The organism is Acidiluteibacter sp. (assembly GCF_055129545.1).
In genome coordinates this window covers 230,686-288,356 of sequence record NZ_JBSRUB010000026.1, presented here as the reverse complement: position 1 = coordinate 288,356, position 57,671 = coordinate 230,686, and the positions used below count along the sequence as shown (strand labels likewise).

Below are 57,671 nucleotides of genomic sequence, written 5' to 3'. Positions count from 1 at the left end.
TTTTTATACGCTCACATTTTCCCATAGAATCGCACAAACGAGCTATTGTGCTATCTATTTGAACTTGCTGAAAATCATTAACCATATTGTTTTCTTTTGCTGCTAATAGCGTTTCAGAATGTTCCGAAAGTAATGCATTTGGCAGGTTAAAAGCATCAATATTGTTCGTATCAAGATATTGCTTTATCCTATCTGAGTTAGGCAATTTTCTTAATGCTTCGCCAAGGGCATAACACCAAATTATCTGACGATGGGTCATTTGCTTTACCGTTAGACCATAGTTTTCATGGGTTCTGTTAAAAAAAGAAACGCACTGTCTTATGAGTGTTCTAGAATCGTTTACAATTGCTCCCCAAATAATTCTTGCTTCCCACCAACGCTCGTAAGCTTGATTGGTACGAAAACCAAGGAGTAAAGCCACAGCGGTGCCAAAAACCCCTGTAATTGCAATTGGTACAGATATGTTACTCAAAAAACCGTATTGATCTAAAATACCAATAGATATGGCATAAGACACAATAAATATAATGTCATATTTAATGTATTTAAGAAAGGACCAGATGGATATCCGTTTGTTTAAGAGCATTTTGTTTGTTTATTTTTATGTTTTAAAATTGTTTGCTTGTAATTTCCGTTTATACTTTTCATTCTTGTTTATGCTGGTGCTCAAACTTCTTTCCTATTTTTTGTATAATTGGATAGATGAAAATAGCAATGGCAGAAAGGAAGACGATTCCAGAATACATTGCATAAATCCCAGAAAAAAGTTTACCTGCATTGGTATTTGCTTCGTCTAATGGTCCCATTCCCGTAAGAATCATTGCGGCATTTAAAAAACTATCTATCCAACTTAAGCCCAACAAAAAATGATACCCCATCATTCCTATACCCAAAGAGGCTGTAACGATTATCATCAATATTACCGTACTATTGAATATTTTATGATATAGCATATCGTTCCAAGTTCCCATATTTTTTTTATTAAATTACTGGTTGTCCAATTTTAAAACCATTTGTGCAAACTGCACTTCTATGGCATCATCGATACCTTTTATGATGGAATCCAAGCCTGTATCAGCCACCAAAACCTGTCCTCTGGCACTTATCAAACACGACATACTTACACCTTGTTCAATATGTGTAATGGTTGCTTTAAATTGTGATTTAAAGGCTTTTCCTTGATAAGTAACATCTATCAGCCAATTAAAGTCGATAGGGTCGTGCCGTTTTGACAAAAAATCAGCAGAAGGCACCGTACCGGTAAACCGAAGCATTAAGGGGTCTTCCTCCCCTGCCAGCATAGCTTTAATTTCAGGGTTGTTGGTCGATAGCGTTTTAAGGTCGAGTACTCCATTCACGATTTTGGTATCATAATCAAGATATAAGGCCAATTTATGGCTTTCTGCCTTAAAGGGGACACTATCAAGCATTGCCATCATCTCAACGTGGCCTTCTTCGGTCCTGTAAATTTTTTGGGCGTTCACATTGAGAATACCAAAAAATAGAATTATCAATATATAGTACTTCATCGGTTGTTATTTATTGATGCGTTCAGTACCGCAATTAGGGCAAAATTTTGCCTCGACTGGCACACTCTCGTTACAGTTACTACACTTGGACTTGCCTAAAGGTGAACCGCACTTTTTACAAAAGGCTGCGCTCTCTTCATTTTTCTCACCACAGGCCGTGCAACGAATCATAACCTTTGCATCTGAACTATCTTCCCTATAGCCATAACCGCGCTTATTATGATGTCCGCGGGAATGATGGCCTCCGTTTTGAAAGCCTCGAAATAAATGTTTTAAAAATCCCATATCAGTTTATTTTTTAGTTATTCTTTAGTTAATCATCCAATGCCCTATCATCAGTTACTTTCAATCCATATTTTGGCTTCCTGTTTTTGGTCTGGACCAAAATATTTGATTTCGGCATTGCAAAACGGTTTCATAAATTGGGTGGCCCACTTTCGCCACTTTTTTTCGCCGACCAATGCTATTTTTTCATACTCCTTTTCGTGTTCAACATCTTTAGTGAAATCTTTCCATAGCCCTTCTATATGCCAGCCTTGAAAATCGTTCATCTCAAAATACCACCGAACCTTTAAGCCCTTATCGAGAATACTATGGATAAGCGGATGTATTTTTTCAAAGTCGTACTGGTTGAGTTTACCGCTAGCCTTTGTGGTAACCACATTTTCGCTCTTTATGTCTGTAATCTGTAACATCTTTTAAAATTAATATTATTATTAGTGCATTGTATGTGCAAATATCCATTGGCTTTACACTTGCTTTTCTTAATTATAAAGCGCCTTTTTTTTTCCTAAGTGCAAGATGGCTTCGGGCAAATCGAGTTCGCGCGTTCCGTTGCCGGTTCTAATATAAAACCGTGACCTCCCGTCTTGACTTAGATAGACCGGTGTTTTGGCCGGGTCTATTTCTATGTAGCACACATCATTTTCTCCATATCTGTAAAAAGATACATTTACAGCCGTACATAAATGGGTGCCCAATTTTAGAGATATCAACTGCATCAGGTATTGTTCAAAACCATCAATGTCTTTCTTCTTGAGTGTTTTGAAATCATTATCAAGTCCTAAGGCTACCCCATTATCATCAATACCAATAAATAGATTTCCGCCATCCGTATTTATAAAAGCTGCAATTGTTTTAAGTACGGCAACCTCAATTTCAGGATTTCTTTTTTCCAGTCTTATGTCCCATCGTAAAGTAGATTTGAATTCAACATGACTATTTTCGCCACCATTTATTAAAGCCAAAGCTTCGTTTTTGTGATTCAACTCCTTTACTCTGTTAATAAGGGTTTTGATAAAGAGTATACTGACCAGCATAGGTAGCACCAGATAAACCGAAAACACCAATAATCAGTACGTTATGCCAATCACTAATTGAGACAATTGATTTATACTCATTAATCAATAAGGAGAACCAACTACCTTTATCATTGTGTGCATCGTATGTAAAAAGGGAGAGAGTAAATGGTTTTATAACTGTTATACCTGATAGTATGCCAATTAAAGACCATTTGAGAATATGCTCTTTCTTTATTGATTTTATAGTTTTATCCGCACTCATTTTAAATAATCATTTACATTTTTTGCACCATCGTCCTTTTCGTATGCTATCAGGAGTTGCTTCAAATTGGTGTCCTTTCTGACATTCCCAAGTCAATTTGGTTTTGACATTTACATAATTATTGGACAAACATTTCCCTTTTTTGGTGGCTGCAAGCCGGTTCATTTCAACTATGCCTAAAGGCTGATTACTTGCACAACTAGGACACCAACTACCTCTCGTTTTTACACTAAAAGGAGTAGCCTGCCAACGATGACCATAAATACACTCCCACCAAAGGTTAGTTTTGGAATTGATGTAGGTTTTAGACCAGCAAATCCCACCTTTTGATTTTGCCAATAATTGCATTTCTTGTATGGTTCCTCTTCCTGTTTGTCCCATTTGTATAAAAGCTTTTATTTATCATTCAATATAATAGGAGATTTACCATCAGAAATTATGATTTTTGCATTGTTTGATTTCACTAAATCTCTTGTTATTTCTAAACTTTTTAGTTCGATTAATTTATCAGTAAGTGTAGAATTTACAATTTCTTGCTGCTTTTTTATGGCTTCTGCTTCTATCAGCATGCGTTCTGCCTCTTTTTTTTGTTTTTCTATGTAAAAGTCAATATCGAGCCGTTGTTTTTTAATCTCCAATTCCTTAATCTTTAGATCTTTTTCCAATTGAAAGTCGAGTTCATTTCTTTTCACTTCATTGTCAATAACTGTTTTCTTGGCTGTTTCTTCCGCATTTAACTTTGCTTCAATGGTTGCAATAACATTAGCTGGAAGATCCACTTGCTTAAGCATCACCAAATCCATTGCAAAACCATATTTTCCAACAATGGAGTCCATTTTTTGCTTTACCTTTTTTTCTATGTTTGCTCTTTCTGTGATAAGTTCTGTGGCACTGTATTGAAGTCCTGTTTGCCGAAGAATGCTAATTAGATTATCTTCCACAACTTTTTCCTGATAATCTTCTCCAAAAGTTTTATACACACTAACAACTTCGAAAGCATTTAAATGATAGAGTAGTGTGATTTCAGAAGTAACTTCAATTCCTTCTTTGGTATGAAAGTTTATGTTGTTAGAATAGTTAGTCACACGCGTGTCAAAGCGTACTATTTTCCTTCCGAAAATGGCAAAAAAGTGATGAGGACCAGGGTCAAGAGTTTTAGTTTTCACTTTCCCAAAGTGTACATCAACACCCACTTCTCCTGGTTGCACTACGGCACAGCTTTGAACAAGCAAAATGGCTATTACAAAAAGAGATATAAGTTTCAATTTTTTCATATTACATATTTTAGTTAAAATTTAATTTTTTCTCTTAAATAGCCTTCAGCCCCACCTATTGTTTGGAGGCTTTGTGCATCTTCATCCGATATGGTTATCTTAAATACCTTTTCAAATTCGATCGTTAATTCAACCAAATCGAGAGAATCAACTCCTAAATCATTTGTAAAATGGATATTGGGTTTAATGTCCTCCTCATTAATGCTAAGAGTTTTAATCAAGACCTTATCAAATATTTGTTTAAAATTTTCCATTATTTTGTGTTTTTATTAGATGCAGTTAAATCAATAGCTAATAAAAAAAATGCATCTTAATCATTGCAAGCAGCACATTTTCCTTTCACCACAAGGTTTACTTCTTTTTTACTAAAGTTTTTAGGCAATTTAAAGCCAGGTATTCTAAAGGTTGGAAGACAATAAGTTTTACCACAGTTTTCGCAATGAAAATGAATATGAGCATCATTATGTTCTTCTATATCACAGGCATCCGTGCAAAGAGCATATTTAGGAACACTAGTGCCATCAACTATAGTATGCACCAAACCATTTTTTTCAAATGCTTTTAATGTTCGATATAAGGTTGTTCGGTCTGATTTCACAAAAGTTTCGTATAAATCTGTCAAACTAATTGCAGTTTCTTTCTCCATTAAATATTCTAACACCAACAAACGCATAGCAGTTGGTTTAATATGATGCCGTTTTAAATTGCCCTCTAATTCCTTAATCATACAAACTCAAACTTATTTCTTAATAGACTCTCCTGTCTTTATTTGGAAAGCATTTTCCACTTGTGAAATGTAAATTATTCCATCTCCGTCTTCATGTGTCTTGGCTTTTCCAAGTATTAACTGCACAGCTTTCTCCACTTCTTCATTTTGGCAAACTAGTTCTAGTTTTACTACCGGACTATCCGTGATATGAAAATCAAGCGAAGGAGAAGCTCCTTCTGTTTTAAAAGCCCCGGTTCCTTCTGCCTGCGAAATAGTCATACTTTTAAACCCTGCATCGCTTAGTGCTTCGATAACTATTTGCACCCTTGTTGGCTTAATAAATGCCTTTACTTCTTTCATTTTTATTAATTTATTCAGTTAATTATTTTTTAATTTCTAGGCATAGATTAATGACTATGCTCTGTTTCTCCTTTACCCATTTCTGCTAAAATATAATAAGCTCCGGTCCCAGCTATTTGCGCATTTTTTGGTAATGGTTGTAAAAGTTTAATTTCGATATAACCATCACTTTTATCTCCAGTTATTACTTCTACCATTTTAAAAACCCACTTGCCTTCTTCATGCCCTTCATGGTGTTCGTCTTTTTCACTTTCGTGTGCATGCTCATCATTACTTTGTTCTTCTTTTTCATGTCCATGATCGTGTTCTTTGCCTTCTTTTTTAACAAAAATGTAAGTTTTACCTTCTTCAGTAACAATGGCATGTTCTGGAAGAACATTTGCTTCAACGTCATTAGCTGTAACTTTGCCTTTAATGTACATTCCTGGTAAAAGCTTTATGTCTTTGGTAAGTATATTGGCGTGAATATGCATAGCCTTAGGGCTTTGTTCAAAAGAAGGACTAATAGCAAAAATTTTTGCTTCTAAAATTTTATCTGGTACACCTGTAGTTGAGAAATATACTTTTTGACCTAATTTAATTTTATCTATGTCTTTTTCAAAAACCATTAAGTCGGCATGTATCTTTTCATTATCCACTATTTCAAATACTTTAGTAAGAGGTTCAATGTATGTACCAACGTTAGTTTCTACTAAACTTACTATACCATTAATAGGTGAAGTAAGATTTACTAAAGGATAGATTTTTCCTTTTGCAACTTCAGAACTATTTATACCAAGCATATTCAATTTTGCTTTAAGTGCTTCGGCATTTGATTTGCTGTTTAAATAGTCGGCACTTGTTTTTTGAAAATCTTTACCGGAGCCCACTTTTTCTTCATATAATTTTTTCTGTCTTTCATAGTCTTTTTCCAAATATTCTAAACTGTTAACAGTATTAATATAATCCTGCTGTAGTTGTATAAAATCAGGATGCTCTAGAGTAGCAAGTATTTGCCCTTTTCTAACCTTATCTCCTTCAAAAACATTTATTGATTTTACAATACCTCCAATTACCGGACTTACATCTGCTTTGTCTTGGGGTGCCATTTCTAATGTACCAGAGGCAAATACTGCCATGTTCAATGTTCTTTTTTCAATTTGAACCATTTTTAAGCCAATGGCATCCATTTGTTGCTCAGTTAAAGAAACAATTCCTTCTTCTTCTTCTTCTTCATGACCCTCTTCTTTATGTTCTCCATGACCTGCTGATTCCTGCTCTCCATGTTCATCTTTTTCTTTTGGTGATGAAGAATCGCAAGCAGTCATTAAAACTGCCATTGTTATTATTCCGATTATGAATTTTATGTTCGTTTTCATATTATATTATTTTTTCTATTTAATTTTTGAATGAGAATTATTTACCACCTAAGTATTCTATGGCTATAATAGATTGATTGTATTGGTTCAATATATTCAGGTATTCATTTTTTATTTCCAAGCCATTGTTTAAGCCTTGAATGTATTCTACATAATCAATTGCCCCATTTTCAAAACTTTTGGTAGAATTTGACAATATTAATTCTGCTTGTGGTAGAGCATTAGTTTCGTAGGTTTCGATCGTATATTTATATTTTAAATAATCCTGAACTACTCTTTCATACTCTCCCAACAAAACAGTCTGATAATAATTAGCTTCAGTCTGTGCTTTTTGTTGGTTTAGTTTAGCTGCCTTAATGCGAGCTAAATCAGGTTTCGCCCAAATGGGTATAGAGATGGTTGCTTGAATTCCCGTAAACCGTTGACTTCTTCCATAGAATTGTTCAGAACCATTCACATTGTATGAACCAATTAAAGACTGATTAAAATAACCAATGGAAAAATCAGGTAGAAACTGTGCTTTGTTTACAGCCTTCTCTTTTTCTCTAATTGTAATTAGATTGGTTAAATAGCCCAAATTGGGGTTGCTAGAAACAATAGCTGTATCTAATGTGAGTTTTAATTCCTTTTTTGGATTAAACCCATTAATAATATCAACAGGAGATGGACTATTTAAAAGGGTTTGAAGCCTTTTCTTGTAGCCTTTTATGTCTGCTTCGTTTTGGATAATGAGTGCTTTAACAGCTGTTACTTTAGATTCAGCAGTCACTTTTTCAAGTAAGGTTCCTGCTTCTGTTTGATACCTTAAATTGGCAGCTTTTAAAAACTTTACATACATACTATCTTGATAAAGAAGCAGTTTATTTTTATCCATCAAATAAGTAAGTTGATACCAGCTTAGTTTTATTTCCTTAATCAACTCATTTTCAGTAATCGCCTTATCAAATTTACCTGCTTGAATGTTAGCTTTTGCCAATCCATTTCTACTTGAATAGACAGTGGGAAACTGAAATTTTTGATCTATCGAAAACGCAAAGTCATTTTCAAAGCTGTTGTATTGCCCATATTGAACGCCTACATCGGTTTTACCTAGATTAAAAGATGTTCCTTTTAAAGCTTCTAAGCGTTTAATCTCCGTTTCAGCAGATTTCACATTTCCGTTATTACTCAATCCAAAACTAATCGCTTCATCTAGAGTGAGTTGTTTTGCATTACTAGTTTGAGCTTGAACATTTTGACCAAATAAGGTAAGTGTTCCAATCAAAGGAATTATCAAAAGTGTAGCGATACTTGCTCCGCCAATATTTAAGCCTTCATTTGAATCTCTTTTAAGCTTTTTACGTTCTGCTCTTACTTCTACAATACTATATAAAATTGGGATGATGATTAAAGTTAGAATAGATGCTGTAAGCATACCTCCAATTACAACAGTTGCCAGTGGGCGTTGTACTTCTGCTCCTGAGGAGGTAGATATAGCCATTGGAAGAAAGCCCAATATATCAGTAGATGCAGTTAAAAATATGGGACGAATCCGCTCTTTTGTTCCTTTAATAATTCGTTCTTTCAAACCCATCCCTTCTTGTTTGAGTTCGTTCATACTGCTTATAAGGACGAGACCATTTAACACAGCAACTCCAAACAGAACGATAAATCCCACACCAGCAGAAATACTGAAAGGCATGTCTCGTAACCAAAGAGAGAATATGCCACCTATTGCAGAAAGCGGTATTGCCACGTAAATCATCACAGTTTGACTAAACGATTTCAAGGCAAAGAACAGGAGTACAAAAATTAATGCCAAAGCAATAGGTACTACAATCATTAATCGTGATTTTGCTCTTTGTAAGTTTTCAAAAGAGCCACCGTATTTGATGTAATAACCAGGTGGTAAATCAAGTTGACTATCTAACTTTTCTTGTATCTCATTAACTACAGATTCTACATCTCTTCCTCTTACATTTATCCCTACATAAGTTCTGCGGTTGGTTCCTTCTCTTGAAATTTGCATAGGGCCTCCTTGATAGCTGATGCTTGCAACTTCTTTTAAAGGTAATTGGTCGCCATTCGGTAGTTCTACATAAATATTTTTAAGATCATCGATGCTAGTTTTATGCTCATCTTTTAGTCGAACAACTAAATCAAAGCGTTTTTCTCCTTCAAAAATCACTCCTGCTACTTCACCACTAAATGCAGTTCTTACAATCGTGTTCAATTCCTGAACGTTTAAACCATATTGAGCCAGTTTATCACGTTCATATTTAACTGTCATTTGGGGTAAGCCTTTTGTCGCTTCTACTTTTATGTCAGCTACTCCTTCTACAGTACCTATTATTTCGGACATTTTTTGCGCATAGCTTGCCAAAGCATCTAAGTCTTCGCCAAAAAGCTTAATTGCAACATCCTGTCTAACACCTGTCATTAATTCATTAAATCGAAGTTCCAGAGGCTGTGAAAATTCATAATTTACTCCAGGTATAAAAGCTAATTTATCTCTAATTTTATCAATTAGCTCTTCTTTAGTTTCAGCAGAAGTCCATTCACTTTGAGGTTTTAAAATAATGAACATATCCGCGATATCCATTGGCATTGGATCGGTAGGTAACTCTGCCACCCCAATACGTGAAACCATTTCAGTTACTTCAGGAAAATTATCCAATATGGTTTTCTCAATTAAGGTAGATACTTTTTCAGTTTCTTCTAAAGAACTACCGGGCTTTAATAAGGCTTGCATGGCAATATCTCCTTCATCTAGTTGAGGAACAAATTCTCCACCCATACGCGAAAATGTAAATATTGCCAGTACAAGAAAAGCTCCAGATAAAGAAAGAATTAATTTCTTTCTTTTTAAAGATTTTTGAAGTAATGGTTCGTATTTATTTGCCATCCATATGATAGCTTTATCTCCCCACATTAGTTTTTGAGATGGTTTCTTACTCATAAAAAGAGCCGAAACCATAGGAACATAGGTTAGGCATAAAACCATTGCACCGATTACAGCAAAACTAAATGTCATTGCCATAGGGGTAAACATTTTACCTTCTACACCTTGTAGTGTAAGAATTGGAATAAATACAATTAAAATAATAAGCTGTCCAAAAAATGCAGCATTCATCATTTTACTAGATGATGTATTGGATATTTCATCCATTTCTTGCTGCGACAGTTGCCCATTAACTGTATTTCTAACTCTTTGTGATATGTAGAAGGCTACACTTTCTACAATAATAACTGCTCCATCTACTATTATTCCAAAATCTATCGCTCCTAAACTCATTAGGTTTGACCAAACACCAAAAATATTCATCATGATGTAGGCAAATAAGAGCGATAGGGGAATGGTAGATGCAACTATTAATCCACCTCTGAAATTCCCTAAAAACAAAACCAATACAAATATAACTATCAATCCACCTTCTAAAAGGTTAGAAGATACAGTACTTGTTGTCTTCTCAATTAAAGATGCCCTGTCAATAAAAGGTTTAATACTAATTCCTTTTGGTAAGGATTTTTCGATCTCCACTACACGATCTTTTACTCTTGCAATTACATCGTTAGAATTTTCTCCTCTTAACATTAATATCATTCCACCAACTGCATCTCCTTCTCCATTTTTGGTAAATGATCCAAAGCGAACAGCGTGACCAAACTTCACAGTGGCTACATCCTTTATTAAAGTTGGAATATTATTTTCAGTGGTAACCACAATGTTTTCCAAATCTGATAATGATCTGGCTAATCCCTCTCCTCTAATAAAATTGGCTTTGTGATCTTTAACAATGTAAGCCCCACCAGTATTTTCATTATTAATCTCCAGAGCTTTAAATATATCAGCAATGGTAATGCCCATACTTCTCAATCTGTCCGGATCAACAGCTATTTCATACTGTTTTACCCTGCCTCCGAAACTATTTACTTCTACCACACCCGCCAGCATAGCCATCTGTCTTTTCACTATCCAATCTTGATATGTTCTTAAATCAGTATCGGTGTATTTATCTTTATAGTTGGAATCTACTGCCAAGGTATATTGATAGATTTCCCCCAATCCTGTGGTTATGGGTCCCATAAATGGTTCGCCGAATTTTTGTGGAATTTGATCTTTTACGTCTGCCAATTTTTCAGAAACCAGTTGTCGAGGAAGATAAGTTCCCATATCATCTTTAAAAACAAGAGTTACAACGGACAAACCAAAACGCGAAATAGATCGAATCTCTGTAATGCCGGGAAGGTTAGCCATGGCTACCTCAACTGGGTAAGTTACAAACTGTTCTATATCTTCTGTGCCTAAATTTGGAGAGGTAGTAATTACTTGAACCTGATTGTTCGTGATATCAGGCACGGCGTCTATTGGCACTTCTTTCATGGAATAAATTCCAACACCAATCCATGCCAACATCATTAATCCTATGATGAGTTTATTCTTTATTGAGAATAGAATTATTTTGTTAATCATAATTATTTTATTATTTAAAGTGAATAGAGAAATGGTGTTTAAAACGCGCTATAATTCCAAGTAGGAGAATTAAGCAAGCCAACACAATAAAAAACCACTTTACTATTAATTTAGATGTGATTTTCTTCTTTTTTCTTTTTTTCTTTTTATTCAATTTTTTTCTCAATTAATCAAGCCAATAAATTGACTTTAATAAATCGAAGTATTTAGGGGAGTTTAGCAAATTATTAGATGAAATGTTAGTCTAGTTTGATAAAATAGTTTTATCGTTAAGACAGACTTATCTTGCTAAAAAGAAAAATTATGATATAGGGGGAATTGGAAAGTCAGCGATTTCAACTTTTTTGAAATTCTGCAGATAAAGAGCATTCAGTTGAGGAAAATTCTTTTGCAATTTCAATTGAATATTTGAAGATGACAGAAAACTTACATGACAGCAATTACAAGAACATAAAGGAGAACAGCCGTCCCAATCACTTTCTTGAGCGTGATTATGAATATCGCTGCTAATAGCTGTAATGATATCTTTTGAATTGTCTATAGACACTGTATCAGCACATGAAACTCCTGCCAAGGCCATAAAGTAAATACTAAGTATGTAACATGCACTTTTCACTGGGACAAATTTACATAATTAATGTTTGCAATGGTATTGCAAAGTAGCCAAAAATAATTATGGTTATCTCAAACTCCTTTACTGACCATAATTACCATTGAGCGATTTATTGTCAAACAAAAAATAGAAAAGTTAAAGAACTGCTGTTTTACGGTAATTTGACTTTAACTGAAATTTCTTTTCAATTAAATTACGGCAGCGTTGCTTATCTATCGGCTAAGTTTAAAAAATAGGCAGGAATGAAACCTACAGCCTTCTAATATATTTATGTAAGTTTGGAAATTCAATGCAGAAGTATATTCAAATAAAAAGCATTTTTTTGTTAATCGTTTTTTCTATAATAACGATTCACAATACTTTGCCTCATATTCATCATTCACATGATAATTCTGAGGGGGTTGCTTCAATTGAAAATATCCACCACTCACATGATGAAAGTCATGATCATCATCCTAAGGATCAAGAAAACTCTGATGAAGATTCTGAGAATTTCTTATTAGGATTATTATTAAATAGCCACTCTCACAATTCAGAGGTTAGCGAAGATTCAGAAATACTACTAAATCTAAATAAAATAATAATTGGTAAAAATTTACCTGTCACTACGCTCACTACCAATCATCAAGTTCCTAAGATTCCTACACTTTCTCTCAAAAAGAAATATTTTGAATATCAACAAGATTATAAGCAGGAACATCAACTGCTCAACTGCCCTCTAAGAGCTCCTCCGACTTTAGGATAATCATTCTTTGATGAAATAAAATCATCAAATCCTATCGAATTCTTTTCGTTAGAATATTATTGATTCATCCTATAATCAAAAATCATGTATAAAAAAATAGTGTTCGCTTTTTGCGGATACCTTATTTCGTATGGACTTTTTGCCCAAAATAACGAGATTGAAAAGGTATTGCAAGAGGTTGAAAGAAACAACAAAGAATTACAAGCATTTTCATCCTTAATAGAGAGTAAAAAACTCGAACTAAGTGCTTCAAATAACTTACCTGACCCTCAATTTGGAGCTTTTTATTTGCCTTTGGGAGAGCATAGTACAGGCAATTATTCAGAATTTCAAATCTTCCAAACCTTTGAATTTCCGACGGTTTATAGTTCAAGAAAGAGCCTTATAAAAAATCAACAAACTCAGCTTGAATTAGAATATAATTCTAAACGGCAAGCTATTTTATTAACTGCTAAAAAGCATTGTTTAGAGCTAATTTATTGGGATAAAAAAGAAACTCTTGAACAAAAAAGAGTTAAGCAAGCCAAGCAAGTTTTTAATCAGTTGAAGGAGCTTTATGAAAAAGAAGCAGTTGGAATATTAGATTACAACAAAGCAAAAGTAGCTTGGATTCAAGAACAATTTAAAGTGTCACAAATTGAAGTGGAGCAAAAGAATTTATTGCTTTTGCTCAAAAACTTAAATGGAAATATTGCTTTAAATTATAAACAATCAGACTATTCAAACTCTCTTTCTATTGCTGCGATTGATTCAGTTTGGAGTAAAAAGAAAGAATTAGATCCCGAAATACTTTTGTTGCAAAAGGAAGAGGATATAGCACTTGCAAATATAAAACTCAATAAGCAAAAGTCATTGCCCAACTTAACTGCAGGGTTCAACTATCAAGGGGTTGCAAATTCAAATTATTCAGGAATTTATGGTGGTATTTCAATTCCCTTATGGAGCAATAGAAATAAAGTTAAAGCAGCAAAAGCAAGCTATAACTTTAATCAATTGAACACCAATAGTCAAGTTTTACGCTTTTATTCTGATTTTGAAAAACAGCACAATGAGTATGACATCTTACTATCAAAATTTAAAGAATATCAAGAAACTTTAAGTGGATTGAATAGTGATGCCTTGTTATTGAAGTCGTATGAATTGGGCGAAATATCCTTTATGGAATACTACATAGAGTTAAAGTTTTACCAAGAGGCAACCAATGTAATGGTAGAAATGGAAAGACAACTTCATCAGCAAAAAGCTGATATGTTAAAATACCAATTATAATATCTAAAAAATACAATTATGAAATTATCAAAAATCAGCTTTATTATTATCGTCATATTTTCAGTCGCTTGCTCATCAAACAATGCAGAAAAAGAGCATGGACATGAGCACAACAATGAAGAACATGAACATCAGCATAGTGATGAAGAAAATAATAAATCACATGAACAAGAAGAGTTTATTATAGAAAAAGAAGAGAATCATATTAACGAGCAAGAAAAATTTATTGTTAAAAAAGATTCTGTTCAAGTTAAATCCAAGTTCGACGACCATGGACATAGTCATGATAAAGAACATAATCATAACCATTAAAAACTGACGACATGAAATATATAATAATATTAATGGCACTTGCATTTACAGCATGCCAATCATCAGAAGAACACGAACATGATGAAGAAGGGAATCACGTTGCGACAGAAACGCCTTCAGTAGTGCATACTGTATGGACAAATAAAAGTGAACTGTTTGTTGAATTTCCTGCACTTATTGTAGGACAAGCAAGCAGGTTTGTGGCACATTTTACTTATATCGAAAAACACCAGGCAGTGACCGAAGGCAGTTTAACCGTAAGTTTAATTGGGAATGAGAAAGGCATTCGACAAACGGTTGACAGTCCTGCATCCGTAGGAATTTTTAAACCCACTTTAGTACCACAACAAGCAGGTGTTTATCAATTGAAATTTGAATTAACAACTCCTACAATTTCAGATACCATTATTATTAGTGATGTGCTTGTTTACGAGGATTTAGAAAGTGCAATTGAGGCATTAAAAAATCAAGAAGAGAATCTAGGGTCTATCACTTTTTTGAAAGAACAAGCATGGAAAATTGATTTTCAAACGGCACCTGTTGTCAGAGATAAAGTCTATGAAATTATTCCCACTTCAGGGATCTGGGAGATTGCCCCATCTGATTATAAAACCATGGTTGCAACCACTAATGGAATTGTTGATTTTTTATCTATCAACCTTACTGAAGGAAGTAAAATAACAAAAGGTCAGTCTCTTGCGATAGTAAATAGCTCTGATTTAAGTACTAATAATCTGAGTGCAGAAATACAAAAAGCTAAAGCCGTATATGAACAGGCTAAATCAGAATATGACCGAAAGAAGCAGTTATACGATTCTAAGATAGTTCCTAAGTCTGAATTTGAAGAGGTTCAAGAAAGATACCAAGTGTCAAAATCAACTTATGAAACGCTAAGTGCAGGATATTCAAATGGAGGCAAAAAGCTAGTTGCTCCTTTTGACGGATTCATAAAATCAATAGCTGTAAAAAATGGAGATTTTGTTGAGCAAGGTGCTTCAATTTTAGCTATTTCAAAACATAACTCAAGTGTTTTGAAAATTCAAATTAGCTCAGATTATGGCTTAATTAAGGAGCAAATAAAAGAGGTATGGTATCAGCCATCAGCAGGTAATTGGTCAAGCTTATCGGCCAACAATGGCGAAATACTTTCTGTTGGAAAGGAAGTAAACAGTAAAAAACCATTGGTCTCAGTATTTGCTAAAGTGAAAGAATTGGTACAAATGCCGGAGGGTAGTTTTACAAACGTTCAAATAGCTTTTGGTCAATCAGAAAAAGTGTTAAGTATTCCCGAAGCAGCACTATTAGAGGATTATGGAAAGTACTCCGTAATTGTTCAGATTTCAGGAGAAAGTTTTGAAAGAAGAGATGTAATCATCGGAAAACGAAATGGCAAAAATGTAGAAATAACAAATGGTTTACGGGCAGGCGAAGTTGTAGTTACAAACGGAGCTTATCAAGTAAAAATGGCTTCAATGTCAGGACAAGCTCCTGCCCATGGTCACGATCATTAAAAACGAACTAAGATGTTAAATAAAATATTATTACTATCACTTCAAAACCGTTTAATGGTTTTGTTTGGTGCATTGGTGTTGAGTTTATCGGGAATTTACATTGCAAAAAACATGAATGTAGATGTTTTTCCTGACCTCACAGCACCAACGGTTACTATTTTAACCGAGGCTCATGGAATGGAGTCTGAAGAAGTAGAAAGGTTGGTTACCTATCAACTTGAAACCGCAATGAATGGCTCGCCCAATGTAAGGCGAATAAGGTCATCATCGGCAGCAGGAATTTCCATTGTTTGGATAGAATTTGAATGGGGAACTGATATTTACAGAGCAAGACAAATTGTAAGCGAACGTATTCCAATGGTTAGAGAAAGTTTACCAACAGGCGTTGGTTCTCCTACCATGGCTCCAATATCTTCTATAATGGGAGAAGTTATGCTTTTGGGTGTTACTTCTGATAGTTTGTCGCCAATGGAGTTGAGAACCTTGTCGGATTGGACTATTCGACCTCGAATTAAATCTATTGGAGGAATAGCAAATGTGATTGTCATCGGAGGAGATTACAAGCAATACCAAGTATTGGCAAATCCTGAGAAATTAAAATACTATGATGTAAGCCTTGGGGAGTTACTTCAAAAAGTAGAGGAATCGAATGTTAATGCTCCGGGTGGAGTTATAAATCAACATGGTAATCAATACATTATAAAAGGAAGCGGAAGAGCTTATTCTATTGAAAATTTAGAAGAAGCAGTTCTGAAGCAAGTAAATGGACAAAGCATTAAGATTAAAGATGTGGCAACTGTTGAGATTGGTGCAGCAGATAAAATTGGCGATGGTTCTTTAAATGTAAACCCTGCGGTTATATTAACCATATCAAAACAACCTGATGTAAATACGCTTGAATTAACTGAAAAGTTGGATGAAGCGATTGCTGATTTACAAAAGACTTTGCCTAAGAATATTAAAATAAAAAAGCACATTTTTAGACAAGCCGATTTTATTGAATCTTCGATTGATAATTTGAATCAGACCTTATTAGAAGGAGCTTTCTTTGTCATGATTGTGTTGTTTATCTTTTTGATGAATTGGCGAACAACAGTAATTTCATTATTGGCGATTCCTATTTCATTATTAGTTTCAATAATTGTACTCAAATTGTTAGGGTACACCATAAACACCATGAGTTTGGGTGGTATGGCAATTGCAATTGGAGCATTAGTAGATGATGCGATTATTGATGTGGAAAATGTATTTAAACGGCTTCGAGAAAATATAAGGAAACCCAAAGACGAGAGATTGCCCATATTAAAAGTCGTTCAAGATGCTTCTGTTGAAATTAGAAGTTCGATCATAATAGCTACATTAATCATTATTGTTTCATTCATACCGCTGTTTTTTCTTAGTGGAATGGAAGGAAGATTATTGCAACCTTTAGGGATTGCATTTATAACTTCGGTTTTAACTTCCTTAATTGTAGCAGTTACTGTTACGCCTGTTTTGTGTTCTTATTTATTGAAAAGCGATAAGGTATTAAAAAAGCAAGCTGAAGGAACAAAGGTTGAACGGTGGCTGCAAAGTAAGTATTCTGCCACCTTGCTAAAATCGTTGAGAATTCCAAAAACCATTATTGGTTTAACGGTTGGAGCTTTCATAATAAGTCTTGTGTTTTTTAGCCAACTGGGTAGAAGTTTCTTGCCTGAATTCAATGAAGGTTCATTGGTAATTAGTGTGGTTGGAATACCCGGAATGTCTTTGGAAGAAAGTAATAAAACAGGAAGGTTAGTTGAAAAACTATTACTAGAAATGCCTGAAGTAAATGTAGTTACTCGAAGAACAGGTAGAGCGGAATTAGATGAACATGCTCAAGGTGTAAATGCAGCAGAAATTGATGTTCCATTTACTTTGGTGGAGAAAAGCAAAGAAGAGTATTTTGAGGAAGTTCGAAAGAAATTGAGTGTAGTTCCTGGTGTAAACATTACACTTGGTCAGCCAATTGCACATAGAATAGATCACATGCTATCGGGAACTCGTGCTAATATTGCGATAAAGATTTTTGGATCAGATTTACAAAAGCTTTTTGAGGTTGGAAAAAATATTGAGACCAACATAAAATCCATTGAAGGAATTGCTGATGTTGCAGTTGACCAACAAGTAGAAGTGCCACAATTGAGAATTATACCTAATAGACAATTGTTGGCAGCTCATGGAATGACAGTTGGTAATTTGATGGAACAAATTGACATGGCTTTTGCAGGAGAAAAGGCAGGCGAAATTTATGAAGGTCAAAAGTATTTTGATTTAGTTGTTCGTTTCAAAAAGGATTCAAGAGATGAACTTGAACGCATTGAAACCGCATTGATTAGTTTACCTAATGAGGGTCAAATTCCATTAAATCAATTGGCAAGCATAACTTCTGTAAGTACTCCAAATACAATTAGCCGTGAAGATGTGCAACGTAAAATAGTGGTAGCGGCCAATGTTCAAGGTAGAGATTTAAGAAGTGTTGTAACTGAAATTCAAGGAATAGTAGGTTCTACTATAGCAATGCCCGAAGGTTATCGAGTAGAATATGGTGGGCAATTTGAAAGTGAAGCAAAAGCCTCACAGTTACTTTCAATAACTGCATTTTTGGCAATATTGGTCATCTTTTTACTCTTGTATTACGAGTTCAAGAATGTGAAACTTGCTTTTATTGTACTAATTAATTTGCCTTTAGCACTAATTGGAGGAATTTTAATCGTCTATTTTACTTCGGGTATCATCAGTATAGCTGCAACTATTGGGTTTATTAGTTTATTTGGAATTGCGACCCGAAATGGTATTCTGTTAGTTTCTCGTTACGAAGATCTAAGAATACAAGGAATTAAGGGAATTGAGTTATTAAAGAAAGGAGCAATAGATCGCTTAAACCCAATCTTAATGACTGCTTTTACTACAGGGCTTGCATTGATTCCTTTAGCTTTAAAGGGTGAAGAAGCAGGAAATGAAATTCAGAGTCCAATGGCAATTGTAATTTTGGGAGGTCTATTAACTGCAACCTTATTGAATTTGATAGTAATACCTTGTGTATATGCTTTAGTTATTAAAGAAGAATAAAGAACATAATGTAGAGTTAAGTTCAACTTTGTTGGACTTAGCTCTATTTTCAATATCATCAATTATGAAACTTTAAACGGAAAGAAATATTACTAACGCATAAGGTTTAGCTATTGTAATTGGCGATTTTTTTAGTTTACATAAAGCTAATAAAGAAGAGAAGCTATTCTAATAGGTAAGGCTTAGTAAAGTTTGATTTATATTTTTTTACTTTTTCTTTCCAAATCTTATAAACTTTAATCAAAATAGTATAAAATCAATTCATGCAATAATTAGTATATTTGATGCAATGAAAAAAATAATGGCACTTTTCTTAACTTTTATGTTGCTCGGCTCTCAAATGGGATTTGCCGTATCAGTGCATATATGTGGAGGCCTTATTTCAAAACAGTCCGTTTCTTTACTTAAAGCTGATTTAAGTTGTGGCATGGAAAATATGAATGCGAAATGTGAATCTTCACCTTCAGCCAAAAATATTTCTAAAAAATCGTGTTGTCAAGATCAAACACAAGTTATTCAAGTCAAGGATAATTTTAATCAGAAAAACAACGTATCAAGCAATCAAGTTGAATTCATTCAGTTGTATACACTGATTGCCTCTGGCCTACTTTCTTTAGAAAAAGAAAGTGTTTCTGATTTTCAAATTTCTCCTCCCCCCCTAATCAAGAATAATACTCAAATTCTTTTTCAAACCTTCCTTATATAGAATCAATAGATACTTTGCTATTTCACAGCAAAGTGAGGCTTTTTAAAAGCTAAGAACAATCATTGTTCATCATTATAATCTATTGATATGCTTAATAAATTAATTAGGTACTTTCTTGAAAACAAGTTAGTAACCATTCTAATTATTCTCCTAATAGTTGCTTGGGGAATTGTAACTGCACCATTTGGCTGGAAAACTAATTTCCTTCCTTCTGACCCAGTGCCAGTTGATGCTATTCCAGATATTGGAGAAAATCAACAAATCGTATTTACAGAATGGATGGGAAGGTCGCCTCAAGACATTGAAGACCAAATCACCTACCCGCTCACCACCGCATTATTAGGAATTCCGGGTGTAAAATCAATTCGGAGCTCATCCATTTTTGGGGTGTCAAGCATCTACATCATTTTTAATGAGGAAACCGAATTTTATTGGTCACGATCAAGAATTTTGGAAAAACTAAACTCCTTGCCTTCCGGTTTATTACCACAAGATGTTCAGCCTGCTTTAGGCCCTGATGCTACAGCTTTAGGACAGGTATATTGGTATACCTTAGAGGGACGAGATAGCAGTAACAATCCTACTGGAGGATGGGATTTGCACGAAATTAGAACAGTACAAGATTTCTATGTTAAATACGGATTAAGTGCCGTTGAAGGAGTTTCAGAAGTGGCTTCCATTGGAGGTTTTGTACAGGAGTATCAGATAGATGTTGATCCAAATGCTCTTCAAACTTATGACATCCCACTCAGCAAAGTGATGAATGCAGTTAAAATGTCTAATCGTGATGTGGGTGCTAAAACCATTGAAATCAACCAAGCAGAATATTTAGTTAGGGGTTTGGGATACATCAAATCTATCGAAGACATTGAAAAAGCTGTAGTAGCTGTTTCGGATAATGTACCCATCACCATAAAAGACATTGGAGTGGTGAGTTTAGGCCCTGCTAATCGTAGAGGTTTGTTAGACAAGGATGGAGCTGAAGTAGTCGGTGGCGTGGTGGTGGCTCGATATGGCTCAAACCCTTTGGCTGTAATAAATAACGTAAAAGAAAAAGCAAACGAAATAGCCTCAGGATTACCCAAGAAAACATTAGCAAACGGTGTGGTGAGTCAATTGACCATTGTTCCTTTCTATGATAGAACCGAACTCATCCATGAAACCATTGGAACGTTGGAAGAAGCGCTTTCTTTGGAGATTTTGATTACCATTTTAGTCGTTATTGTAATGGTGCTCAATTTAAGGGCATCAATACTTATCTCGAGTTTATTGCCAATAGCCGTATTAATGGTTTTCATTGCCATGCGCTACTTCAATGTAGATGCAAATATTGTGGCACTTTCAGGAATTGCTATTGCGATTGGAACCATGGTCGATCTCGGGATAGTACTGTCCGAAAATATAATTCAGCACATAAAAGAGGCGCCCAAAGCACAAAAGCTGATCGATACCATTTACAAAGGGTCGGCAGAAGTAAGTTCAGCAATAGTTACAGCTGTGGCTACAACTATTGTCAGTTTTATTCCTGTATTTACCATGCAAGCCGCTGAGGGAAAACTATTCCGACCTCTGGCTTTTACCAAAACCTTTGCCTTATTGGCTGCTTTAATTGTTGCTTTATTCATTCTGCCATCAATTGCGCAATGGTTTTTTGGAATTAAAATCAATAAAAATAAAAAAGGAATCATATTCAATATTCTGTTGGTAATCGGAGGTTTGCTCATTGCAACATTCATTTCGCTTTGGGGAGGATTAACCCTTCTCGCATTTGGTGCTGTTTGGTTTTTGAAAGAATATGGAAAATCCAACAATTGGTTCATTGAGAATGCTGCAGTAATAATCGCACTTTTTTCAGTGACTTGGATTCTAGCTGAATATTGGATGCCATTGGGAGCTAGTAAATCTTTAGCTAGTAATTTCATTTTTGTGGTTACGTTGCTGGTTATTATTTTGGGGCTATTCGCTTTGTTAGAAAAATACTATGTCAACATATTAGATTGGTGTCTAGCCAATAAAAAGAAATTTCTGAGCATTCCAATAGTTATTATACTATTTGCTGCAATGGCATGGTTGGGCTTCAATCGAGTATTTGGATTTGTTGCCACTACCGCCGAAAAGGCAGGTTGGAATATCAAAGAATCATCCACTTGGGTGGCCGCCGAGGAAACATTCCCAGGAATAGGAAAAGAGTTTATGCCAGCACTGGATGAAGGAAGTTTTTTACTGATGCCAACTTCAATGCCTCATGCAGGAGTTCAGCAAAACAAGCGAGTGATTCAGCAGTTGGATATGTTGTTAGCCAATATTCCTGAAGTAGATTTGGCTGTTGGTAAAATGGGAAGAGTAGAATCAGCATTAGATCCGGCTCCTATATCTATGTATGAAACAATCATCAATTACAAACCAGAATACGAGGTAAATCAGAAAGGCCATCGCCAACGATTTAAAGTAGATGAGGATGGAAATTATTTGTTAGAAAGTGGAAGTTGGAAACTAGAAGTTGGAGGTTGGAAGTTGAATAAAGAGAAGAATTGGATTGCTAATGAGAAAGACACATTCCGTCTAACTGCTAACTTCCAATTTCAGACTCAAGAAATACCAACCATTAAACTTGGTTCAATTAAAGAATATTTGATAGAAGATCAAGATGGTAGTTATTATCGGAATTGGCGAGCGAAAATCCAATCCCCTGATGACATTTGGGATGAAATTATTAAAGTAACTAAGATTCCCGGAGTTACTTCAGCACCTAAGCTTCAACCCATAGAAACTCGATTGGTGATGCTTCAAACTGGTATGAGAGCTCCAATGGGAATTAAAGTATATGGACCTGATCTTAAAACAATCGAAGACTTTGGACAGCAATTAGAGACCATATTAAAGGAAGTTCCATCTGTTAAAAAGGAGGCCGTTTTTGCCGATCGAATTGTAGGGAAACCCTATATCCATTTAAATATAGATCGAGATGCAATTGCTCGTTTTGGTTTAAGCGTTGAGGATGTTCAGCAAACCATTGAAGTTGCAATTGGTGGGATGCAAATTACCTCAACTGTAGAAGGAAGAGAACGCTTTCCGGTAAGGGTTCGTTATCCGCGAGAATTAAGGGATGACCCAAGTGCATTGAAAAATATTCTAGTCGCTACGCCAACTGGCGTTCAAATTCCTTTGGGCGATTTGGTTGATTTGGAATATTTACAAGGCCCACAAATGATTAAAAGTGAGAACACATTTTTGGTCGGTTATGTATTATTGGACAAAAGAGATGGCTATGCAGAAGTTGAAGTTGTAGAGGATGCACAAATGGCAATTCAGCAAAAGATTGAAAATGGGGAATTGGTTGTACCTGCAGGCATCAGTTTTAAATTCTCAGGAAGCTATGAGAATCAAATCCGAGCCGAAAAAAGACTGTCCATTATCGTTCCTTTGGTTTTGGTCATCATATTCTTGATTTTATATTTTCAATTTCGTTCTATCACAACATCGCTAATGATTTTTGCAGGGATAACAATGGCCTTTAGTGGAGCATTTATGATGCTGTGGTTTTATGGTCAAAATTGGTTCTTTGATTTTTCCTTTTTTGGAATGAATATGAGAGACCTCTTTCAGATGCATACCATCAATTTAAGTGTTGCAGTTTGGGTAGGTTTTATTGCCCTTTTTGGGATCGCAACTGATGATGGAGTACTTATCGGAACATATCTGGACCAGAGTATGGCAAGAAATAAAACCAAAAGTATTGGCGAAATCAGAGCAGCAGTTCGAGAAGCTGGTTTAAAACGAATCAAGCCTGCCATCATGACCACTGCTACCACCATCATTGCACTTTTACCTGTTTTGACTTCAACTGGTAGAGGAGCTGATATTATGATTCCAATGGCTATCCCTGCTTTTGGAGGAATGGTCGTTGCTTCGATTTCTTACTTTATAGTACCTGTGCTTTACAGCTGGAGAGAGGAGAGAAAATTGAATGCTGGGAAATAGAGGTTAGAAATTGAAGAAAATTAATTTTAATATGAAAAAAATAAACATAAAATCAAGCATTAGAAGTTTGAGGCTCGACACTGAAAAGCCTTGGAGAAGTAAGATTCGATCTAACTTCCAACTTCTAACGTCTTGTATCATAATCATCCTAATTTCAATCATTACGTCAAAGTCTACTTATGCACAAAAGCCATTAGACAATTACATAAAGATTGCAGCAGAGAACAACCCAAGTTTAAAGGCTTCTTACACTGAATTTGAAGTAGCATTGCAACAAGTCAATCAAGTGAATGCGTTTGCAGACCCTCGGTTATCATTTGGCTACTTTATTAGTCCAATTGAAACTAGAGTCGGTCCACAGCGTGCTAAAATTTCTTTAACACAAACATTTCCATGGTTTGGCACTTACAAGGCAAAAGCGAACATTGCGACTTATTTGGCGGAAGCAAAATATCAATCATTCATTAACGAAAGGAATAAGCTTTATTGGGATGTAAATAAGGCCTACTACCCGATTTATGAAGTTAAAAGGCAGCACCATTTTTTAGAGGATAATCTACAAATATTGCAAACCTACAAACGATTGGCTCAATCAGCATACGAAAACAATCGTGGTTCATTGGCTGATGTCATCCGAGTAGACATCATGATTGAAAATGCAGAAACCGAATTAAAAATTTTAAATGATCAACTGACTCCATTAAAGGTTCGATTCAATCAGTTATTAGATCGATCAGATACCATGTCCATCGAAATTCCTGATACCATCAACAGTTCTTTGATGGGATTAGATTACCGAAGAGACAGTCTCTTAGTAGGAAATCCGATGATTCAATCATTGGAAATTCAGAAAAAAGCGACGCTTGAAAGCGAGAAACTAGCTAAACGGAATGCTTTACCTCAATTTGGAGTGGGTTTAGATTACGCTTTTATTGGAGAACGCACTGATATGTCGGTTGCCAATAATGGAAAAGATGCATTCATGCCCATGGTTTCGGTGAGTCTGCCCATATTTAGAAAGAAATATAAGGCTGCAATATCAGAAGCTCAATTAAATCAGCAAGCGATTGAATATCGAAAAGAAGCAGTTGAAAACGACCTGATTTCTAATTATGAAAACGCATACTTTCAGCTAAATAAGTCGACAGATTTAATCCAGTTGTATGATTCTCAAATTACAAAAACCAATCAACTAATTCGTCTTTTGTATTCTTCTTACAGTAATTCTGCTAAAGACTTTGAAGAGGTTTTACGAATGCAACAACAATTACTAAAATACCAAATGGCTAGAGCTACTGCTGAAAAAAACTATCAAGTGGCTTTGGCTGAAATAGAGTACTTAACCTTTGGGAGTTAGAAGTTAGAGGTTAGAGGTTAGAAATTGGACAAAAAAAATATGATTATGAAAAATATATTAAAAAATAAAGCATTTCAATTGCTTACAGTCTTATTGGTTGGGTTGCTATTCGGTTGGCTACTTTTCAGTGATTCAAAACAAAATGAAGCAGAAGTTCATAACCATGACTCTGAATTGGTAGACGAAATATGGACTTGCTCCATGCATCCTCAAATAAGAAAGAATGAACCTGGAGATTGTCCGATTTGTGGGATGGAGTTAATTCCACTTTCGACAGATATTGGGAATGAAGAAAACCCTGATGCGATTAGAATGTCGCCGACAGCAATGCAGTTAGCCAATGTGCAAACAGCTATAGTGAGTAAAGGAAGTGCGATTAAGCAAATTAGGCTAACAGGAAAAATTACCCCTGATGAACGAGCTGTATTTTCGCAAACTGCGCATGTTTCGGGTAGAATTGAACAGTTAAAAATAAATTTCACAGGAGAAACAGTCAATAAAGGACAAGTCATTGCAACCATCTATTCTCCGGAATTAGTAACTGCTCAAGAAGAGCTTTTGATAGCTTTCCAAAATAGAGAATCGCAACCAGAATTATTAAAGGCTTCAAAAGAAAAGTTGAAGAATTTGAAATTGTCTGACAAACAAATCAATGAATTTATAAAATCAGGAATTGCAATAGATCAATTCTCTGTTTTATCAGACTTAAATGGTGTAGTAACTGAAATAATGGCAAACAGAGGAGACTATATTAAACAAGGTGCTCCATTTTACGAAGTTGCTGATTTGACTAAACTTTGGGTTTTATTGGATATTCATGAAAGCGACTTGGCTTGGATAAGTAAAGGCGATCAGGTCAGCTTTAAAATAAAAGCTTTTGCGAATGAAACATTTACAGGAAAAATAAATTTCATTGATCCAATTATAAATCCGAAAACAAGAGTAGCTAAAGCTAGAATTGATATTGACAATTCCAATTTGAAATTAAAACCTGAGATGCTAGTTACAGCAACAATTGAAAGCGATTTACAATTAAATAAAAATACAATTGTAGTACCCAAAACTGCGGTAATGTGGACTGGTGAACGATCGGTTGTATATGTAAAAACACCATCAGAAAATGGGATGCATTTCCAGATGAGAGAAGTTGATTTGGGTGTTTCACTTGGAGAAACTTATGTAATTAGAAATGGTTTGGTAGAAGGAGAAGAAATTGCAGTAAATGGAACTTTCAGTATTGATGCTGCTGCTCAGTTGGCTGGAAAACGAAGTATGATGAATCCAGAAGGTGGAAAAATGAATACGGGACACAATCACGGCCAAGATGTTGGAAGCATGATAATGGATGATTCTAAAGAAATGGAAAGTCAACAAATTGTATTAAACACTCCTGCTAAAACAGCTTTAATTCCAATTTATGAAAGCTATTTCAAGCTTAAGAATGCACTGACTGAAGACGATTTAACAACGGCAAATCAAGCCACAATCGACCTCAAAAAATCCTTAAAAATGGTCGACATGAAGTTATTTAAAGATGAAGCACACCAAGTTTGGATGGACTTCAATCAAGAACTAAAATCTGAACTAAATGAAGCCAAGGATATTGAACAAATTCGAAATTCATTTATCAACGTTTCACAAACGATGATTGGAATGAACGGAACTTTCCAGCCGATGAATTACCCCATTTACATTCAACATTGCCCAATGGCTAACAACAATAAAGGGGCGGATTGGCTGAGTAAAGAAAAAGAAGTAAAAAATCCATATTTCGGAAGCTCAATGCTTAGTTGCGGAGAGGTAAAACAATAAGCGAAATGAAAGACTGCTGCAACACAGAAGGAAATAAACCAAAATCAACGTTTAAAGTTTGGGTATCCCGAATATTCTATGGGACTGCCATTACACTATTTATAATAATTTTTATCATCCAATTTTTTAATCTTTAATCCAATAAATTATGAAAAAAGTAAAATTAACCTCACTAATGCTAATCGTTTTTGGACTTAGTCTTTCTTTAACTGCATGCGGTGGATCTAGTTCAAATGACCACAACAGTGAAGAGGATCACAGTCACAATTCTATGGAAAATAATCACGCTGAAACTGCTCATACAGAAACAGCAACTGGTGAATCGACAGCAGCTTCGATGGTAGTCAACCATTACCTGGCTGTTAAAAATGCGTTGGTAGATGACAATAAAGACGGTGCAAGCAAAGCTGCCAATGAGTTGGTTACTTCTCTAAATGATCTTAGTAAGGAAGACTTATCTGAAACAGAAAGAAAAGAAATGTCGGAATTAATAGAAGTTATCAAAGAACATGGCGAGCATATTGCTAAAAGTGAGATCGAGCATCAAAGAGAGCATTTTGCTATGCTTAGTAATGACATATCAGATTTCATCAAAATGACTGGATTTGACCAAACTCTTTACATGCAATATTGCCCGATGTTTGATGGCGGAAAAGGTGGTGCTTGGTTGAGTTTATCTGAAGACATTAAAAACCCATTATTTGGAAGTAGAATGTTGAAGTGTGGTGCTGTAAAAGAAACAATTGAAGCTATTTAATGAAATTAAAAGGCAAAATAATAGTTACACTTTTTATTGTGTTGGTAGGAATTCAGTTTATTCCTATTCAACGCAATAAAAGTGACATTGTCTCGAAAGACGATTTCATAAGGATTTACAATCCTCCTTTGTCGGTAAAAAGTATTTTAGAAACCTCCTGTTACAACTGTCATAGTAACAATACCAGTTACCCTTGGTACAGCTATATTCAGCCAGTTGGTATGTTTTTACAGAGCCACATTGATGAAGGGTTGTCTGAACTTAACTTTTCTGAATTCAATAGTTATTCGTCACGAATGAAAAATCTAAAATTGAATTCAATTGTAAATCAGGTTAAAGACGAGAAAATGCCACTTCCCTCCTATTTGATAATTCACAAAGAGGCTGCTTTATCAAAGTCGGAAAGAGAAGAACTCACCCTATATATTAATAGCCTCTTAAATCCATAAACTCTTTTCAAAAGACACTTAGACATATTAATTATCAACATAGTAACTCCCAGCTTCATGCTGAATAATTTCAATCATTCAATTTTAAACCTTTTAATAAATACACCATGAAAAAAACAGTAAAAATCAAACAAACACTCATCGTACTTTCTGCCCTACTATCTGGCTCAAGTATTTATGCACAACATGACCATTCGAGCCATCAAAAGCAAGAAATGGAACATAGTAGTGAGCATAAAATAGGTCCAACTTTTAAAAATGAGCAACTAACTATCGCCTATAATTCTTATACCCAGATCAATGAGGCGTTGGCCGCTGATAATGCTATCGATGCAAAAAAAAGATCTTCACAACTTTATGAACTATTAGAAGGAGTTCAAGGTGCAGGTGTTGCACAGCAAGAAGCTAAAAAACTTTCAGCTACAAAATCACTTAAAGAGCAACGAGACATTTTTGTTACGTTAAGTGCTGAAATGACGAAAGTAATTAAGGATAATGACATCTCTAAAGGAGAAATATACATTACGTTTTGTCCTATGGCAAACAATAACGAGGGAGCTTATTGGCTTTCAAATGATAAAGAAATTCACAACCCTTACCTAGGTTTGGAAATGTCAAAATGTGGGTCTGTAAAAGAAATCCTAAATGCTGACTAATGAAATTTTAAGAGTAACTGTAGTTTTTTTTCTTATTGTGTTGGTGGGGGGATTCAATTAATTCCTACCCAACGCAATGAGGGATATATTAGTTTTAGATTAATGATTAAACTTTTCGAAAAGTACAATTAAATTTAAATTAACAAAATAGTAAATCCTCAGAGACTATTAAAATTCTAATTGGTGATTCATACTGATATTATATTGTCTAAACTAGAAAAGATAAAGTTATTACATTGTTTTATAAACTCTCAACTTATAAATTATGAAAGTAGAAGAATTTAAAATAAAAGGAATGATCTGTAGTCGTTGTGTAAAGGTCTTAACTATTGAGTTGAGGAATACCGGTGCAGAGATTCTTGAGATACAATTGGGGCGAATAGTAATTAAGTATGATTCAAAATTAATTTCAAGAACCAAAATAATAGACTCTATTTGCGAAAACGATTTTGAGATAATTAAAGATCCGAGGCTTATTCTATCTGAGCAGATAAAAAAATGGGTAATATACTATGTCTGGAACACTTTTCATGAAGAAAAACTTTCTAATTATTTAGAGCGGAAACTAAATAAAAGCTACAATCTAATTAGTAAAAACTTTCACGAGAGTGTAGGAATGAGCATAGATCGCTATCAAGTAATCCTAAAGATAGAGAGAACTAAAGAACTACTAGAAGAGGGGCAATTGAGTTTTAGTGAAATCGCCTATTCTGTAGGATATCAGAGCCTTTCAGCACTATCTAAGCAATTTAAGAAAGAAACAGAAATGACACTTAAAGAGTATAAAAATCTTGAAGTTGGGACAAGAGTTCCTCTGGATAAAATTTGATGAGGTTAAATTTAATATTCAACTGAATAAGAATGAAAAATAAATTGACAAAAGTTGCACTAGTTTTATTCTTTACAATCTTTAGTTTAAATACTAATGCACAAGAAGTATATGGAACAGATAATGGGCTAATTCATATCACCTTAGTGATAAACGACTCTATATTAACTGCGGTTAGTAAAGAATTAATTGTTATTTTAAATTATGACAATGCGACCTTCAAGTTACTTTTAGACAGGTCGAGTTTACGAACAGGAATAGACTCCATTGATACTGCGTTGAGAAAGCTAAAATATAATAAAGTAGAATTAAATGGCAGGCTTGGAATTGACCAAATTAGAACGGTAAAACATCCACCTCAAGACTTTGAGTTAAATGGATTTTTGAAAGATAAAAATGATGAGCTAGCAATTGTTGGAAGAGGGCATTTAGAGCATATTTTTGGAGAATTTTATTCTTGTATTTTAAACATGAATTTTTATGTAAATCCCGAAGACTTAAAGTTGGATAATTACTTCCAACAAATAACTGGAGATCTAAAAATAGAGATTATACAATCCGTACTAAAAAGGAGGAATTGAAAAATACCTTAGCAATAATTTAGTTTATTAATTTCTTAAAAGTATACTAGTACAAGCTTTCGTTTTTTTTGTATTGGTATACTTTTTTTATTTAGTTACATTCTTTTCATACACATTAAATGTTTCATTGTATTATAATGAATATAGGAGTTGAGATTGGACAAGTAAAATACAACAAATGACAAAGCCATCTATTTACATAGTCATATACTTGTATAGTATTAAAAATAGACATTATGCACTTTTATGAAGGTTATCATTTTGGAGGAATGCACCTATTCTGGTGGATTATTTGGGTAGTAATTATATTTTGGGTTTTTGCCATTCCCGATGATATCCCCTGGCAAAGAAAAAAGAATGCACCTATTGATATTCTTAAAAAAAGACTTGCAGCGGGAGTGATAGATTCACAAGAATTTGAAGAGCGCAAAAAGGTTTTAATCAATAAAAATAATTGACAACTTGCCACGAATTACAATTGTTCTGACCGGCAATAATTATAAACATTGTAATGAAAAAAAACTATCAAATTGATGGAATAAGTGGTGGAGGGTGTATCATGAAAGTCAAAGAAATACTTGAATCACATCCATTAATAGATAAGGTAGAAATTTCATCGAATTCTTTAGGGGCAACTGCTATAAAAATGAAAGAAAAGATAGAGACAAATTATTTGCAACAAATACTTAGGGAAGTTGGAAATTACACAATACACGAAAAAAAATAAATTAATCAGCAGGGAAGAAACTTTCCTGCATAAAATCAATCATTATGCACTTTTTTCATGAAGGTTATCATTTTTGGGGTATGCACCTTATATGGTGGATCATTTGGGTAGTATTACTGTTTTGGATTTTTGCCATTCCGGAGGATATTCCTGGACAACGTAAAAAGAAAGAATCAGCTTTAGATTTATTAAAAAGAAAGTATGCTTCTGGAGAGTATACTACTCAGGAATATCTTGAAAGAAAGAGGAATTTAGAAATTCATTAATAAATTAAGAATTTACCTCTTGACTACTCAATCATGGCGGAAACTCAATATAGTTTTGAAAGCTTAGCAGAAAAGTTTAAAGCCATTGGTCATCCGGTCAGACTTTCAATTTTTAACTTGCTATGCAACTGCGGAACGAAAAGGCTTAAAGTGAAAACCATTTATGAGACATTAAAGCTAGAACAAGCAAGTACTTCAAGGCACTTGGATATAATGAAGCGAGCAGGGATATTGGAAAGACAGCGAGAAGGAAATGGAATATATTATTGTTTATGCGATGAAGATTTCGGGATTGCCTGCCTCAGAAGATGCTTTAAAGAATAATAGAATGAATTGTAAACTATAATATAATGGGAAAACAAATGATTTGGATGATTATTGGATGCTCAATCCCTTTGCTGCTTATTTTTTTTGCACCCGCATTGGGGCTGAGTAGTAATTGGGGTCTGTTCATCTTTATTATCGCCATGTTCGCTTGTCATTTATTAATGCCGCATCATGGAGGGCACGGGCAAAACCATAAAAATGAAAATTCAGAAACTAAAAAACAAAATAGCCATGAACACTCCCATTAATGTTAGAAAATTCGGATTAGCCTTTGGTTTAACAGGAACACTTCTATATGCCGGTTGCATGCTATTGATGATAACCGTTGGTCATAGCGGCACGGTTGATTTCTTTAACAGTTTACTACATGGTTTAGATGTTTCAACTATCATACGAATGGATGTTCCCCTTTGGGAAGCGGGTATTGGTATTGTGCAAACGTTTATATTAAGCTGGTTAATTGGGGCTTGTATTGCCGGATTTTATAATGCTACACTTCCAAAAAAATAAAAAAGAAAAGATGAAAAGAAGAGATTTTATAGCAACAGGGGCTTTAAGTGCTGCCGGTATGGTATTTTTTCCCGGGAATCTACTATCAAGCGAATCAAAAAAAATAGCTGCCGAAAAGCAGCCTGAACCATTAGCATTTAAGCAAAATGGAGAGTGGAAAGAATTTGAATTGTATATAGATATAAAGATTCATGAACCTGCACCTGGTTTTCAATATCATACATTAGCATTTAATGATTCTATACCCGGACCTGAAATTAGAGTGCAGAAGGGAGACAAAGTAAGGGTTAAATTTATTAACAAGACTGATATTAACCATACTATACATTGGCATGGCATCTATGTCCCTTGGAGAATGGATGGTGTTCCATTTGTAAGTCAACTGCCGGTAATGCCAAATAATGAGTTTGTTTATGAATTTGAAGCAAAGCCTGTTGGCACTCATTTTTATCATTGCCATTGGGGAACAGTAATGCACATGCAGGCAGGAATGTTTGGGAGTATAATTGTTGAAGACCCTGAAGACTCCATTAAAGAGAGATTCCCTTATGAAAGAGAATATACACTTATCTATTCATCTCACGATGTGAATTATATTCGAAACGAAATGAATAAAATGTTGGAGCGAATGAAGGAGAGAAGTTACCTCATGAAAAATGGACGGTTTGATGCAGAGCGTTGGGCTGTGTTTAATAATTCTGACCAACTTAAAAAGTCTTTAGAAAATGGATGGAAACCACCCTACGCATTAAGCAGGAAAGCACCTGCAGATTTGCCAAAAGCAGATTGGTTTACAGTCAATGGCAAGTCATATCCTGAAACACCTTACTTATTCATTAAGTCTGGCGAAAAAATTAGAGTAAGGTTAATTAATGCCGGTGCTGAAACGCATCATTTACATTTGCATGGTCATGATTTTTGGATGGTTGCTGATGATGGAATCGCCTTAGAAAATCCTTGGCAAAGAAATACAGTACCGCTAACACCTGGAAAGACCTTTGATATAATTATAGAAGGCAATAATCGTGGAATTTGGACTTTCCATGATCACGATACAAGAAAAGTAACTAATAATGGGATGTATCCTGGAGGCAATTTATTAGCTATGGTTTATGAAGACCTACCTGCGGATGAGTTAATTATTAGTAAACATAGCGGAAATAAGATGTTTAAAAATGAGATGCTAATGGATGATGATATGAAGAAAATGCTATTTGGAGATGATAAATTACCAAAGATTGCACTAGACGAATAAATAAACAAGATAATAACTCAATTATGAAGAATAGATTGATAATAGCAATTACAATGCTGCTTGTTTTGCCGGCATTGGCTCAGAATGGTGGAGAAGATTTAACGCCTGAGATTGAAATTGGAATGAAAACGGTTGCTACCGGAAATGCTTATTTTAATAAAGGAAAATCTCAGTTAGCGATTCCGGTTTTAAATGAAGGAGATCAAGTATTAAGTGATTTTTCTGATTCTTACTTTATGATTGGGGCAAAACAAAAACTATATAATGGCTGGAGAGGGCAAATGGTATTGGGTCTTTCATTTCCTGACGCAAATAGTGGATTGGGACAGGTTTTTTATAACCAAGTAATGGTTAAATTAGAAAATAAAAAAAATATTATTAAGATCGGTCGTTCTACGACGCAAACTATTTTAGGTCAATTTTCAACCATCCGAGATGATGATGCCTTACTGTACAATTATGTACTTAATCCCTTTTCAAATGGATTGAATACAGAAGACAATCAATATGCTAATGTGATTGAATATACACGAATAATCGCTAATCGATTATATATAACTGTGCATGGCGAAAATTATCAAGATTTTGAAGACCCTAATGATTTTGCTATAAACGGAATTGGAGGTTCTGTTATCTATAAGGTGCCTGAAAGCCAAGTTTGGGATAGAAATTTTTTATCAGAGATTGGGTTCAGCTCAAATAATTTTATAGTAAATAGGACAATTAATAATTCCACTTCTGATGAAGTTTTGAAAAATTTGATTGGTTATGCCAAAATTAATATTAAGCCTGATCCGGTTCATTTTATTGATCTAAAGGTTCAGACAATTTATAATAACGGGTTTAGGGATATTTCAGAAATAAGTGATTACTCAACATACACAAGAAGCAGAAGTACAGCGGTTTTTGGTATGTTGCGTTACCTCAATAGAAAGTTAGAACGACCAAACTTTCAGCTTAGTATTGGTGGGGGCTATAAATCATTTACTGAAACTACTAATACCCCAGAACAGCTTTTAGCTATTGGAAATTTGTTTTATCGCATTGGAAATAATTTTGATGTGCTTTTTCAATACCGATACACTGTGAATAATGGGAGTTTGGAAAAATTGTTAGGAACTAGTCAACACCGAGTTCAAATTGGTTTGGCATACAGCTTCAATAAAATATTTAATAATCAATTTGACGATCGCAATTCGATTCTCAACTTAGAACATGGCTACATTAGATAATAATTAAACGACCAAAATCAATAGCTTAATAATCGATACTCCATGAATGGTTTATTAATTATTCCTCTTTAATTATCAATTTAATAAAGTAAGATAGAAAGTGAAAATAGGAAAACAGATTTACTCCATAAAAATAATTGTACTTCATTCTTTGTTGGGTGCTTCTGTGTTTTACTTTCTACTACACCCATTGTTTATGGTGGGTTTTACAGCACAAAGTAAGCAACTCAAAGCGGCTGAATTGTGGGACAATGTTGCAGCTCAAATTTTTTACTCGTTCTCTTTCCAAATGCTTCCGATGTCTTATGTATTTATAATTATTGGGGGCATAATAGGAATGATATCGGGTATTTATTGGAATAGCTTACTGAAGCAAAGGAAAATCGTAAAAAAACAAAACAAATTATTAGAGAATGATGCACAAACTTTAATAAAAGAAGGAGAAAGTCATTTTGTCGAATTTAAATCATCTTTTCGGTACGATTATAATTTAAAGACCACTAACAATGAATTGGAACTTGTTATTGCAAAAACGATTGCGGGTTTTCTAAATGCGGAAGGTGGTAAGTTAATTATTGGTGTAAAAGATGATGGAGAAATATTGGGTCTCAAAAAAGATTTTGACACACTTAGACAGAAAAATTCAGATGGATTTGAACGAAGATTTTACGATTTAATCACTGCTAATTTTGGTAACAACCACTGCAAGCATTGCTCCGTTAGGTTTTACGAATTAGGTAGTGAGATCATCTGCATTATTCATGTTGAACCTTCAACTAAGCCTGTTTATTTAGACCATCAAAATAAAACTTTATTTTATGTGCGTGCTGGGAATGCAACGAGGAATTTAACAGTAAAAGAGGCAGTACAATATATTGAAGAAAGAAATTAAACACCTAAAAATAAAACTTATGAAACAGATCCATTTTAATAAAATTAACACTCGAGTAAAAGTTGAAGCAATTCCAGAAGTGAAAACCAATGCCTCACAAGTTCTGATAAGTCTATTTATATTTTCAATGCTTTTACTTATGCTTTCTTCATGCACTAATGAGGAAAAGCAAAAAACAGAAAACCCGATACATAAGAAAGCAGAAGAATCGCCAAAATCAACTGAAGTATCATCAGACCTTATTTCAAACTATGAGATTGTTCCCAACGAAAAAGTATGTATGGTAAACGACAGATATATGGGAGTTTCACAAATACCCATCGATGTAAGTGGTATTACTTATTATGGTTGCTGCGAAAACTGTATTGAAAAACTACAGAATAATTTGAATGATGTGCGTTTTGGAGGAAATCCAACTGCTGATACAAAGGTTGATAAAGCATCAGCCGTTATTGTTCAAGATAAAAATAGTGGAAGTGTTTTTTACTTTGCTTCAAAAGATGGGGCTAATGCATTCATGAAGCAACAGTAATCATTACTAAAAGATAAAATAGCAAGAAATGCGACACGATAATACAATTCCAACAGATTCGAAAGCTTGTAAAACGCTAGAAAACATTTGCTTGCCTAAGTCGAACATGCCTAGAATTGTTATTATTGGCGATGGTTTTGCCGGTTTAGCATTAGTTGAAGAACTGAAACATAAAAAGGTTCAGTTGGTGCTATTCGATAAAAATAATTTCCATCAATTTCAGCCTTTACTCTATCAAGTAGCTACAAGTGCCCTCGAACCTGATAATATTGTTTTTCCTTTTAGGAAACAAATAAATGGATATAAGAATGTATTGTTTCGCTTGGCTGAAGTAGAGGGAATTCAACCTGAGTTAAATACTATAATAACCAATAGCAACCGACTAATCATTAGAAGCTTTAAACCAACACCTTCTACTAATTACGAAAAGAAATAGAATATTGATGGAAGATAAAACAGGTAAAAATGATAAGCTTTCTCTACTTAGCTCCATATCTCTTGGTACTGGGGTTATGATTGGAGCTGGAATATTTGTGCTTATGGGGCAAATAGCAGAGCTAGTAGGCGATCTATTTCCGATTGCTTTTATTGCCGGTGCTGTTGTAGTTGGATTCAGTTCATACTCTTACGTAAAGTTCTCAAATGCTTATCCATCCTCAGGTGGTGTAGTTAAGTTTTTGAATAAGTCATACGGACCTGGAACCACAACAGGGCTCTTTTCATTACTAATGTATATATCCATGGTGGTTTCAGAAAGTTTGGTAGCAGGTACTTTTGGGGCTTACACACTACGGTTATTTCCTGAGAGATTTGCCAATTATGCTCCCATTCTTGGTGTTCTTCTTTTAGTTGTGGCATACATTATTAATGTTTTAGGAAATAAAGCAATCGGTTCAACGGCAACAATCACTGCAATTATAAAAGTAGCAGGAATAGCGTTGCTTGCCATCGCCGGTCTTGTAGTTTCAGGCTTTGCAGATATTACCGGGAGTTATATTCCAAAAAATACCGAAGCTTTGCCTCAAGGGTTTGCCTTTTTAGCAGCGTTGGCCTTATCTATTCTTGCTTACAAAGGATTTACAACAATCACAAACCAAGGTGGCGACATTAAAAACCCACATAAAAATCTTGGAAGGTCCATTGTGTTTTCCATTCTTATTTGCACGCTAATTTATGTGGCGTTGGCGTTGGCGGTAGCAGGAGGCTTAAGTATACCGGAAATAATTGAAGCAAAAGACTATGCTTTAGCTGCTGCTGCCAAACCTGTTTTTGGCGAATGGGGCTCATGGATTACCATAGCAATAGCCATTGTAGCAACCTTTTCAGGAGTGCTAGCTAGTGTATTTTCAGCATCTCGTTTATTGGCCATGTTGAGCAATATGAAACAAGTACCTTCTATAAATAGAATGGGGAATTTTAAAAATCCCGCTCTCCTATTGACTGTTTCTCTTGCCATTATACTGACCGCTCTTCTAGACCTAACAAGGATTGCTTCTATTGGAGCTATTTTTTACTTAATCATGGATATTGCCATTCATTGGGGGCTTTTCCGCCACCTAAGGAAAAAGGTTGATTTTATGCCTATCATACCTGTAATAGCCATTGTGTTAGACATCGTTATACTCGCAGCATTTCTTTACATTAAATACCTCAACGATCCATTGGTACTAATTGTAGCGGCAATTGGAATAATTCTAATACTTGTTGCAGAACGGTACTTTATGATTTCACACACAGACGATGAAGGTAATATGCCAATGGGAATGGAAACAGACTAAAAAATTAATTAGAACAAAAATGAAAAATATTCAATCAATTTAAAATTAAAAAAGATGAAACAACAAATTGAAATTAAAGGAATGAGCTGTGGAGGATGTGTCCAAAATGTTGAAAAAGCATTGAGACAGATAGATGGTGTAAATACTGTAAATGTAAGTTTAACCCCTCCTCAAGCAGTTATAGAAGCGAATCATACTATTAATACAGAGCAGTTGCAGCATGCTTTAACAAATGCTGGTGCTTATAGTATTGCCGGAAAAGAAGTGGGTAAAAAAACAGGAGGATCTTGTTGTGGTTAAACGCTAATCATAAAGTATGAAAACAACAATATAGCTTAATTATTAAGAAAAAAAGGAGAATAAAAATAAAGTAAAGTGGAATAAAAATGCAATACGTTTGGTTCAATTGGTCTATAATAATATTAGTGGTGTGGTGGGTAATCTATCGATTCAAACCTGCGTTTAGAAAGGTTATGCTCAAAATGAGCTTAATAACAGCTCCTTTCGGACTTACAGAGCCACTATTTGTGCCGGAATATTGGTTTCCTCCTTCTCTTTTTGACTTGGCAGTAAGAACAGGTTTTGATATTGAAAGTATAATTTTTTCTTTTGCTATCGGCGGTATCGGTTCGGTGCTGTATCAACTTGTTTTTAAACAAACAATTTTAGAAATTGATACTAAGGAGCGGAATCATGCTCGCCACAAGTTGCACCGATTTATTCTTTTTGTGCCACTGGCTATTTTTATTTTATTCGCTTATTTCACCAACCTTAATCACATCTACTGTGGAGTATTGGCTTTGTTTATAGGTGCATTGTTCACCTTATACTGTCGCCCCGACCTTAAAAGTAATATTTGGGTTGGAGGCCTCCTTTTCACTGTTTTGTATTTTATATATTTTGGAAGCATTCTTCCATTTTATCCTAACTATGTTGTGCTTTATTGGAACCTAAATGAGCTGAGTAGTATTTTAATCTTTGGCGTACCACTAGAAGAATTGCTCTTTGCTTTCAGTTTTGGTATGTATTGGTCGAGCCTTTATGAACATTTATATTGGCAAAAATCAATTAAAAATAGTAATCGTCAAATCCTAAGTAAATTAGAGACGAATGAAAACTAATTTATCATCACAAAATTTTCTCTTATTACTTATTTGCCTTTTTGTGGTTATGTTAGGTTATGGAGTATTGTTGCCCGTTCTTCCGTATTTTATTGAACAACTCAACGATTCAACTTTAACTGCCGATCAAGTTGCTTTTCATTTTGGAATACTTACAGCTATTTATCCAATAACTTTGGTTTTTACGGCACCTTTTTGGGGAAATATATCGGATCGGATTGGACCGAGATTTTTAATTTTTCTTGGTTTAGGTGGCTTTGTGTTAATGCAGCTTTTGATTGGATTTAGTACAAGTATTGAAATGCTTTATTTTTCTCGAATTGTAGGCAGTTTACTTTCTTCCTTTTTAGTGCCTGTAGTAATTTCAAACATTAGTGATATTACGGATAAAGCAGATCGTACTAAGGCAATGGCTTGGGCAGGCTCTGCTGTAAGTATTGGAGTCATCATTGGACCTGCCTTAAGTGCTTTATTAATTGAAAGCGATATCCATATTTGGATAAAATCATTCCACCTCAATTTAGATCGGTTTAGTGTACCATTCGTAGTTCTTGCTTTGATAGGCTTGTTTACATTGCTCGTTGCAATTTTCATTTTAAAAACAGATAAAGGATTAACGAAAATAAAGCAGCCACGAAATAAAATGCTTTTCCCTCCCGGCAAATGGGCTCAATATAAAGAGTTGTTATTGCTTTCTTTAATTATTCAGTTCATTATTACGGCTTTTGAAACTGTAATTATATTGCAACTAAAAGGCTCAGTAGAGTTTACGGTTTCCTTCATCGGATTGAGTTTGCTTGTTTGTGGTTTAGTGATGGCTGTTTTTCAACCTATCGTAGCAAAATGGGGGCATTTACTTATTAAAGGGTTCAATAAACAAATAATTGTCGGCTTTTTAGTTTCAGGTGTTGTGCTAACTCTCTTTCTATTTGCTCAAAGCAAATGGTTTATATTATTAGCTATTGGCTTGTTTGGCTTGGGAACTTCTTTTATAGTTCCCAACATACTGGCTCAAGTATCACTAAAAAGCTCAAGCTCTTCAGGATGGGCATTTGGTATGCAATCTTCTTTCGGTGGAATTGGTCAAATGATAGGCCCATTAATTGGCTCAGCAGTATTTGTTTTAAATGGAAATGCTCCTTTCATTTTAATCGGTATTGTTTCCATCCTAACTGCCTTGTTTCTTTTAAAAATGGGACCAAGAAGCAATGCTAAAACTCTAATTAAAGATATAACTAAAAAAATAAGTTTTGAATAATAAACAAGAATCGTCAAGTACATTTTTCATTGGGCTGTTTCAACAAATGAGTCCCTCTTATTTAATTGCATTAGCAATTCCTATCGTGTATATCTACCTTATGCAATTTGCTGACCATGCAGTTTTGTGGACGAGTTACTTAGTTGTTATTATTGCTCTTATCAAAACTTTTTATTTTACCTTTTTTACTTTTAAACAGGTTAATAAATCAATAAAAAAGTGCCATTCATTTACACAGCTGCTGTGGATTTTTGGACTCCTTGTATTCCTGATAATCCTTTCTTACTCGGCAGACTTTACTTGTTTGTACGCAGCTGACTCAAATTCCTTTCAAGGAATAAAAAATTATTCAACCGCAAATTACTTTAATCAACTTTTCGATTTTTTCTACTTCAGTGTAGTCACTTTTGCCTCTATTGGTTACGGAGATATTGTTCCTGTGAGCTTATCTGCAAAGTTAATAGTGATGTTAGAGATCGGTCAGAGTTTCGTTTTAGTTGTTTTTGGATTATCCAACATCAATAATATTCATACCCTAAAAAATGATAAAACTTAAAAATTACATCACTATAAATACAAGAAAATGAATAAAGTTAGAATAGGAATTAATGGATATGGGGTAATCGGCAAACGAGTGGCAGATGCCGTTGCTTTACAAAACGATATGGAATTAATAGGCGTTTGTGATGTGATCTCAGATTGGCGAATAAAGATGGCCGTTGAAAAAGAATATGCTGTTTTCGCTTTTGATGATAACTATAAGAACCAAATGACTGCTGCAGGTATTCCAATAAGAGGAAATTTGGATGATTTAATAGCAAATTCAGATCTTATTGTAGACTGTACTCCAAAAAATGTTGCTGCTAAGAACATAGAGAAATACAAAACAGCAAATCGAAAATTCATTGTTCATGGGGGAGAAAAACATGAAGTAACAGGACATTCTTTTAGTGCAGAGAATAATTATGAATCTGCCATTGGGTTAGATGCTACAAGAGTAGTTTCCTGTAATACAACGTCCATTCTTCGTACGCTAACTGCATTGAAAAAAGCAGGTTTGCTGAAGAAAGCCCGAGGAACCCTTTTACGAAGAGCTACAGACCCATGGGAAAGCCATTTGGGTGGCATCATGAATACCTTAGTTCCCGAGAAGGAAATTCCAAGTCATCAAGGACCTGATGCAAAAACGGTAGATGCTGATTTGGATGTTATTACTACTGCGGTAAAGGTGCCTCAAACACTAAGTCACTTGCATTATTGGAATGTGCAGTTGACCAAAAAAGCCTCCAAAGAAGAAGTACTGGCCGCATTTAAAACCTCTACGAGAATTAAATTAATTAATTACAAAGACGGTTTAACAGCCAATAATACCATTAAGGAATGGATGCTTTCTATAGGCAGACCTTACGGAGATATGTATGAAGTGGCACTTTGGCAAGATATGCTAAAGGTAGTAGATGATGAATTGTTTTACGCTTATGTGGTAGATAACCAGGCTATAGTTATTCCTGAAACGATCGATGCCATAAGAGCATTAACAGGGATTGAAAAGAGTGCAGAAAACTCAATCAAAAAGACTAATGAATCTTTAAATGTATTAAAATGAAAAAAATCGCATACACAGGAATACTCCTATTAAGCCTTTTTCTATTTTCTTCTAGTGAACTAAAGGCTCAGACCTCTATTTATGGAACAAAAATAAGCGGTACTGTCAGTTGCAGTGCCGACTCAATTATGTTGTTGAGTTATGTGAATATTTATAATCTGAGCAGTAAAAAAGGGACTACTACGGATGCTAATGGCTATTTTGAAATTAAAATGAATAAGGAGGATACTATTCTGTTTTCAACCGTTCAGCATCAGGAACACTATTATTATTTAACAGTAGGAGCTGTTCCTGACAAGAAAATAAATATTGAATTACAACAAGATACGGTTTACTTAGAAGTGGTCAACATTATGGGCTATAAATCCTACTCACAGTTTAAAGAAGAATTACTTCAATTGGATCTGTCTGAAAATGATGTTTCTATTGCCTATCCGTTAATTGATAAATATGCTCGTCAATATGCTTCGGGAGATGGAGCTTTTGAGATAAAAGGACCCTTGACCTATTTGAGCAAAAAGATCGGAAAACTAAAAGAAAGAGGTCTGTTTAAATAGACTATTAAATAATAAACATGTTTGACACAGAATTGAAGACTTTAACTTCCTTGAATAGCTACCTGCAAAAAATGGTAGAAGGAAAACTATGGCTAAAAGTAATTATTGCCTTATTCTTAGGCGTTGGTTTGGGTTTATTGTTAAGTCCTCAAAATGGTTGGGTAAACAAAACTACGGCCGATACTTTAGGCAATTGGTTGGCATTGCCCGGTATTCTATTCCTGAAGTTGGTTCAAATGATCATGATCCCACTAATTGTTGCTTCTATAATTATTGGTATTGCGAGCAACGACAAGGAGAATTTGAAAAGATTGGGAGGAGGCGTATTGTTGTATTTTGTTTCAACTACTGTTATTTCTGTATCCATAGGTGTTGTGCTATCCATGCTTTTCAGACCGGGAAGGTTTCTACACGAACAAGCGATTGAAGAACATGAAGCGGCTCTTTCATTAGGAAGTGAAAATGCAGAATTGTCATTTAAATTGAATGATGTTCCCAACATGATCTCTAATCTTCTTCCTGAAAACCCTTTGGCATCTATGGTAAGTGGAGAAATGCTTAGCATTGTGATCTTTACCGTCATTATTGGCATTGCAGTACTTTCTCTTCCAATCAACTTTTTAAGGCCAGTGAAGTTGCTATTAGGGGCAGTTCAAGAAATTTGTATGATCGTAGTTAAATGGGCGATGTTATTGGTTCCTATTGCAGTTTTTGGCTTAATGGCTCAATTAACTTCAAGTGTTGGTCTTAGCTCTCTGGCAGGTTTAGGTTATTATGTACTGGTTGTGCTTCTTGGATTATTAATACTGGTTGGGATTTATTTACTAATTGCCGCCCTCTTAGGTAAAACGAATCCCTTTAGCTTTTTGAAAAAGATCAAAGACGTTCAACTATTGGCATTCTCCACTACAAGTTCAGCAGCAGTAATGCCTTTATCACTAAAAACTGCCGAGAAGGATCTAAAGTTAGATAGGTCCATCAGCAACTTCATTATTCCCATTGGTGCTACAGTAAATATGGATGGAACTGCTCTCTATCAAACCATAACAACTCTGTTTATCGCTCAAGCTTATGGCTTAGAAATGAGCATCCTGAATATTATTGTAATTGTCATAACAATTGTTGCAGCATCTATTGGTACGCCTGCTATTCCTGGAGGTGGTGTTGTTATTCTCGCTTCGGTATTAAGTAGTTCAGGCATTCCTGCCGAAGGCATTATAATCATTATTGGTGTAGAGCGATTATTAGGAATGTTTAGAACAGCGGTAAATGTTACAGGAGACTTAACGGCTTGTGTATTTTTTGATCGGTTCTATGGAAAAAATAATTTAAAGCAATCAATATGAATACATTAAAATCAATTTCGATAATTATTTCCTTCTCTGTTGCACTTCTATTTGGGAGCTGTGGCAACAATAGTAGCAGCGATCATGATAGTGAAAATCATGAAGCGATTGAAGAAGGAATTATGGATATAGGGCATCCTCATGAAAAAAATGAAGATCGTCGAGATGAGGAGAAAGTAGCTGGTAACATGCATGAGCAACATCAATCTCTGAAGGATGAATTTGCACATCAAGATATTCTGCTTTTGGAAGAACCTTATTTACTTGGAGACTCAATAAAGAAAGAATTAGAAGCTGTTATTGAGTCCTATCTTGAACTTAAAAGTGCTTTTTTCGAGTCGGATCTCACAAAAATAAATAGTCTGACAACTCAGATGAAAGAAAAGGTAGAACAGGTGGGTAAACAATCGTTGGCAGCAGAAGGTAAAAAAGCCTGGCAACAACATGATTCTTTATACACCAAGAAGTTGTCGGAGATGCTACATCTTACTGAACTAATAGAGAAACAGTCATATTTCAGCCATATTTCCGAAATAGTTTATTGCACTGTAAAGAGCTTTGATTTAAAAATTAATAAAAGGCTTTATGCTATCTATTGCCCAATGGCATTTGATGGCATAGGTGCCTACTGGATCAGTGACAGCAAAGAGATCAACAACCCATACTTAGGAGAAAAAATGCCAAAATGTGGCGAAATAAAAGAGCAACTGTAATTATGAAGGATAAGTTGAGACATATTGGGGTTTTTACTTCCGGTGGAGATTCTCCCGGAATGAATGCGGCCATTTATGGTATTGCAAAAGCTGCCGATTCTAATGGAATTAAACTAAGTGGTATTCAAAAAGGCTTTGATGGAATGATCAATGGAAATATTGTGCATTTGGTTATAAGTGAATTAGAAAAGAAAGTTCATGTTGGAGGAACGATTCTCAAAACTGCCCGAAGCGAACGCTTTAGAACCATAGAGGGGAGAAAAGCTGCCTTAAAAACACTTGAGGAACATGATATAGGTGCTTTAATAGCTATTGGAGGCGATGGAACATTTAATGGTCTATTGGTCTTTTCTGAAATAAGTGATATTCCTTGTATTGGAATTCCCGGCACTATTGATAATGATTTATCAGGAACAGATTACACTCTTGGGTTTGACACTGCAGTAAACACTGCCATTGGAAATATCGACAAGATTAAGGATACTGCCGAATCGCATGATCGGGTATTTATAATTGAGGTTATGGGAAGGGATTCGGGATACATTGCCATTCATTCAGGGGTTGGTGCTGCTGCCAATGCCATACTAATTCCCGAAAGTCAGACTGATTTTTCTTCTATGATCCAAAAAATAGGTCGCTATGAAGGAGAAGATGCCTTCATTGTAGTGGTTTCTGAAGGCGATGAAATTGGCTCAGAACAAGTGGCGGCAAAAATTAGAGCCATCAATTCAATAGTGGACCTTAGAATTACCAAATTAGGCCATGTACAAAGAGGTGGAAGTCCGTCGGCTTTTGATAGAATGTTAGGCATTAGGTCAGGTGTAGCTGCAATAGATGAACTCTTAAAAGGAGAAAAAAATAAAATGATCGGATTTTTTAATAATCAACTTTTACTAACTCCTTTTGATCAGGTTGTGAAACAACATGGCATTAACCAAGAGTTAGAAAAGCTATTAAAAATGATTAATAATTAAACCCGATAAAAATAAAATGTTGACTTCTTTAAAAAAGGAGAAATAATAGAAATGAGATAAATTTTTAACCTATGAAAAACATATTAGTACCAACCGATTTTTCCGATTGTGCCAAAGTTGCAGAGGAGATTGGATTTGAAATAGCTAAAAAAGCAAATGCTGAGATTCACTTTTTGCATTTACTTGCTACTCCAACTGATTGGGTAAAACTTTCTTTAGAAAAGGAAGAGCTATATCCTGAAACAAAAGCAAAGATTGGAACAGCGAAAAATGAATTGAATGAATTAAAAAAACGAGCAGAAAAAGAAGGAATCGTTTCAAAAGAATTTTTGGTTTTTGACAAAGGAAAGGTGGAGATCATAGACCACATTGAACACCATCAACATGATTTTATAATCATGGGATCTCATGGTGCTCATGGTACAAAAGAAATTCTAGGTTCCAATACTCAAAAAGTAATACGAAATGCTAAAGTCCCTGTTTTAGTTTTAAAAGATGAGCCTGCAAAATTTGAGGTAAATAACATTGTCTTCGCATCTACTTTTCAAGAAGATGTACATCTATCGTTCGAAAAAGTGATTGCATTTGCAGAATTAATGAATGCACAAATTCATTTGCTAAACGTGAATACGCCATTCCACTTTCAAGAAAGTGATGAAGCAGAAGCCAACATGCAAGCTTTCAGGGACAAATGTCCAAGAGATAATTGCACCATCAATACATACAATGCGTTGAATGAAGAAAGGGGGATTCAGAAATTTGCTGACAAAATAAAAGCTGATGTTATTGCTATGACTACTCATGGTAGAAGTGGCTTTATGAAAATGCTCTCCCCAAGCATTACCGAAAGCTTAGTTAATCATTCTTCCTTTCCGATTTTGAGTGTAAATATTCATGTAAAATAACCTTATACATGAAACGATTACAACAGCTTAGTAAAGAAATTAATGAGCTTACTTTAAAGATTGAGCAGGAATACCCCGAACTGTATCGAAATCTGGATGAAAACCCTGTAACTATTGCTCAAAATAACTCAAAGAAACTCACTATCGAAAACTTTTCAGATTACTTGGATAGTTTAAAACAGATATTGAACCATCATATTGAAAGTCATAAAAGTAAAAAAGGATAAACAATGAGTCAAAATATCACAATTACTAAGATGTCAGGCGAAACTGCCTTTTTTGATGAGTCAAAACTCAGGAATTCATTGGAGCGATCAGGAGCTGAAGGTAAAGTAGTGCAAGAAGTTATAGATGGAATAAATGCAATATTATATCAAGGAATGACTACCAAGGAGATATACAGATTAGCGTTTAAAAAGTTAAAAAATAAGTCTAGAACACATGCTTCCAAGTATAAATTGAAGAAGGCCATTATGGAACTGGGCCCTTCCGGTTTTCCATTTGAAAAATTTATTGGAAAAATTTTAGATCATGAAGGTTTTGAAACTCAAGTTGGAGTTATAGTTCAAGGGAAATGTGTACAACATGAAGTTGATGTAATTGCCCAAAAAGACAACAATCATTATATGATTGAATGCAAATTTCATTCTGACCAAAGAAGGTTTTGCAATGTAAAGATCCCACTTTATATCCAATCTAGATTTTTGGATGTAATGGCAAAGTGGGAAAAACAAAAAGGGCATGAAACTAAATTTCATCAAGGATGGGTTGCCACTAATACTCGTTTTACTACTGATGCTATTCAGTATGCAGAGTGTTCCGGTTTAAAGCTATTGAGTTGGGATTATCCGGCAAACAATAGTTTAAAAAGTAGAATTGATAAAGCAGGCTTACATCCTTTAACAGCATTAACAACGCTTACCAAAGCCGAAAAAACAAAATTATTGGATAAAGGTATTGTATTATGCAAAGAACTTCATGAAACTCCCCATATGTTAGAACAAATAGAAGTACCAAAATCAAGACACAAAAAGATTCTCGATGATTCAAAAGAACTATGTAGAATTTATTAAAGAACTAAATCAATTTTTAATCTAAAAATAGAACCATTGGAAACTGATAAACTGAAAAAACAGAACCGCATAGATTTAGAGCCCTTTTACCAAGCATTGGAAGATGACAGAAAGCTACTTGAAGAAGCCTTTGTTATATTACTTGAAATGGTAAATAATGAACCAGAATCCGTAAAGAACTTAGCTAAATTAATTAAAGATGACTATCGCAATTTATATGATGAAATAGCAGATTTGAACGAATCGAAACAAGAAAATGGAAACTCAGCTTCCTGCTGTAGTTGACATTAAATAAATAATATAAAGATGAAAAACAATAAAATAAACATCCACTTTTTGGGAGCGGCAGGAACAGTAACCGGCTCAAAATACTTAGTGGACACAGGAGATAAAAAAATACTGATTGACTGCGGACTTTTTCAAGGTTTAAAAGAATTGCGCCTTAAAAACTGGGAATATCCACCGATTGAAGTTTCGGAAATTGATATTGTATTACTCACACACGGGCATATGGATCACACAGGGTATTTACCACGATTAATAAAACAAGGGTTTAATGGCCCCATATATGGCACTAATCCCACTTTGGACATTGCAAAAATAATTTTGAACGATAGTGCGAAAATTCAAGAACAAGAAGCCGAGCGAGCCAACAAAGAAGGTTATTCTAAACACAGTCCTGCTGAACCATTGTACGATTTAAAAGATGTAGAAAAAACCATTCCACATTTTAGGGGAATTCCTCAAGCACAATGGATACCGTTGTTTAAGGGTATTAGAGCTCGTTTCCAATACAACGGTCATATTCTTGGTGCAACTTTCATCGAGTTGGACGTCCACGGAAAGCGTTTTGTCTTTTCTGGAGATATTGGAAGAACCAATGATTTATTGCTCTTTCCACCTCTAAAACCAAAAAAAGCGGATGTGCTTTTCATAGAATCTACTTATGGAGGAAGATTTCATCCTGACGAAGCGGAAGCACTTCCGCAGATTGAAAAATTGGTTAATGACACTATCAATAGAGGTGGCAGCCTATTCATTCCAAGTTTTTCGGTAGAACGGGCCCAACTAATGATGCTGATTTTTTGGAAATTATTGAAAGAAAAGAAAATCCCAAAAGTACAAATGATAATGGATAGCCCAATGGGGGCGAATGTATTGGAACTTTTCCATCGCACAAGAGATTGGCACAGGTTGGAAGACAATGATTGTGATGAAATGTGTTCACACTTTACGGTCGTAAGCAGCTATCGTGAAACAATGGAATTAAGAACCGATAACAAACCAAAAATCATTATTGCTGGAAGTGGAATGCTTACTGGTGGCAGAATGCTCAACTACCTTGAAACCCAAGCGCAAAACCCGAATAACACTTTGCTCTTTGTGGGTTACCAAGCTGAAGGAACTCGTGGAAGAAAATTATTGGAAGGAGATAAGGAGTTAAAAGTTTATGGCAAATGGGTGCCATTCAGTATGCAGGTCGCAAATATTGAAGGACTTTCCGCACATGCAGACCACGCAGAACTTATGGATTGGATGAGTAAAATAAAAAATAAGCCAGAGCGGATTTTCATTGTACACGGTGAAAAAGAAAGTGCAGAAGCACTAAAGAAAGGCATAAAGGAGACCTATGATTGGGATGCTGAAATCCCACAACTTTATAATATTGAAGAAATAAAATAGTTGCTTGAAACTACAAAAAATTAAAACTATGGAAGAACACTCAAATATCCTAAAATATAAACATCTCGGCATCTATACCCAGAACGAAAACGTAGTTTACATGCGGGAAGATTGTCACGTATGTATTTCCGAGGGTTTTGAAGCACTCACAAGGATAAGGATATCAAAGTCAACCCATTCAATTGTAGCAAGTCTCAACGTTATAAATTCAGATCTACTGTTGCCTAACGAAATCGGTTTATCAGAAGCTGCTGCAAAAAAACTAAATGTTTTTGAAAATGACACCTTATATGTGTCACATTTAGAACCTATTGATTCGTTAAGACACGTCAGAGCGAAAATCTATAATCAAAAATTGGATTATTCAGCGTTTAACGAAATCGTAATGGATATCGTTGAAGGCAACTATTCCAACATCCATCTTTCGGCATTTATTACAGCCTGCGCTGGTAATCGAATGGATATTGAAGAAATATCTGACCTTACTAAAGCAATGATAGCCTCAGGCAAGCAGCTGAACTGGGACAATGAAATCGTAGTTGATAAACATTGCATTGGCGGATTACCTGGGAATAGAACCACCCCATTAGTGGTTGCCATTGTTGCTGCTTATGGACTTACGATGCCAAAAACATCGTCGCGAGCCATCACTTCGCCCGCAGGCACAGCAGATACAATGGAAGTTATGACCAATGTGACGCTTTCCTTAGAAGAAATAAAGACCGTAGTAGAAAAAGAAGGTGGGTGTTTTGTTTGGGGTGGTACTGCACAATTGAGTCCTGCAGATGATGTACTAATCAAGATTGAAAAGGCATTAGATATTGATAGCGAAGGACAGTTAATTGCTTCTGTGCTTTCTAAAAAAGCTGCTGCAGGATCAACCCATGTTGTGATCGATATACCAGTTGGGCCTACTGCCAAAGTGAGGAATATAGAAATGGCCGAAAAGCTAAAAAGCCACATGGAAACAGTTGGCGATGCTGTTGGTTTGAAAGTAAAAGTAGTAATTACCGATGGCAGTCAGCCGGTAGGAGAAGGAATTGGACCTGCTTTGGAAGCTTTTGATATCCTAAGTGTTCTGGAAAATAAAGTATCTGCTCCGCAAGATCTTAAAAATAGAGCCTTGTTTTTAGCGGGAGAATTGTTGGAACTTTCTGGAGAAGTTCAAGTTGGAAAAGGAACTAAGATTGCTAAGCAACTATTAGAATCAGGTAAAGCCATGGAGAAATTTACAGCAATCTGTAAAGCTCAAGGAAGGTTCAATCAGCCTGAATTAGCCCCTTATAAACATGATATAAAAGCAGAGAGGTCTGGAACGCTAAAAGCGATTGATAATCGAAAACTGGCCAAACTAGCCAAGCTTTCAGGAGCTCCACAATCTCCATCAGCAGGCATATTATTTAAAGTACACTTAGGAGATCAGATCAAAGAAGAACAGCTACTCTACACCATTTATGCAGAATCAAAAGGAGAGTTGGATTATGCCTTAGAATACCAGAAAAGACACGATAATATATTGACAATTAACTAAAAGTAATAAAATGAAAATAATACTTTTTGCCTTAGAAGGCAATGAAAAATTAACTCAAAAGTTGGCATCTCATTTAGATGCTGAAATTGGAGAATCCAATTTCAGGAAGTTCCCCGATGGAGAGTCTTACACTCAAATTCTATCAGATGTAAAAGGAAAATGTGTAGTGATCGTTGCTACTCTTCACGAACCTGATTCTAAACTCTTACCACTCTATTTTTTGAGTAATACGGCAAAGTCATTGGGTGCTATGTGTACCTGTTTAGTAGCCCCATATTTGGCCTATATGCGGCAAGACAAGGTTTTTCATGAAGGAGAAGGTATTACTGCAAAATACTTCGGAAAACTCATTTCAGGATTTGCGGATAGCGTTACTACTATAGATCCTCATTTACACAGAATCAGTTCGCTTGGAGAAGTATATCATATACCAAATACGGTAATACATGCTGCGGATGATGTTGCAAAATGGATTAAAGAAAATATACCAAACCCTGTGTTGATAGGACCCGATAGCGAAAGTGAACAATGGGTTTCTAAAGTGGCAAAAACAGCTGAAGCTCCATTTACTGTGCTTCAAAAAATACGACACGGCGACCGTGATGTAGAAGTTTCTGTTCCTAATATAGAGAAATACAAAGATGCTACACCGGTACTGGTAGATGATATTATCTCTACGGCAAGAACCATGATCGAAACTGTGCAACATTTGAAAAATGCAGGAATGAAATCGCCAATTTGTATTGGAATCCATGCAGTCTTTTCAGGAAATGCCTACGAAGACTTATTAGAATCAGGTGTTGAGAGAATTGTAAGTTGCAATACCATTCCTCACACCACGAATGAGATAGATTTAAGCAAAACAATTGCTTCTGAAGTAAAAAAATTAATGCACCATATATGAAGTTGGTAAGTTTCATATTCATATGCTCATTTAGCATTTTGTTATCTTCTGCACAAGAGGGTAAGGAAATGTTGATACTTCAAATGGAAGGAAATAACTACCTAAGAGAAAGCTTTGATAAATCGGGAAATGTCATAAGTAAAGATCTATTGAAGGTTGGTAAAATAAATAGGTTTCAAGATAAATTGTCTGTAAATGTGAAGGTTTACAATTACAGCAAAAGTGGAAATATAGAAGATAGTTCAGAAACCAAATACACCTGTAACCCAAAAGACGAAAAAATATTAATGAATATATTTCCTTTTGCAGCATTTAGTAGTGACAAGATAGTTAAGGTTCAATTAAATAGTAAATTTGGACTGTATCCTAGTCCGATGAAAGTTGACTTAACATTAGATAACATTTCGTTTACTGTTTTGATTGAAGGTGGTGCTCTTGGTTTTTTCGGAACCAATAGTGAAGGGACTATAGCAAATCGTAAAGTTGTGGCTTACAATCCTGATTCCGACACTTACACTTTGACATCTACAATAACAATAAAGTCTTTTCTCTTTGGATTGAATGTTAATACGATAAGTTATGTTCTCAGAGAACAGATCAATCCCAACAAAGGAGTATTGAAACAAGTTTTTAAAGAACCATCGGGAGAATACTTTACAGTTAAACTGAAACAATAAGTTATGGAGAAATTAACTGAAATATCAACTAAGCCACCAAAAGGCTTTACAAAAAAAGAATGTAAGCAACAACTTACTGTTTTTCATAAACAGCTATTTGAATTACAAAATAAGTTCTATGCCGATGGACGTTTTGGATTGCTGATAATTCTACAAGGAATGGATACCTCTGGCAAAGATGGTACAATAAGGCATGTGATGAGTTGTATAAACCCAATGGGACTTCAGGTAAAATCGTTCAAAAAACCTACTGAAGAAGAACAGAAACATGATTTTTTATGGCGGGTATATCCACATATTCCTGCTAAAAGCATGATACAAGTATTCAATCGGTCTTATTATGAAGATATTCTTGTTCCCACAGTGAACAATACCATTGACGAAGAAAGAATTAACCATCGGTATGCACTCATTAATCAAGTAGAAGAACATCTTCTTAAAAACGATATTCATGTGGTCAAGTTTTTCCTTCATATCTCAAAAGAAGAACAAGCAGAACGAATAGAGGAGCGACTTACAGAGCCCCACAAGAGGTGGAAATATGATGAAGAAGATAAAAAGGCGGCAAAAAAATGGAATGATTATAAAAAGGTATATAATCGGATCATTTCAGACTGCACCCATGTTCCTTGGAGCATCATCCCTGCAGATAAACGATGGTATAGAAACTACAAGGTTGCAAAAACCATGGTCGAATATCTCGAAAAATTAAATTTAAAATACCCTCAATCAAAATAAAATACAACTATAATGGAAAAGCATTCACACCAACAGATGAATCACAATAAGGAAGATCATTCTAAAATGAACCATGGTAATGATCACAGTTCTAATCCTTCTCACGGACACATGGGACATGATCATCACAAAATGATGGTAGAGGATTTTAAGAAACGCTTCTGGATATCTACTGTCATTACCATTCCGATCTTGTTTTTTTCGCCAATGATCCAAGGATTTTTTGGTTATGATTTTTTACTTCCCGGCAATCCATATATACTTTTTGCACTTTCCACCTTCATTTACTTCTGGGGGGGATGGCCTTTCCTAAAAGGATTTTACACTGAAATAAAGTCAAAAGGGCCCGGTATGATGACACTCATATCCATGGCAATTAGTGTTGCCTACTTCTATAGTTCTGCTACTGTTTTTGGCTTAGATGGAGAAGATTTTTTCTGGGAATTAAGTACCCTTATTGTAATTATGTTATTGGGTCATTGGTTAGAGATGAAATCGGTATTAGGTGCTTCAAAAGCTCTTCAATTATTGGTAAGTATGTTGCCCTCAGAAGCTCATCGGATTAAAGGGGAAAATATAGAGGAAGTGAAGTTAGAGGACCTGCTTAAAAATGATCTTATACTAATTAAACCTGGAGAAAAAGTTCCTGCAGATGGAATTATTTCAGAAGGCTCAAGTTATTTGAATGAGTCAATGCTTACAGGCGAATCTAAACCGGTAAAAAAAGAAATTCACGATAAGGTTATTGGTGGATCTATTAATGGTAATAGTATCTTAAAAGTTAAGGTAGAGCATACCGGACAAGACAGTTACCTAAACAAGGTAATTAAAATGGTAGACGAGGCACAACGGACAAAGTCTAAGATGCAAAACCTTTCTGATCGTGCAGCCAAATGGCTAACCTACATTGCTCTTGCTATAGGTTTCGGCACACTTGCTGTTTGGTTGATCCTTGGTTTTCCTTTTGTTTATGCCCTAGAGCGAATGGTAACTGTTATGGTTATCGCTTGTCCTCACGCATTAGGGCTTGCCATTCCTTTGGTTGTAGCAATCTCAACTGCAGTATCGGCTCAAAATGGTTTGTTAATTAGGAATAGAACAGCTTTTGAAGAGTCTCGTAAAATCTCCGTCTTGTTATTTGACAAAACGGGTACGTTAACAAAAGGCGATTTTGGAGTTACACGAATTGAATCGATAAATGAAAAATATAGTTCTGAAGAGATTTTAAGACTAGCAAGTTCATTGGAGCAAAGCTCTGAACATCCAATTGCTGTGGGAATTGTAAAAAAAGTAAAAGAGAATAATATCAATATTCCTAAGCTTGAAAATTTCAATGCCATTACAGGTAAAGGAGTAGAAGCTGATGTAGAAGGGAAAAAAATAAAGGTAGTTAGTCCCGGCTTTTTGAGAGATGAAAAAATAACTATTCCAAAAGATGCCTATAGCGATGCTGCTGAAACAGTTGTATTTGTTTTGGTAGATGGTGCACTGGCAGGTTATATTGCCTTGGCTGATGAAATTAGACCTGAATCTGCAGCCGCAATTAAGGTATTTAAAAAGAATAATATAAAAGTATTAATGGCCACAGGTGATAATGAAAAAACTGCAAAAGCAGTAAGTGACAAACTTGGGTTAGATGGCTATTTTGCTGAGGTATTACCTCATCAAAAAGTAGAGATTGTGCAAAAACTTCAAAGCGAAAATGAATTTGTAGCCATGACAGGAGATGGAGTAAATGATGCACCAGCTTTAGCACAAGCAAATGTGGGTATTGCTGTTGGGTCAGGCACTGATGTTGCGGCTGAAACTGCTGATATTATCTTGGTAAATAGCAATCCACAAGATATTGCCAACTTGATTCTATTCGGAAAAGCAACTTATCGAAAAATGATTCAAAACCTCGTTTGGGCTACTGGCTACAATGTAATTGCTATTCCATTAGCTGCAGGAGTTTTCTATTCATCAGGCTTTGTATTAGGACCTGCAATTGGGGCAGTATTTATGAGTTTAAGTACGATTGTTGTAGCTATAAATGCACAATTGTTGAAAAAGCAAATTAAAAATTAGAAATCTTATTAAATTTAAATATTATGAAAAAACCAATTTTAAAAATGACAACTGTTGCAGCTTTTTTATTTGCAACTTCAATAACATTCACTTCCTGTGGTGGAGAAAAACAACATCAAGAGGTAAGCCATGAACATGCTGCAGGCGAAGAGCATAAACAGATGGGAAATGAAGGGGAGCACGACCACGATGAAATGAATCATGAAGCCACTAATGAGATGACACATGCTTGTTCGATGCATCCTGATGTAAAAGGACATAAGGGCGACAAATGCTCTAAATGTGATATGTCACTTGAGGTAATTTCAGTAGAATAAACTTGAAGTGAATGAGAAATTTACATAAGCTAAGTCCTCTAATTATAAAACTATTTATAAAAGAGGCTTTCTTTTTTAATATAGAGGTTTTGGTGTATCAATTACATTAGTGTTAACTCTGTATATCAATTATTGATGTAAATGAAAAAGTTGCATCTTAAAATACTTTACCTATTGTTTTTTCTCAGACTCTCCTTTGTATTGGGCATGGCTATGAAAAAGACGATAGTATAAAACAAGAGACTTCAGAATCTTAAATTCATAAAACATGTTCAAAAGATACCTCAACCTAGTTAGTTTTATAGTGTTTATACCGCTCTTTATTTTTGCGCAGAATGACACTACAACACACCGATTAACCATTAAAAAAGAATTGGTTAACAAAACGGGAAAACCGACAATCGGAATGACCGTTAATGGAACTACTCCCGGCCCAACACTAGAATTTACAGAAGGCGATTATGCCGTGATTTATGTGACCAATGAAATGGATGTGGAAACATCTGTACACTGGCATGGGTTGATTTTACCCAATTTTCAAGATGGAGTTCCATATTTAACTACTCCCCCAATTTTACCTGGTGCAACTTTTAAATATGAATTTCCAATCAAACAAGCAGGTACTTATTGGTACCATTCACACACCATGCTTCAAGAGCAAAGTGGTGTTTTTGGTTCGTTTGTAATCCAACCCAAACAAAAAAGAAATGACTACAATAAAGAATTAGTAGTTGTGCTTTCTGACTGGACCAACCAAAAGCCAATGAATGTACTTCGAAATTTAAAACGAGGAAATGAATGGTACGGAATGAAAAAAGGAACGTCTACTCCACTAGGAATGGTTATAAAAAGAGGTGCTTTGGGAGCTCAACTTAACTTTTGGAAACAGCGTATGGAAGGAGCGGATATAGCCGATATTTATTACCCAGCCTTTTTGAGCAATGGAGAACAAATCAACTCAAACTCTGACTATAAAAGTGGTGAAAAAGTAAGAATGCGAATCATTAACGGTTCAGCTTCTTCACAATTTTGGATGACTTTTGGTGGAAACGATCCAACTATTATTTCTGCTGATGGACTGGATGTAGTTCCTGTGAAACACAACAAAACCTTTATAGCTATTGCTGAAACCTATGATTTTATTATTGAAATCCCAGAAGGCAAAACAATTGAAATGCGGGCAATGGCGCAAGATGGCTCAGGACATAGCTTGACTTATATTGGAAATGGTATAGATACTTTAAAAGCTGAAATATTGCCACCTCCCGATAAAATCATGATGATGCAAAAAATGGCTCAAATGGATATGCGCATGGGTGCTCCTGCTATGAAGTTTATGCCCACCATAGAAAAGCCAAAAGAAATGATGGACAATTGGGGCATGCAAATGCAGAAAATGAATGGAGAAATGAAAGGCATGGATCATTCAAAAATGAATAATGGTGATAAAAAGGAAAAACATAATCATCATAAAATAAAGAATATGAAATTCGACACGTCTATGAAAATGGGCGGTACGGAAATGACTGCTGATACTTTAATGAAGATGAACGATAAAATGCAAATGCCTGCATTGACACCTTCACCAAGCTCAGCAGAGTCCGAAGCTAAAATCGATGGCAAAATTGAAATGAATGCAATGAACATGTATTCTGAGTACAACTACAACTACCTAAAATCTCCTGAGAAATCCGATTTCAACAAAAATAAACCACGAAAAGAAGTGCTTTTAAATTTAACTGGAAATATGTGGCGATACATCTGGAGCATGAATGGGGTTCCGCTTTCTAAAGCAGATAAAATTAAAATTGAGCAGGGTGAAATTGTTAGAATTACATTAAACAATCTAACAATGATGCATCATCCCATGCATTTACATGGTCACTTCTTTAGAGTGATAAATGAAAATGGAGACTATTCTCCCTTAAAACATACTGTTAATGTGGCACCAATGGAAAAGGTGGTTATTGAGTTCGATGCAGTAGAAGATTCGGACTGGTTTTTTCACTGTCATGTTTTATACCATATGATGGCTGGTATGGCTAGAATTTATAGTTATGACACTATTCGCGATCCAAGAATGAAACCTTATCCATTAAAAAAAGTAACGAATGAAGGTAATCATTTTTATTCGTGGGGAACACTGGAAGCAGCTACACACCTGACTGAATTAAATTTAGTTTCTTCCAACACTTATAATCAGATTAACTTGACAGGAGAATATGGTTGGAATGAAAACTTTGAATTTGAATTGTCCTACGAACGCTACCTATACGATTATTTTAGAGTTTTTATAGGATTAAATGCGGAGAATAAATTTGAAAAGAATAATGAGCAAGCAAATACCACAGCAGTAGCTGGAATTCGATTTTTAACACCCTACTTATTTAACCTCGATGTTAGAATTGATAATGAACTAAGACCTGAATTTAGGTTAAGTCGAGAAATTCTTATTTTTCCTCGAACAGCCATATTTGGAAATTATGAATATCAGGCCGATTTTGGATGGGTGAATAATTTGAAAAACGAAGATGGAACAGTCGCAAACTTAACTGATGAAATAACATGGTCTGCAGGAGTTGAATATTTTTTATCAAGAAATTTCTCTCTTATGGGTAGCTATGATAGTCGTTTCGGAGCAGGTGGTGGATTATCTGTTAGATTTTAAGGTTTAAAACCCATTTCTTAGACAAGAAATAATTATCAATAGTGATGTTACATTAAAAAAATGTTAAATTTGATAATAATGAAAATCATCCTCTCAA

General features: G+C 35.0%; 62 protein-coding genes (2 of these 62 only partly in view). 47 read left to right on the top strand and 15 right to left on the bottom strand.

Features of this window, described 5'->3' with window-relative positions; genetic code table 11:
* The 15 genes from ACTB0X_RS13810 to ACTB0X_RS13740 all read right to left on the bottom strand — a co-directional run.
* On the bottom strand, window positions 1-586 hold the 5' portion of the coding sequence (locus ACTB0X_RS13810) for a bestrophin family protein (RefSeq protein WP_463025628.1). The gene continues 305 nt to the left of window position 1, outside the view; the window shows 586 of its 891 coding nt (coding positions 1-586); its start codon is at window positions 584-586; its stop codon lies beyond the left edge, outside the window.
* A 58-nt stretch (window positions 587-644) separates the two neighbouring features.
* On the bottom strand, window positions 645-971 hold the full coding sequence (locus ACTB0X_RS13805; RefSeq protein ID WP_463025627.1) for a hypothetical protein: 327 nt from the start codon (window positions 969-971) through the stop codon (window positions 645-647).
* A 15-nt stretch (window positions 972-986) separates the two neighbouring features.
* Window positions 987-1,430: a hypothetical protein gene (locus ACTB0X_RS13800; protein WP_463025626.1), complete on the bottom strand. Its 444-nt coding sequence runs from the start codon at window positions 1,428-1,430 to the stop codon at window positions 987-989.
* A 105-nt stretch (window positions 1,431-1,535) separates the two neighbouring features.
* Window positions 1,536-1,700: a zinc-ribbon domain-containing protein gene (locus ACTB0X_RS13795; protein ID WP_463025647.1), complete on the bottom strand. Its 165-nt coding sequence runs from the start codon at window positions 1,698-1,700 to the stop codon at window positions 1,536-1,538.
* A 164-nt stretch (window positions 1,701-1,864) separates the two neighbouring features.
* On the bottom strand, window positions 1,865-2,224 hold the full coding sequence (locus ACTB0X_RS13790) for a SpoIIAA family protein (protein ID WP_463025625.1): 360 nt from the start codon (window positions 2,222-2,224) through the stop codon (window positions 1,865-1,867).
* A 69-nt stretch (window positions 2,225-2,293) separates the two neighbouring features.
* Window positions 2,294-2,848, bottom strand: a complete 555-nt coding sequence (locus ACTB0X_RS13785) for an AlbA family DNA-binding domain-containing protein (RefSeq protein ID WP_463025624.1) — start codon at window positions 2,846-2,848, stop codon at window positions 2,294-2,296.
* Window positions 2,811-3,092, bottom strand: a complete 282-nt coding sequence (locus ACTB0X_RS13780; RefSeq protein WP_463025623.1) for a hypothetical protein — start codon at window positions 3,090-3,092, stop codon at window positions 2,811-2,813. Before ACTB0X_RS13780 ends, ACTB0X_RS13785 begins: the two co-directional genes overlap by 38 nt.
* A 9-nt stretch (window positions 3,093-3,101) precedes the next feature.
* Complete coding sequence (locus tag ACTB0X_RS13775; RefSeq protein WP_463025622.1) at window positions 3,102-3,473, bottom strand: zinc-ribbon domain-containing protein; 372 nt, start codon at window positions 3,471-3,473, stop codon at window positions 3,102-3,104.
* A gap of 14 nt (window positions 3,474-3,487) precedes the next feature.
* Window positions 3,488-4,366, bottom strand: a complete 879-nt coding sequence (locus ACTB0X_RS13770; protein WP_463025621.1) for a prohibitin family protein — start codon at window positions 4,364-4,366, stop codon at window positions 3,488-3,490.
* Window positions 4,367-4,380: 14 nt separating this feature from the next.
* On the bottom strand, window positions 4,381-4,620 hold the full coding sequence (locus ACTB0X_RS13765; RefSeq protein ID WP_463025620.1) for an acyl carrier protein: 240 nt from the start codon (window positions 4,618-4,620) through the stop codon (window positions 4,381-4,383).
* Window positions 4,621-4,676: 56 nt separating this feature from the next.
* Window positions 4,677-5,093 carry a Fur family transcriptional regulator gene (locus ACTB0X_RS13760; RefSeq protein WP_463025619.1) on the bottom strand — a complete coding sequence of 139 codons (417 nt, stop codon included), beginning with the start codon at window positions 5,091-5,093 and terminating at the stop codon, window positions 4,677-4,679.
* A 12-nt stretch (window positions 5,094-5,105) separates the two neighbouring features.
* Window positions 5,106-5,435: a P-II family nitrogen regulator gene (locus ACTB0X_RS13755; protein ID WP_463025618.1), complete on the bottom strand. Its 330-nt coding sequence runs from the start codon at window positions 5,433-5,435 to the stop codon at window positions 5,106-5,108.
* Window positions 5,436-5,482: 47 nt separating this feature from the next.
* A complete protein-coding gene (locus ACTB0X_RS13750; RefSeq protein WP_463025617.1) occupies window positions 5,483-6,793 on the bottom strand; it encodes an efflux RND transporter periplasmic adaptor subunit in 1,311 nt (436 codons plus the stop codon).
* A 37-nt stretch (window positions 6,794-6,830) separates the two neighbouring features.
* On the bottom strand, window positions 6,831-11,246 hold the full coding sequence (locus tag ACTB0X_RS13745) for a CusA/CzcA family heavy metal efflux RND transporter (RefSeq protein WP_463025616.1): 4,416 nt from the start codon (window positions 11,244-11,246) through the stop codon (window positions 6,831-6,833).
* A 301-nt stretch (window positions 11,247-11,547) separates the two neighbouring features.
* Entirely contained in the window at window positions 11,548-11,862 is a 315-nt protein-coding gene (locus ACTB0X_RS13740; RefSeq protein ID WP_463025615.1) for a DUF6660 family protein, read from the bottom strand.
* A gap of 286 nt (window positions 11,863-12,148) precedes the next feature.
* Here ACTB0X_RS13740 and ACTB0X_RS13735 point away from each other — a divergent pair, with 286 nt between their 5' ends.
* From ACTB0X_RS13735 to ACTB0X_RS13505, 47 genes are all read left to right on the top strand, one after another.
* Window positions 12,149-12,604 (top strand): hypothetical protein, encoded by a 456-nt coding sequence (locus ACTB0X_RS13735; protein ID WP_463025614.1) that lies wholly within the window; start codon window positions 12,149-12,151, stop codon window positions 12,602-12,604.
* 84 nt (window positions 12,605-12,688) lie between these two features.
* Window positions 12,689-13,873 (top strand): TolC family protein, encoded by a 1,185-nt coding sequence (locus ACTB0X_RS13730; RefSeq protein ID WP_463025613.1) that lies wholly within the window; start codon window positions 12,689-12,691, stop codon window positions 13,871-13,873.
* 18 nt (window positions 13,874-13,891) lie between these two features.
* Complete coding sequence (locus tag ACTB0X_RS13725) at window positions 13,892-14,185, top strand: hypothetical protein (RefSeq protein WP_463025612.1); 294 nt, start codon at window positions 13,892-13,894, stop codon at window positions 14,183-14,185.
* Between the two features lie 11 nt (window positions 14,186-14,196).
* On the top strand, window positions 14,197-15,696 hold the full coding sequence (locus tag ACTB0X_RS13720; protein WP_463025611.1) for an efflux RND transporter periplasmic adaptor subunit: 1,500 nt from the start codon (window positions 14,197-14,199) through the stop codon (window positions 15,694-15,696).
* Between the two features lie 12 nt (window positions 15,697-15,708).
* Entirely contained in the window at window positions 15,709-18,789 is a 3,081-nt protein-coding gene (locus ACTB0X_RS13715) for an efflux RND transporter permease subunit (protein WP_463025610.1), read from the top strand.
* Window positions 18,790-19,078: 289 nt separating this feature from the next.
* On the top strand, window positions 19,079-19,495 hold the full coding sequence (locus ACTB0X_RS13710; RefSeq protein WP_463025609.1) for an HYC_CC_PP family protein: 417 nt from the start codon (window positions 19,079-19,081) through the stop codon (window positions 19,493-19,495).
* An 87-nt stretch (window positions 19,496-19,582) separates the two neighbouring features.
* A complete protein-coding gene (locus tag ACTB0X_RS13705) occupies window positions 19,583-23,476 on the top strand; it encodes an efflux RND transporter permease subunit (RefSeq protein ID WP_463025608.1) in 3,894 nt (1,297 codons plus the stop codon).
* A 31-nt stretch (window positions 23,477-23,507) separates the two neighbouring features.
* Window positions 23,508-24,833 carry a TolC family protein gene (locus tag ACTB0X_RS13700; protein ID WP_463025607.1) on the top strand — a complete coding sequence of 442 codons (1,326 nt, stop codon included), beginning with the start codon at window positions 23,508-23,510 and terminating at the stop codon, window positions 24,831-24,833.
* A gap of 45 nt (window positions 24,834-24,878) precedes the next feature.
* Window positions 24,879-26,645 (top strand): efflux RND transporter periplasmic adaptor subunit, encoded by a 1,767-nt coding sequence (locus ACTB0X_RS13695; protein ID WP_463025606.1) that lies wholly within the window; start codon window positions 24,879-24,881, stop codon window positions 26,643-26,645.
* Window positions 26,646-26,793: 148 nt separating this feature from the next.
* On the top strand, window positions 26,794-27,402 hold the full coding sequence (locus ACTB0X_RS13690; RefSeq protein WP_463025605.1) for a DUF3347 domain-containing protein: 609 nt from the start codon (window positions 26,794-26,796) through the stop codon (window positions 27,400-27,402).
* Window positions 27,402-27,851: a heme-binding domain-containing protein gene (locus ACTB0X_RS13685; RefSeq protein WP_463025604.1), complete on the top strand. Its 450-nt coding sequence runs from the start codon at window positions 27,402-27,404 to the stop codon at window positions 27,849-27,851. Before ACTB0X_RS13690 ends, ACTB0X_RS13685 begins: the two co-directional genes overlap by 1 nt.
* A 107-nt stretch (window positions 27,852-27,958) precedes the next feature.
* A complete protein-coding gene (locus tag ACTB0X_RS13680; RefSeq protein WP_463025603.1) occupies window positions 27,959-28,507 on the top strand; it encodes a DUF3347 domain-containing protein in 549 nt (182 codons plus the stop codon).
* Window positions 28,508-28,772: 265 nt separating this feature from the next.
* Window positions 28,773-29,336, top strand: a complete 564-nt coding sequence (locus ACTB0X_RS13675) for an AraC family transcriptional regulator (RefSeq protein ID WP_463025602.1) — start codon at window positions 28,773-28,775, stop codon at window positions 29,334-29,336.
* 32 nt (window positions 29,337-29,368) lie between these two features.
* Window positions 29,369-29,917, top strand: coding sequence for a hypothetical protein (locus tag ACTB0X_RS13670; protein WP_463025601.1), 549 nt, complete (start codon window positions 29,369-29,371; stop codon window positions 29,915-29,917).
* A 236-nt stretch (window positions 29,918-30,153) separates the two neighbouring features.
* Window positions 30,154-30,375 carry an SHOCT domain-containing protein gene (locus ACTB0X_RS13665; RefSeq protein ID WP_463025600.1) on the top strand — a complete coding sequence of 74 codons (222 nt, stop codon included), beginning with the start codon at window positions 30,154-30,156 and terminating at the stop codon, window positions 30,373-30,375.
* 53 nt (window positions 30,376-30,428) lie between these two features.
* A complete protein-coding gene (locus ACTB0X_RS13660; RefSeq protein WP_463025599.1) occupies window positions 30,429-30,644 on the top strand; it encodes a copper resistance protein CopZ in 216 nt (71 codons plus the stop codon).
* A gap of 44 nt (window positions 30,645-30,688) precedes the next feature.
* Window positions 30,689-30,910 (top strand): SHOCT domain-containing protein, encoded by a 222-nt coding sequence (locus ACTB0X_RS13655; RefSeq protein WP_463025598.1) that lies wholly within the window; start codon window positions 30,689-30,691, stop codon window positions 30,908-30,910.
* 33 nt (window positions 30,911-30,943) lie between these two features.
* Window positions 30,944-31,234, top strand: coding sequence for an ArsR/SmtB family transcription factor (locus ACTB0X_RS13650; RefSeq protein WP_463025597.1), 291 nt, complete (start codon window positions 30,944-30,946; stop codon window positions 31,232-31,234).
* 234 nt (window positions 31,235-31,468) lie between these two features.
* Window positions 31,469-31,747, top strand: coding sequence for a DUF5676 family membrane protein (locus tag ACTB0X_RS13645; RefSeq protein ID WP_463025596.1), 279 nt, complete (start codon window positions 31,469-31,471; stop codon window positions 31,745-31,747).
* Between the two features lie 10 nt (window positions 31,748-31,757).
* Complete coding sequence (locus tag ACTB0X_RS13640; RefSeq protein WP_463025595.1) at window positions 31,758-33,002, top strand: multicopper oxidase family protein; 1,245 nt, start codon at window positions 31,758-31,760, stop codon at window positions 33,000-33,002.
* A gap of 23 nt (window positions 33,003-33,025) precedes the next feature.
* On the top strand, window positions 33,026-34,234 hold the full coding sequence (locus ACTB0X_RS13635) for a hypothetical protein (RefSeq protein WP_463025594.1): 1,209 nt from the start codon (window positions 33,026-33,028) through the stop codon (window positions 34,232-34,234).
* Window positions 34,235-34,334: 100 nt separating this feature from the next.
* A complete protein-coding gene (locus ACTB0X_RS13630) occupies window positions 34,335-35,126 on the top strand; it encodes an AlbA family DNA-binding domain-containing protein (protein WP_463025593.1) in 792 nt (263 codons plus the stop codon).
* Between the two features lie 19 nt (window positions 35,127-35,145).
* Window positions 35,146-35,658 carry a hypothetical protein gene (locus ACTB0X_RS13625; protein ID WP_463025592.1) on the top strand — a complete coding sequence of 171 codons (513 nt, stop codon included), beginning with the start codon at window positions 35,146-35,148 and terminating at the stop codon, window positions 35,656-35,658.
* 28 nt (window positions 35,659-35,686) lie between these two features.
* Complete coding sequence (locus ACTB0X_RS13620) at window positions 35,687-36,094, top strand: FAD-dependent oxidoreductase (RefSeq protein ID WP_463025591.1); 408 nt, start codon at window positions 35,687-35,689, stop codon at window positions 36,092-36,094.
* A gap of 7 nt (window positions 36,095-36,101) precedes the next feature.
* Complete coding sequence (locus ACTB0X_RS13615) at window positions 36,102-37,436, top strand: APC family permease (RefSeq protein ID WP_463025590.1); 1,335 nt, start codon at window positions 36,102-36,104, stop codon at window positions 37,434-37,436.
* 54 nt (window positions 37,437-37,490) lie between these two features.
* Window positions 37,491-37,736, top strand: a complete 246-nt coding sequence (locus ACTB0X_RS13610) for a heavy-metal-associated domain-containing protein (RefSeq protein ID WP_463025589.1) — start codon at window positions 37,491-37,493, stop codon at window positions 37,734-37,736.
* A 182-nt stretch (window positions 37,737-37,918) separates the two neighbouring features.
* On the top strand, window positions 37,919-38,557 hold the full coding sequence (locus ACTB0X_RS13605; RefSeq protein WP_463025588.1) for a lycopene cyclase domain-containing protein: 639 nt from the start codon (window positions 37,919-37,921) through the stop codon (window positions 38,555-38,557).
* Window positions 38,547-39,815, top strand: a complete 1,269-nt coding sequence (locus ACTB0X_RS13600) for an MFS transporter (protein ID WP_463025587.1) — start codon at window positions 38,547-38,549, stop codon at window positions 39,813-39,815. Before ACTB0X_RS13605 ends, ACTB0X_RS13600 begins: the two co-directional genes overlap by 11 nt.
* Window positions 39,808-40,371, top strand: coding sequence for an ion channel (locus tag ACTB0X_RS13595; RefSeq protein WP_463025586.1), 564 nt, complete (start codon window positions 39,808-39,810; stop codon window positions 40,369-40,371). The genes ACTB0X_RS13600 and ACTB0X_RS13595 overlap by 8 nt, the downstream gene beginning before the upstream one ends.
* Window positions 40,372-40,398: 27 nt before the next feature.
* Window positions 40,399-41,421 (top strand): type II glyceraldehyde-3-phosphate dehydrogenase, encoded by a 1,023-nt coding sequence (locus ACTB0X_RS13590; protein ID WP_463025585.1) that lies wholly within the window; start codon window positions 40,399-40,401, stop codon window positions 41,419-41,421.
* On the top strand, window positions 41,418-41,978 hold the full coding sequence (locus ACTB0X_RS13585; protein ID WP_463025584.1) for a carboxypeptidase-like regulatory domain-containing protein: 561 nt from the start codon (window positions 41,418-41,420) through the stop codon (window positions 41,976-41,978). The genes ACTB0X_RS13590 and ACTB0X_RS13585 overlap by 4 nt, the downstream gene beginning before the upstream one ends.
* 17 nt (window positions 41,979-41,995) lie before the next feature.
* The gene (locus tag ACTB0X_RS13580) at window positions 41,996-43,324 is read left to right on the top strand and encodes a dicarboxylate/amino acid:cation symporter (protein ID WP_463025583.1); all 1,329 of its coding nucleotides are present in this window, start codon (window positions 41,996-41,998) and stop codon (window positions 43,322-43,324) included.
* A complete protein-coding gene (locus ACTB0X_RS13575) occupies window positions 43,321-44,037 on the top strand; it encodes a DUF3347 domain-containing protein (RefSeq protein WP_463025582.1) in 717 nt (238 codons plus the stop codon). The genes ACTB0X_RS13580 and ACTB0X_RS13575 overlap by 4 nt, the downstream gene beginning before the upstream one ends.
* Window positions 44,010-45,011: an ATP-dependent 6-phosphofructokinase gene (locus ACTB0X_RS13570; protein WP_463025581.1), complete on the top strand. Its 1,002-nt coding sequence runs from the start codon at window positions 44,010-44,012 to the stop codon at window positions 45,009-45,011. Before ACTB0X_RS13575 ends, ACTB0X_RS13570 begins: the two co-directional genes overlap by 28 nt.
* A 71-nt stretch (window positions 45,012-45,082) precedes the next feature.
* The gene (locus tag ACTB0X_RS13565; protein ID WP_463025580.1) at window positions 45,083-45,916 is read left to right on the top strand and encodes a universal stress protein; all 834 of its coding nucleotides are present in this window, start codon (window positions 45,083-45,085) and stop codon (window positions 45,914-45,916) included.
* 8 nt (window positions 45,917-45,924) lie between these two features.
* The gene (locus tag ACTB0X_RS13560; protein ID WP_463025579.1) at window positions 45,925-46,143 is read left to right on the top strand and encodes a hypothetical protein; all 219 of its coding nucleotides are present in this window, start codon (window positions 45,925-45,927) and stop codon (window positions 46,141-46,143) included.
* A 3-nt stretch (window positions 46,144-46,146) separates the two neighbouring features.
* Entirely contained in the window at window positions 46,147-46,989 is an 843-nt protein-coding gene (locus ACTB0X_RS13555) for a restriction endonuclease (protein WP_463025578.1), read from the top strand.
* Between the two features lie 36 nt (window positions 46,990-47,025).
* Window positions 47,026-47,274 (top strand): hypothetical protein, encoded by a 249-nt coding sequence (locus tag ACTB0X_RS13550; RefSeq protein ID WP_463025577.1) that lies wholly within the window; start codon window positions 47,026-47,028, stop codon window positions 47,272-47,274.
* Window positions 47,275-47,295: 21 nt separating this feature from the next.
* The gene (locus ACTB0X_RS13545) at window positions 47,296-48,672 is read left to right on the top strand and encodes an MBL fold metallo-hydrolase RNA specificity domain-containing protein (RefSeq protein WP_463025576.1); all 1,377 of its coding nucleotides are present in this window, start codon (window positions 47,296-47,298) and stop codon (window positions 48,670-48,672) included.
* 28 nt (window positions 48,673-48,700) lie between these two features.
* Complete coding sequence (locus ACTB0X_RS13540; RefSeq protein ID WP_463025575.1) at window positions 48,701-50,203, top strand: thymidine phosphorylase family protein; 1,503 nt, start codon at window positions 48,701-48,703, stop codon at window positions 50,201-50,203.
* A 10-nt stretch (window positions 50,204-50,213) separates the two neighbouring features.
* Entirely contained in the window at window positions 50,214-51,107 is an 894-nt protein-coding gene (locus ACTB0X_RS13535; RefSeq protein WP_463025574.1) for a ribose-phosphate pyrophosphokinase, read from the top strand.
* On the top strand, window positions 51,104-51,784 hold the full coding sequence (locus ACTB0X_RS13530; protein ID WP_463025573.1) for a hypothetical protein: 681 nt from the start codon (window positions 51,104-51,106) through the stop codon (window positions 51,782-51,784). Before ACTB0X_RS13535 ends, ACTB0X_RS13530 begins: the two co-directional genes overlap by 4 nt.
* A gap of 3 nt (window positions 51,785-51,787) precedes the next feature.
* Window positions 51,788-52,522, top strand: a complete 735-nt coding sequence (locus ACTB0X_RS13525; protein ID WP_463025572.1) for a PPK2 family polyphosphate kinase — start codon at window positions 51,788-51,790, stop codon at window positions 52,520-52,522.
* Between the two features lie 12 nt (window positions 52,523-52,534).
* Window positions 52,535-54,589, top strand: a complete 2,055-nt coding sequence (locus ACTB0X_RS13520; protein WP_463025571.1) for a copper-translocating P-type ATPase — start codon at window positions 52,535-52,537, stop codon at window positions 54,587-54,589.
* A 44-nt stretch (window positions 54,590-54,633) separates the two neighbouring features.
* Window positions 54,634-54,906 (top strand): heavy metal-binding domain-containing protein, encoded by a 273-nt coding sequence (locus tag ACTB0X_RS13515; RefSeq protein WP_463025570.1) that lies wholly within the window; start codon window positions 54,634-54,636, stop codon window positions 54,904-54,906.
* A 268-nt stretch (window positions 54,907-55,174) separates the two neighbouring features.
* Entirely contained in the window at window positions 55,175-57,574 is a 2,400-nt protein-coding gene (locus ACTB0X_RS13510; RefSeq protein WP_463025569.1) for a multicopper oxidase domain-containing protein, read from the top strand.
* A 78-nt stretch (window positions 57,575-57,652) separates the two neighbouring features.
* Window positions 57,653-57,671 carry the 5' end (the start) of an HYC_CC_PP family protein gene (locus ACTB0X_RS13505; RefSeq protein ID WP_463025568.1) on the top strand. Its footprint extends 383 nt past the window's final position, so the window shows 19 of its 402 coding nt (coding positions 1-19); the start codon lies at window positions 57,653-57,655; the stop codon falls past the right edge of the window.

Bases quoted from the DNA above. Each gene is read 5' to 3' on its own strand.
- ACTB0X_RS13760 (WP_463025619.1), bottom strand. From the start codon at position 5,093: ATGATTAAGGAATTAGAGGGCAATTTAAAACGGCATCATATTAAACCA.
- ACTB0X_RS13620 (WP_463025591.1), top strand. From the start codon at position 35,687: ATGCGACACGATAATACAATTCCAACAGATTCGAAAGCTTGTAAAACG.
- ACTB0X_RS13655 (WP_463025598.1), top strand. From the start codon at position 30,689: ATGCACTTTTTTCATGAAGGTTATCATTTTTGGGGTATGCACCTTATA.
- ACTB0X_RS13745 (WP_463025616.1), bottom strand. From the start codon at position 11,246: ATGATTAACAAAATAATTCTATTCTCAATAAAGAATAAACTCATCATA.
- ACTB0X_RS13755 (WP_463025618.1), bottom strand. From the start codon at position 5,435: ATGAAAGAAGTAAAGGCATTTATTAAGCCAACAAGGGTGCAAATAGTT.
- ACTB0X_RS13590 (WP_463025585.1), top strand. From the start codon at position 40,399: ATGAATAAAGTTAGAATAGGAATTAATGGATATGGGGTAATCGGCAAA.
- ACTB0X_RS13735 (WP_463025614.1), top strand. From the start codon at position 12,149: ATGCAGAAGTATATTCAAATAAAAAGCATTTTTTTGTTAATCGTTTTT.
- ACTB0X_RS13720 (WP_463025611.1), top strand. From the start codon at position 14,197: ATGAAATATATAATAATATTAATGGCACTTGCATTTACAGCATGCCAA.
- ACTB0X_RS13610 (WP_463025589.1), top strand. From the start codon at position 37,491: ATGAAACAACAAATTGAAATTAAAGGAATGAGCTGTGGAGGATGTGTC.
- ACTB0X_RS13765 (WP_463025620.1), bottom strand. From the start codon at position 4,620: ATGGAAAATTTTAAACAAATATTTGATAAGGTCTTGATTAAAACTCTT.
- ACTB0X_RS13625 (WP_463025592.1), top strand. From the start codon at position 35,146: ATGAAACAGATCCATTTTAATAAAATTAACACTCGAGTAAAAGTTGAA.
- ACTB0X_RS13570 (WP_463025581.1), top strand. From the start codon at position 44,010: ATGTGGCGAAATAAAAGAGCAACTGTAATTATGAAGGATAAGTTGAGA.
- ACTB0X_RS13775 (WP_463025622.1), bottom strand. From the start codon at position 3,473: ATGGGACAAACAGGAAGAGGAACCATACAAGAAATGCAATTATTGGCA.
- ACTB0X_RS13665 (WP_463025600.1), top strand. From the start codon at position 30,154: ATGCACTTTTATGAAGGTTATCATTTTGGAGGAATGCACCTATTCTGG.
- ACTB0X_RS13685 (WP_463025604.1), top strand. From the start codon at position 27,402: ATGAAATTAAAAGGCAAAATAATAGTTACACTTTTTATTGTGTTGGTA.
- ACTB0X_RS13715 (WP_463025610.1), top strand. From the start codon at position 15,709: ATGTTAAATAAAATATTATTACTATCACTTCAAAACCGTTTAATGGTT.
- ACTB0X_RS13535 (WP_463025574.1), top strand. From the start codon at position 50,214: ATGAAAATAATACTTTTTGCCTTAGAAGGCAATGAAAAATTAACTCAA.
- ACTB0X_RS13600 (WP_463025587.1), top strand. From the start codon at position 38,547: ATGAAAACTAATTTATCATCACAAAATTTTCTCTTATTACTTATTTGC.
- ACTB0X_RS13540 (WP_463025575.1), top strand. From the start codon at position 48,701: ATGGAAGAACACTCAAATATCCTAAAATATAAACATCTCGGCATCTAT.
- ACTB0X_RS13585 (WP_463025584.1), top strand. From the start codon at position 41,418: ATGAAAAAAATCGCATACACAGGAATACTCCTATTAAGCCTTTTTCTA.
- ACTB0X_RS13790 (WP_463025625.1), bottom strand. From the start codon at position 2,224: ATGTTACAGATTACAGACATAAAGAGCGAAAATGTGGTTACCACAAAG.
- ACTB0X_RS13780 (WP_463025623.1), bottom strand. From the start codon at position 3,092: ATGAGTGCGGATAAAACTATAAAATCAATAAAGAAAGAGCATATTCTC.
- ACTB0X_RS13660 (WP_463025599.1), top strand. From the start codon at position 30,429: ATGAAAAAAAACTATCAAATTGATGGAATAAGTGGTGGAGGGTGTATC.
- ACTB0X_RS13730 (WP_463025613.1), top strand. From the start codon at position 12,689: ATGTATAAAAAAATAGTGTTCGCTTTTTGCGGATACCTTATTTCGTAT.
- ACTB0X_RS13525 (WP_463025572.1), top strand. From the start codon at position 51,788: ATGGAGAAATTAACTGAAATATCAACTAAGCCACCAAAAGGCTTTACA.
- ACTB0X_RS13785 (WP_463025624.1), bottom strand. From the start codon at position 2,848: ATGCTGGTCAGTATACTCTTTATCAAAACCCTTATTAACAGAGTAAAG.
- ACTB0X_RS13670 (WP_463025601.1), top strand. From the start codon at position 29,369: ATGAAAAATAAATTGACAAAAGTTGCACTAGTTTTATTCTTTACAATC.
- ACTB0X_RS13750 (WP_463025617.1), bottom strand. From the start codon at position 6,793: ATGAAAACGAACATAAAATTCATAATCGGAATAATAACAATGGCAGTT.
- ACTB0X_RS13530 (WP_463025573.1), top strand. From the start codon at position 51,104: ATGAAGTTGGTAAGTTTCATATTCATATGCTCATTTAGCATTTTGTTA.
- ACTB0X_RS13700 (WP_463025607.1), top strand. From the start codon at position 23,508: ATGAAAAAAATAAACATAAAATCAAGCATTAGAAGTTTGAGGCTCGAC.
- ACTB0X_RS13800 (WP_463025626.1), bottom strand. From the start codon at position 1,430: ATGCTTGATAGTGTCCCCTTTAAGGCAGAAAGCCATAAATTGGCCTTA.
- ACTB0X_RS13510 (WP_463025569.1), top strand. From the start codon at position 55,175: ATGTTCAAAAGATACCTCAACCTAGTTAGTTTTATAGTGTTTATACCG.
- ACTB0X_RS13555 (WP_463025578.1), top strand. From the start codon at position 46,147: ATGAGTCAAAATATCACAATTACTAAGATGTCAGGCGAAACTGCCTTT.
- ACTB0X_RS13560 (WP_463025579.1), top strand. From the start codon at position 45,925: ATGAAACGATTACAACAGCTTAGTAAAGAAATTAATGAGCTTACTTTA.
- ACTB0X_RS13515 (WP_463025570.1), top strand. From the start codon at position 54,634: ATGACAACTGTTGCAGCTTTTTTATTTGCAACTTCAATAACATTCACT.
- ACTB0X_RS13690 (WP_463025605.1), top strand. From the start codon at position 26,794: ATGAAAAAAGTAAAATTAACCTCACTAATGCTAATCGTTTTTGGACTT.
- ACTB0X_RS13520 (WP_463025571.1), top strand. From the start codon at position 52,535: ATGGAAAAGCATTCACACCAACAGATGAATCACAATAAGGAAGATCAT.
- ACTB0X_RS13640 (WP_463025595.1), top strand. From the start codon at position 31,758: ATGAAAAGAAGAGATTTTATAGCAACAGGGGCTTTAAGTGCTGCCGGT.
- ACTB0X_RS13545 (WP_463025576.1), top strand. From the start codon at position 47,296: ATGAAAAACAATAAAATAAACATCCACTTTTTGGGAGCGGCAGGAACA.
- ACTB0X_RS13565 (WP_463025580.1), top strand. From the start codon at position 45,083: ATGAAAAACATATTAGTACCAACCGATTTTTCCGATTGTGCCAAAGTT.
- ACTB0X_RS13725 (WP_463025612.1), top strand. From the start codon at position 13,892: ATGAAATTATCAAAAATCAGCTTTATTATTATCGTCATATTTTCAGTC.
- ACTB0X_RS13710 (WP_463025609.1), top strand. From the start codon at position 19,079: ATGAAAAAAATAATGGCACTTTTCTTAACTTTTATGTTGCTCGGCTCT.
- ACTB0X_RS13795 (WP_463025647.1), bottom strand. From the start codon at position 1,700: ATGATTCGTTGCACGGCCTGTGGTGAGAAAAATGAAGAGAGCGCAGCC.
- ACTB0X_RS13580 (WP_463025583.1), top strand. From the start codon at position 41,996: ATGTTTGACACAGAATTGAAGACTTTAACTTCCTTGAATAGCTACCTG.
- ACTB0X_RS13650 (WP_463025597.1), top strand. From the start codon at position 30,944: ATGGCGGAAACTCAATATAGTTTTGAAAGCTTAGCAGAAAAGTTTAAA.
- ACTB0X_RS13675 (WP_463025602.1), top strand. From the start codon at position 28,773: ATGAAAGTAGAAGAATTTAAAATAAAAGGAATGATCTGTAGTCGTTGT.
- ACTB0X_RS13635 (WP_463025594.1), top strand. From the start codon at position 33,026: ATGAAGAATAGATTGATAATAGCAATTACAATGCTGCTTGTTTTGCCG.
- ACTB0X_RS13805 (WP_463025627.1), bottom strand. From the start codon at position 971: ATGGGAACTTGGAACGATATGCTATATCATAAAATATTCAATAGTACG.
- ACTB0X_RS13770 (WP_463025621.1), bottom strand. From the start codon at position 4,366: ATGAAAAAATTGAAACTTATATCTCTTTTTGTAATAGCCATTTTGCTT.
- ACTB0X_RS13615 (WP_463025590.1), top strand. From the start codon at position 36,102: ATGGAAGATAAAACAGGTAAAAATGATAAGCTTTCTCTACTTAGCTCC.
- ACTB0X_RS13575 (WP_463025582.1), top strand. From the start codon at position 43,321: ATGAATACATTAAAATCAATTTCGATAATTATTTCCTTCTCTGTTGCA.
- ACTB0X_RS13645 (WP_463025596.1), top strand. From the start codon at position 31,469: ATGAACACTCCCATTAATGTTAGAAAATTCGGATTAGCCTTTGGTTTA.
- ACTB0X_RS13680 (WP_463025603.1), top strand. From the start codon at position 27,959: ATGAAAAAAACAGTAAAAATCAAACAAACACTCATCGTACTTTCTGCC.
- ACTB0X_RS13705 (WP_463025608.1), top strand. From the start codon at position 19,583: ATGCTTAATAAATTAATTAGGTACTTTCTTGAAAACAAGTTAGTAACC.
- ACTB0X_RS13605 (WP_463025588.1), top strand. From the start codon at position 37,919: ATGAGCTTAATAACAGCTCCTTTCGGACTTACAGAGCCACTATTTGTG.
- ACTB0X_RS13695 (WP_463025606.1), top strand. From the start codon at position 24,879: ATGAAAAATATATTAAAAAATAAAGCATTTCAATTGCTTACAGTCTTA.